Here is a 56,221-nt window from a genome sequence, read left to right on the forward strand (position 1 = left end):
GCGTAGCCGTGCGTCCGGCGACCACCGCCTCCATGTTGGCGCGCGCCTCGCGCAACTCGCCTAGGTTGCGCTGCACGGCGGCCAGGTCGTTGGTCGCCTCCAGCGTCGCGGGATCGTCCTTGCCGGCACTGGCGAGCAGCCGCGCCTGCACCGCTTCGATGACGCCCTTGGCCCGCGGGCGGTCACCGCGTGCCGAGATCACCTGTGCCTGCGCCAGTTCCAGCCTCACCCGCGCCCGGTCGTTGTCCGCCAGCGAGAAGGCGCGCGGCAGCGCCTTCTGCAGCACGGCCTCGGCCTCGTCGATATGCGGCGCGGCAAGCAACGCCTGCACCTGGTCGTTCCGCGCCCGCAGCGTCTCCTGCGCACCATCGCCGTGCACGCGGCTGCGGTAGTCGGCCACCTGCGCGAAGTGCGCGGCCGCCTTGTCGTAGCGCCCGATGGCCATGTACACGTGACCGACGGACTCGCGCAGGCTGGCGGCCACGTCGGGCTGGTCGGCGAAATCGCGGGCGATGGCGTTCTCGGCATTCGCCAGCAATTGCTGGTCGACGAGATCGCGCGCCAGGTCGCCGGTGCTGGTCTTGGCCAAGGTGGCGCCGAAAGCCTCGGCGGCCGACGGATCGAGGCTGCCGACCTGGCGCACCAGGCCCTCCGACAGGCCCACGCCCATCGTCTCGATGTCGATGCCTTCCAGCATCGACTGCTGGAACGCCGCCACCTTTTCCAGTTCGGCACTGCGCGCCTCGGCCACGCTGCGTTGCGTGTGCGCCTGCTGCAGGCCGTACAGCGACAGGCCCAACCCGCCCAGCAACGCCAGCAGCGCGAATCCCGCGGCCACGGCGGACGCGCGATGACGGCGCAGGAACTTGCGCCAGACATAGCCGCGGCTCGGCGGCACGGCGGCGACCACTTGGCCATCGAGATAGCGCTGAAGATCGTCGGCCAGCGCCGCGACCGAACCGTAGCGGGCATCGCGATCGTGCTGCATGGCCTTGAGCACGATCCAGTCGAGGTCGCCACGCAGGCGTTCGCGCATCCGTGCCAACGACAGGCCGCGCTCCTGCGCCATCTGTTCGGCCTGCCCGGCCGGCAGCGCGGCCAGGCGCGATGACGGCGCGACGGCGGTCGGTGTCTCGGCGGACCACGTCTCGCCGGCTGCCTCCGGCCGCACGCCGGTGACCAGTTCGCACAGCACCACGCCCAACGAATAGACATCGCTGCGCGTGTCCACCTGGCCGGCGTCGCCCTGCGCCTGTTCCGGGCTCATGTACTCGGGCGTGCCGGCACGCTCAAGCGCGGCATCACCGGCCAGCGAGGCCGCCATCGCGATACCGAAATCGATGATCTTGGGCGCCGGGCGGCCATCGAGCGTCTCCACCAGCAGGTTGCCCGGCTTCAGGTCGCGGTGCACCACGCCCTTGTGGTGCGCGTGCTGCACGCCCTCGCAGACGCGGATGAACAACGCCACGCGCGCGTCCAGCGACAGCCGCTGGTCACGGCAGTAGCGCGTGATGGGGCTGCCGTCGGTCAGCTCCATCGCGAAGAACGGATAGCCTTCCTCGGTGGTGCCGGCATCGTAGATCTGCGCGATCGCGGGATGGCGCATCTGCGCCAGCACCTGCCGCTCCACTTCGAACCAGGCCAGGTGGCGGGCCTGCAGGCGCTGCACGCGCATCAGCTTCAGCGCCACCTCGCGGCGCACCGGCTCCAGCTGCGCGGCACGATAGACCTCGCCCATGCCGCCGCGGCCCAGCAGGGTCTCGATGCGGTAGCGGCCCAGCCGAGCGCCCGGTGCGAGCGTGCCGTCCGGCGCCGTGGGCGCGTCCTGCAGGCGCGTGGCCAGATTCTCGGTGGGTGCGAGGTCGTCGTAAGGTTGCGATGTCATGCCACTGTCCCCGGTGCGCCCGGCCATGGTAGCGGAAGCGTGAGTTGACCGATCGATCCGTTACACTCGGTCCCGCACCTGCCTGTCGCGCACGCATGTCCCGGGACTTCCTCAATCCACCGACCACGCAACGGACCATCCTGAGCGACGGCCCCCGGCCGGCGTCGCACCGGTCCGCGTGCGTGGTGGTGATCCACGGCGAGGGCCTGGGGCGCCGCGCCGACATCGATACCGCGCGCGTTCGCGTGGGCCGCTCACAGGAAGCCGACCTGCACATCCCGCACAACAGCGTCTCGCGCCTGCACTGCGAGATCTGGCGCGACGGTGAAAGTTACCGCGTGCGCGACCTGGGCGCCACCAACACGACCCGCGTCAACGACGCGGCGGTGTCCGAGACGGTGCTGGCCGACGGCGACCACATCACGCTGGGCGAGAGCATCCTCAAGTTCATCAGCCACAGCAGCGTGGAGGCGCGCTACCACGAGGAGATCTACCAGCTCGCCACCCACGATGCGCTGACGGAGATGTACAACCGCCGGCATTTCATCGAGACCGTCGAGAAGGAGATCGCCCGCGCGATGCGCCACCAGCGAGAGCTGACCATGTGCATCATCGACGTCGACCTGTTCAAGCCGATCAACGACCGCTACGGCCATATTTCCGGCGACCACGTGCTGAAGCAGATCGCCGCACTGGTGCGCCGGCACGTGCGCAACGACGATGCCGCCGCCCGCATCGGCGGCGAAGAGTTCGCCGTGCTGCTGCCCGAATGCGGGCCGGAGGCCGCCTACGGTTTTGCCGAGCGCCTGCGCGAAGCGGTCGAGGGGGTGGTCTTCAAGCCGGGCGGCGAACCGCAGACGATCACCGTCAGCATCGGCATCGCCGCGCTGACGCCGGACCGCGATACCGTCAGCCGCATGATGGCCGCCGCCGACGCCGCGCTGTACCGCGCCAAGAGCGAAGGCCGCAACCGGGTCTGCATCGAGCACTGACCGGCGCGCGGTTCAGCGCGCCAGCGGATCCACCCCGAATCCCCCCGCCCGCCACGCGTCGATGCCACCTCGCAATGGCAGCACGTCGCGGAAGCCCGCCTTGCGCAGCCTGCCGGCCATCCAGGCCGCCGATACTTCGTCCGGGCATGCGCAGTAGATGACGATTTTCCCGTCGCGCGGATACGCGGCGAGGACGCCGTCGAGCTGGCGTTCGTCGGCGAACACCGCCCCCGGGATGACGTACGGATCCACGTCGCGGAACCCCGGCGCCCGGATGTCGAACAGCACCGGGGCGCGCCCGTTGCGGATTAGGTCGTCGAGTTCCGCCGGCTCGATGCGCGCCGCCTCCAGCGATTTCATCAACGCGTGCCGACGCCACCAGCGCCAGCCGACGTAGGCCGCCAGCGCGATGCCGATCACCACGCCCGCACCGGTGCCCAGCTGCGACAGCGTGTCGATGACGGTTTCGACCTGCCGCGAGAACACCACGCCCAGACCCAGGCCCAAGGCCGCCCACAGCGTCGCGCCCAGACCGTCGTAGCGCAGGAAGGGCGGCAGCCGTGATTGCATGGCACCGGCCAGCGGCACGGAGACCATCGACAGGCCGGGGATGAACTTCGCCACCGACAGGATGCGGATGCCAAAGCGGCCGTAGAAGCGCTCGGTGCGCTTCATGCAGGTATCGCGCGACAGCGACAACCGGCACAGCGACTGCAGCGTGCGGTTGCCATAGCGGCGGCCGGCGTAAAACCAGACGCTGTCGCCGATCAGGCTGGCCGCGACGGAGGCCGCCAGCACGCCGAGCAACGGCAGCCACATGACCTCGGGCTGCAGTGCCAGTCCGGCGCCGACCAGGATCAGCGTCGGCATCGCCGGCACCGGCAGGCCCAGCGACAGCGCCAGCACGTTGGCGAACACCAGCAGTACGCCGTAGCGGTCGACCAGTTCCTGCATTCCGATCCCCAGAGCCAGAACGCCAGCGCGATGCACGATGGCGAACGCGCATGGTCTGCCGCCGCCGTCGAAGCGGCAAGGCACCCGTCCGCAACGATCCGTTGCCGGCGTCGATCGCGCACGCCGATACAAGGACCGCCTGCCCGTGCTGCATCGCGAGATGCCCGGATGCACGCCGTGCCAGACGGACGCCAGGAAGGGGGGATTTGCGGCCAATGCAGGGGGCGCGGACAGCCAAACCCCGCGCCATCACGCGCGCTTAATCCCGCCGGCGGCCGAACACACCACCATCCGCCCCTGTACGGTCGCCACCCCACGGGTGCCGCACGCCAAGGCAGTCCATCCCGTTGAACGTCCGCTCTGACTCTCGCTGGAGGATCCGATCATGGTCGTACCCGTACGTCCCGCCCGCCTGCCCCTCGTCCTGGCCGCGGCCACGCTGACCCTCGCGGTCGCTGCGCCACTGAAGGCCGAGGAAGGCGACTACAGCTTCTGGCAGACCCTGGTGAATCTGGTCTCGCCGCCCAAGGCCGACAACAAGGTCACCGCCGCGCAGCGCACCGGCAGCTATCCGCTGCTGTCCAATCCGTCCGGCTTCAATGACGGCTTCCAGCCCGGCCGCTACGACGCCTGGCAGACGATCCAGCTGGCACCGTCGACCGGCGCGGTCTGCGGCGATGGCTCGCCGTTCAAGTTCTTCGTCAACCGCGTGGCCGACACGCGCAACACCATCATCTACATGGAAGGCGGCGGCGCCTGCTGGGACTACGCCAGCTGCAGCGGCCAGAGCGGCATCCGCGGCGCGCGCAATCCCAACGGCATTCCCGACGACTACATGGGCCTGCTGAATCCGGGCGCCAGCCTGGTCAGCCCGTTCGTCACCCGCGTCAGCCCGTTCGACGGGGTCAAGACGCAGGGCTGGAACATGGTCTACGTGCCCTACTGCACCGGCGACATCTACAGCGGCGACAAGGTGGCCGTGTACAACGACCCGAGCGGGCAGAATGCGCCGCTGGTCTGGCACCACAACGGCGCCCGCAACGTGCGCGCGGTGGTCAGCTGGCTGAAGGACAACCTGCCCCGTCCCACGCAGATGTTGTCCACCGGCTGCAGCGCCGGCGGGGCCGGCAGCCTGACCAGCTACCACCCGCTGCGCCGTGACCTGGCGCCGACGCGCAGCTTCCTGATCGACGACTCCGGCCCGATCTTCCCCACCCCGAAGAACGGCAACCCGATCGACTATCCCTCGCAGCCGCTGATGGCGCTGATCCGCAGCGCCTGGGGCCTGGACCAGCCCAACGGTCCGCTGCCCTACCTCGCCAGCGGCCTGCCGCAGTTCGACCTCAATGAACTCGGCAGCCTGTATCCGGCACTGTCCAGCAAATACGCCAGCGACCGCCTGGGCCATACGCACTTCTGGAAGGACCTCAACTACTCCTCGTACTCGTACGAGCGCTTCTATCCCGACATCGCCAACGCGCCCGACCAGGCGACCAAGGAGGCCCGCATCCATGCGCGCTGGAACACCGACACCGCACGGCTGCGCGACCGCCTGAACGGGTTGAACAACTTCGGCGGCTATTTCCCGCAGTACCGCGCGCTCAACGAAAGCCACTGCACCACCATCGTCGATTTCAAGAACGCCGACGTGCAGGCGCAGAACCTGGAGCTGAAACACTTCATCGACAGCGTCCTCGATGGTCAGGGCAAGGTGCTGGATGCCAGCGAGCAGGACGACAAGGCCGACAAGGCCAAGCCGTTCAACCTGCTGTACTGGCTGGTCGACCAGCTGATGGGCTGACGTCCACGCCCGGGGCCGTCGTGCATCGACGGCCCCGGCGCACATGGGGTTCCGCATGAAGAAACTGCTGACGCTGCTGGTGCCTTGCCTGGTCTTCATGGCCACCGTGCTGTGGTGGCGGAACGATGCGCCGGAGGCGAGGAAGATCGTGTCTGGCACCGCGATGCCGGCAGACGCGCCCTCCCCGGCCATGGTGTCGTTGCAGGCGACACCCGAGGCGCAGGCGCATCGCGACCGCCAGCGTTTCGAAGCCGATGCGAAGGACTTCTTCGCGCGCGCGGCGTCATTGCGTGCGGTGGAACGCAGCGAGCGCGCCGATGCGCTGACGCGCCAGATCGACCGTTACGAAGCCCAGGGCGGCCTGTCCGCCGGCGAAGCCGTGCTGTTGCGCACCGCGCTCGTGAAAGCGACCGTCGACGATCCGGCGCGGCAAGCCGAGGAAGTCGCGGCGATCGCCGACCGCTACCGCGCGCACGCCGACCAGCGCATGGCCGCGTTCGCCGCGCAGCAGGCGAGCGATCCGCGCTTCCAGTCCTACAAGACGCGGGAAGCCCAGGTAGTGGCCGAGGTGATGGCCATGACCTCGGTGCCGGCCGGCCTCACCCGCGACCAGTACCTGCGGCAGCGGCTGCAGGAAGAGCGCGAGCGGGCGTATGCGCCCTAGCAGCTGCTCCTCTGTAGGAGCGACGTAAGTCGCGACCGCACGTCATCAGCGGTCATGCACCTTGGCGTCATCCCATTGCTGGCAGCGCGCTGTCGTAGAGGCAATCGAATAGGTTCGTTCGTGCGGTCGCGACTTACGTCGCTCCTACAGAAAGCAGAAGGCGCCTAACTCACCTGCCACGGCCTGCCGCGCACGCGGAACAGCACGAGGTAGACGCCGGACACCCAGGCGATGCCGGCCGCGAACCCGCCAAGAATGTCGGACGGGTAATGCACGCCCAGGTAGATGCGCGAGACGCCGACCAGCAGCGCGAAGCTGCCGGCGAGCGCCACCGCCAGCCAGCGCCAGCGCGTGTGCCAGCACAGCAGCACGACCACCATCGCCAGCGTCGCCGAGCCCATCGCGTGGCCGCTGGGGAAACTGAAGGTGTGCTCGGGCGCGATGGATTCCCACAGGGAAGGACGGTCGCGCTGGAAGAACTGCTTGGTCGCCAGGTTCAGCAGCGCCGAGCCGGCGAACGACACCCCGGCGAAGGTCGCCTCGCGCCAGCGCTTGGCGATCAGCAGGCCGGTCGTCAACGCGATGTCGGCCGGCACCACGCCCCACTGGTAGCCGATCGCCGAAATGAAAATGAAGAAGCGGTCCAGCGCCGGCCCGGCCAGCGCATGCGCGCGCCACAGCAGCGGGTCGTCGAAATAGAAGGCTTCCAGCTCATGGACTTCGTCGGCCAGTTCGACGAAGGCCCACAGCGGCGCCAGCAGGCAGAGGAACAGCAGGACCAGGCGGCCGCCATGCTCGCGCAGCAGGCTGGCGATGAAGCGCCGGCCCTGGGCCAGCCTCTCAGCCGGCGACACGCGCGTACTTGCTCTCGACGTAGTCGTCGATCAGCGCGACGAACTCGTCCGCGATGTTCTCGCCGCGCAGCGTGACCTTCTTCTCGCCATCGACGAACACCGGCGCCGCCGGCGCCTCGCCGGTGCCCGGCAGCGAGATGCCGATGTTGGCGTGGCGCGATTCGCCCGGGCCATTCACCACGCAGCCCATCACCGCCAGCGTCATGTTCTCCGCGCCGGGATGCGTGACCTTCCACTCCGGCATCTTGCCGCGCACGTGTTCCTGCACGACCTTGGCCAGTTCCTGGAAAAACTCCGACGTGGTGCGCCCGCAGCCCGGGCAGGCGGTGACCATTGGGGTGAATGCACGCAGGCCGGTGGTCTGGAGCAGTTCCTGCGCGACGATCACTTCCTGCGTGCGCGACTGGCCCGGTTCCGGCGTCAGCGAGATGCGGATGGTGTCGCCGATGCCTTCCTGCAGCAGTACGGACAGTGCTGCCGCGGAAGCGACGATGCCCTTGCTGCCGATGCCGGCTTCGGTCAGGCCCAGGTGCAGGGCGAAATCGGTGCGGCTGGCCATGTCGCGGTAGACCGCGATCAGTTCCTGCACGCCGCTGACCTTGGCCGACAGCACGATGCGGTCGCGCGGCAGGCCGAGCTCGACGGCGCGCTCGCCCGAATCCACCGCCGACCGGATCAGCGCTTCGCGCAGCACGCGGCCGGCGTCCCATGGGATCTCGCGCGCGTGGTTCTCGTCCATCAGCTGGGCGGCCAGTGCCTGTTCCAGCGAACCCCAGTTGGCGCCGATGCGCACCGGCTTGCCGTAGCGGATCGCGAACTCGATCAGCTGGGCGAACTGGGTGTCCTTCTTCTTGCCGAAGCCGACGTTGCCCGGGTTGATGCGGTACTTGGCCAGCGCCTCGGCGCAGGCCGGCTCGCCTGCCAGCAACTGGTGGCCGTTGTAGTGGAAATCGCCGATCAGCGGCACCGAGATGCCCATCATCTCCAGCTTCTCGCGGATGCGCGGGATGGCGGCGGCGGACTCGGGATTGTTGACGGTCAGGCGGACCATTTCCGAGCCGGCGCGCCAGAGATCGGCCACCTGCTTCACGCTGCCGGCGATGTCGGCGGTGTCGGTGTTGGTCATCGACTGCACCACCACCGGGCGGCCACCGCCAACGGTGGCGTTGCCGATCTGGACGGCCTGGGTGATGCGGCGCGGCCAGGGCGCGGCGTCGGTGGGGGGCGTGGGGCGGGTGACGGCATCGTGCATGCCGACATTGTAGCGTGGGCCACCCACCCCACCCGTCCCTCCCGCCCTGCGACGCCATGCCGCAGGCCCGCCACGCGCGCTTGCACTAGCATGTGAGCATGCCGAATACCCTGCTGACCCTATCGCCGTCGTTCCTGCGCACGCTGTGCAACCTGCGCTGGGTGGCCATCGTGGGCCAGGCGGTGACCGTGCTGGTGGCGTTGGGGCTCCTCGGCATCGACCTGCCGCGCTGGCCGCTGTGGGCGGGCATCGGCGCGCTGGCGCTGTTCAACGTCTACGCCACCTGGCGCAGCCACCGGCCCGGCGAAGAGACGGCGGCGGAGGCCTTCGCGCACATGCTGGTGGACGTGGCCGTGCTGTCCTGGCTGGTGGCCTGGAGCGGCGGCATCGGCAATCCGTTCAGTTCCATGTTCCTGCTGCTGATCGCCGTCTCGGCGCTGGCATTGCCGCTGCGCTGGGTGATCGCCACCGGCGTGGCCTGCCTGCTGGGCTATGTGCTGACAGCGGTGTTCGGGCGTCCGCTGCCGCACCTGCACGGCAACAATTTCAGCGTGCACCTGTGGGGCATGGGCGTGAACTTCGTGCTGTCGGCCGCGGTGGTGCTGTACTTCTCCACCCGCCTGGTCGCCGCCCTGCGCCTGCGCGAGCAGGAACTGGCGCGCCTGCGCGAACGCTTCGCCCGCAACGAGGGCATCGTCGCCCTGGCCACGCATGCCGCCGCGGTGGCGCATGAGCTGAACACGCCGCTGGCGACGATGACGCTGCTGACCGAGGACATCCGCGAGCACGCGGCCGAACCCGACATCCGCGAGGATGCCGGCACCATGCGTCAACTGATCGACCTGTGCCGCGACCGCGTGCGTGCGCTCGCCGCCTCGGCCGACATGGGCGTGCACCAGCGCGTGGACCTGGACGATGTGGTGCAGCGCTGGCAGCTGATCCGCCCGACCGTGGAACTGCAGCGCACCGGTGCGCTGCCGCCGTGGCTGGCCACCGATGCCTCCACCGGCCACCTGCTGCAGGCGCTGCTGAACAACGCTGCCGACGCCAGCCGCCAGGCCGGTTCGCAACGCGTGGACCTGGACCTGCGCTGCGAAGGCGACGAACTGGTTGGCACCGTACGCGACTACGGCAACGGCTTCCACGAAGCCCTGCCGTTCCAGTCCGAACAACTTTTCCGCACCAGCAAGCCCGAGGGCATGGGCGTGGGCCTGGCCCTGTCGCATGCCACCATCGAGCGGCTGGGTGGACGCATGACCATGCGCGCCGTGCCGCCGAAGGGCGTGCAGGTGCAGTTCCGCCTGCCGGTGGCAGGCAACGACGAAACCCCCTGATGAGAGACTTCCGATGAAAGGCCTGCTGGTCGACGACGACGAACTCTACGCGCGCACGCTGCAGCGCAGCCTGGCGCGCAAGGGCATCGAAACCGAGATCGCGCTGGACGCCGCCAGCGCACTGGCGCGCGCGCGCGAGTGCCAACCCGACTTCGCCCTGGTGGACCTGAAGCTGGGTGCGGACTCCGGCCTGACCCTGATCGAACCGCTGCGGGCGCTGCGCGCCGACATGCAGATCCTGCTGGTCACCGGCTATGCCAGCGTCGCCACCGCGGTGGAGTCGATCAAGCGCGGCGCCGACGACTACCTGCCAAAGCCGGCGACGGTACCGACCATCCTGCGTGCGCTGGGACTGGAAGCGCCGGCCGCGGGCGAAGACACCAGCGCGACCGACGACACCATGACGCCGCTGAGCCGGCTGGAGTGGGAACACATCCAGCAGGCGCTGGCCGAGACCGAAGGCAACATTTCCGCGGCGGCCCGTCTGCTCGGCATGCACCGGCGGTCGCTGCAGCGCAAGCTGGCCAAGCGGCCCGGTCCCGAGCGTCGCTGGATCGACGAGTAGCGGTCAGCGCGAAGGATCGCGGTCCGGATCCATCGCCAGTCCTGCGCCCATGCCGAGGCCGGCGCCCGCCCCCATGCCGGCGCCCATACCACCTGCGCCACCGCCGGCACCGCCCTGGCGATCCTCGGCCTTGCCGCCCTCACCCTTGCCTTTGTTCGCCACCGGCCGCGCCGGCCCCTGACGCGGAATCGCCAGTCCGGCCGGGATCGGCTCGAGGTCCAGTACGCTGCGGATGAAATCGCGCAGCGACACCACCAGCGCGTCGGTGTGGATGGGACGGCCGGCGGCGAGATCCGTGGCCGCCTGCGCGGCAAGACGGACCTGGTCGTCGGTGCCGAGCAGGATGATGTCCGACAACGCCGCTTCCACGGCATCGCGGATCCGACGCGAACGATCGCCGCCGTCATCGACGGGATCGAGACCCCCCTCGCGCGCCCGCTGCCGTAGTTCGCGCAGATGCGTGGGGTCGACTTCAAGATCGCCGGTGAACGAACCGCCCAGCGTCTTGTAGGCGGCGATCAACGTGCGCAGGCGCTCGTTGATCTGGCGGTTCTCGCGCGCCCGCCGTTCCTGCACCGTCTGCATCACCAGCAGGCGGATGCCGACGCCGATCAGCGTGATCAGCGCCAGTCCCGCCAGCGTGGTCAACAGCCCTTGCCACGAACTGAAATCGAGACCGCGCATGCCCGTCCTCCGTCGTTGCCGGCATCATGCCAGACCCATCCGGTGCGCTGCGCTCAGCTTTCGCCACGCGCCAGCAGCGACAGGTGCGTCAGCACGCATCGCCAGGCGCCCTCCTGCTGGACGAACACGCCACTGACGCGTTCGTCCAACAGGAAAGGATGGCCCCGATAGTGGCCGCCGGACACGCCCCGTGCCACCGTTACGGCAGTTTCCCCGTAGACGCGGACGCGCATGTCGTGCGTCTCCATCACGTCATGCTGCAGGTCGCCTGACGCGACCAGCGCGAGGAAGCGTGCCCGGTCGGACACGCTGCCATCGGTACCCACGATCACCCAGTCCTCGGCCATGAACGTGCCGATCGCGGACGCGTCGTTGCCCACCATGGCCAGATCCCACGCCACCACGGCCTCGCGTACGGCCCGCTCGTCGTCCGAAGTCATCGCGCCGTCCTCGCTGGGGTACGGCGCGATCTTCCACCCACGGCCGTGCGAGTGCGTGAAGATGCATGCCGTGCACCTCAGAACGTCCTGCGCAACACCAGTTCCCAGCTGCGCGGGTCGCCCAGATAGACCATCGTGCTGCCGAGCGCATAGATGGCATGGGTCCGGTCACCCAGGTTGCGGCCGCGCAGCGTCAGCTCGGTGCCGTCGCCAACCTTGAGAGCCACGTGTGCGCCCCACGTCGCGTAGCCGGCGGTGGACAGCGTGTTGGCGGCGTTGGCATGGCGCGACGACACGCCGCGCAGATCGACACCCGCCGACCAGCGCGGCGTGAACGTGTAGTCCAGCCACAGGTTACCCACGCGCGATGGCGTGTTGGTCGGCCGGTTGCCGGCGCGCGACACGGACACGCCACCGACGTTCTCGTAGAAATCGTCCAGCGTCGCGTCGACCCAGGCCAGGTTGCCTTCCACGTTCAATGCCTGCAGCGGACGCCAGCCGAACGCCGCTTCGACGCCGCGCGACGATTGCTGGCCAACCGGCAGCGTCTGCCCGGGATTGGCCGGATCGGTGATGGCGAGATCGCGGCGGATGATGCGGTAGGCCGCCAGCGTGGCGAAGCTGCCCCCGTCGCTCGACTGGAACTTTGCGCCGATTTCGCCCTGGCGCCCCGTGGTCAGGTCGAAGTCGCGCAACGTGGCGAAGTTCGCGGTGCTGAGGATGCCCGCCGGCGGATCGGCGGCGGTGCTGTACTGCGCGTAGAGACTCGCCTGCGGCGTGATGGCCCAGTTCAGCGCGACACGCCCGGTCGTCGGTGTGTACTCGCGTTCGAACCGGGCAGGATTGGTCGGCGATACGGTGCGATGGTTGACCACGTCCAGCACGATGCGGTCGCGCCGCAGGCCGGTCAGCAGCGACAGTGACGGGGTCAGCTCGGTCAGGTTTTCCAAGAACAGCGCCTGCGTGTGCAGCCGGTTGGTGCGGTCAGGCGTGTGGACGAGGGCCGCACCGGGGACGTCGAGGAAGTGACCGGGCGTGACGGCATCCAGCGGCACGGTATCGACAGTCGCCGACAACGAGAGCGGAAAACGCGTCTGCCGGTTGTAGCTGACGTCGAGACCGGTGTTCCACTGCGATGCGAGACCGAACAGCGTGCCCGTGTGGGCCCATTCGACCCGGTTGCCATAGACCTGCTGGTCGTGGCGCTGCAGCAACGCGCCGGAACGGATCACGCCGGTGTTGTCGGTGGTGAGCCGGTAGCTTTCGACATTGCGGTAGTCGCGCAATGCATCGTAGTGGTAGACGGTGTTGCGCACCGTATCGCGCTCGCCTGGCGTCCATTCCAGCAGCGAGCGTGCCCAGCGCACGTCCTGCCCATAGTAGCCGTCGGCAACGTTGTAGTTGCGACCGATGGTCTCCGGAAGCACGGACAGACGTCCCGTCGCAGGCTGGCGCACCGGCGTGCCCCAGTACGGACGATGGTTATCCTCTTGCTGATACTCGACGGCCAAGGTGTGGCGCAGTGTGGGCGCGAGTTGCACCAGCCAGGACGCGGACAGTGTGGACGCCTCACGCCGCTGCCCATCGACCCAGTTGTCGGCATCGCGTGCGCTCGCATCCACGCGAACGGCCTGCCGCGCCTCGTCGCCACCGATGCGCAGATTGGCGCCCATCGCCAGCGTGCCGTCGCGGAACGAGCCCCACGACGTCTGCACGGCGGCCTCGTCGCGGTCCAGTCGCGCCAGGCGGGTGACGTAGTTGATCGTGCCGCCGACCGCACCCGCGCCGTAGAGGAAGCTGGATGGCCCGCCGATGGCCTCCACCCGCTCGTACTGCCAGGCATCGACGGGCCGTGCCGCGATGCTGGGGTACTGCACGTCGATACCGTTGAACAACTGCGTGATCTGGCTGCCGGAGAAGCCACGGTAAGTCACCGTGTTGCCGTTGCCGGGCGGCGATGCGACGGTCAGCCCCGGGATGCCGGCCAATGCCTCCTGCGTGGTGCGCACGCCGCGCGCATCGAGGGTCGTGCGATCGATGACGGTGACGGACGCGGGCGTCTCCATCAGGCTCAACGCCAGGCGGGTGCCGGTGCCGGCCGACTGGTCCAGCCCGGCGCGATGGCCTTTGACTTCGACGGTATCGAGCTGGGTGGCGCGTGACCCATCGGGCAACACGACGGATTCGGTCGCGAGCGCGACGACGGGGAAAGACAGCACCGCGGCAACCGCCACGGACAGGCGCGACGCACACGGCATCGCCCGGAACATCAGGGACATGGGAACTCCAAAGCACAAGGACGCGGCGCGCGGGCCGCACGATCAATCGGGGGTCTTGTGGTTCAGAGCAGGATCGGCGGCCCTTGCCCGCCCAGGCCTCGCAGACGCAAGCGCCTGACAGGCGGAAACGGGACGACACGCGCGACGATGCCGCCGGCGGCACGTGGAAACAGCAGCGCGATGCAAAGCAGCAGCAACGGCAGTGCCATCGCCAGCACACAGTAGGCGCAGTCCGCTCCCATCGGCATGCCGGCGGGCGCTGGCGCCTGTTTGCCGACAGGCGACTCGATGCGCGTGTCGACCCACTTGATGCCGTCGGTGGAGCACAGCTCGGTCCAGCCCGCCATCACCTGCGTGCCGGCACTCCCGACCCAGCGCGTGACCGTCGGCGCGAACGCCATCAGCAGCGCCGCCAGCAAGGCGAGCTGCAGCATCGGTCGCAGGAAGGAGGACGAACGGATCACGCGACGATTGTAAGCATCGGACCCGGGATGATCAGGCGCGACAGAGTGTCGCACCCGCTCCCGTCACGGAAACACCACGCGCGCACCGACGACGCGCGGCAGCTCACCGTCCACATCGACCCATGCCAGCCACGCGGCGTCATCCCGCCACTGCATGCGTGGAATCCCGCTGGCGCGTCCCCGCGCCGACAGCGTGGCGACCTCGGCGCGCTGCGGCTGGGTCCACGCCGCGTCGTAGCGGCCGAGCACCAGCGACTGGCGTTCGTCCGGCGTCTGTTCCAGCCAACTGGCCAGCAGATGATCGCCGGCCAGCGCCAGTGCGAGACGCCCGAGCACCTGCGTACCCTTGGCCAGCGTCACCGGCTCACCGAACGTATCGCCGGCATCGTCGGAACGCGCCGCACGCAGTTCCGGCACGCCCTCCGCCTCGGTATACCAGGCGACCCAGACACGGCTACCCTTCGCCACCACCACAGGGCCATTGACCGGGCAGCCGGCGATCCGCCAACCATCCGTGTGCACATCACGCGGCAGCGTCCACCGTTCGCCATCGAAACGGACGATGCGCGTATCGCGGATCTCGTCGTGGCTGCGCCCGCGATAGACGACGACCGCGCCGCGGTCGGTCACCGCCGACGCGGTGGTGCAGCAGTCGCAGGTCGACACATCCAGCGGCCACTCGCCCGTCTGCTTCGCCTGCGTGTCGTAGGTCGCCGCGCGCAGCATCATCGCGGCACTTCCCGCATGGTCGTGTTCGCCTCCGTCGTGCCCCGTATGCCCGGCAGCTGCCTTCTGCCGACTGTCCAGCCAGGCGATGCCGAGCCGGTCGCGCGATTGCGGCCAGAACGTCACGAAGCCGTGGTCGCCCGGTGTCCCGGCGGGATGCACCAGCTGCGGCGACGTCCAGGTGGTGCCGCCATCCGCGGAGCGCACCAGATCGACACCGTAGTCCATCCGCGACGGCCCGGTACTGCGCAGCCAATGCGCCCACAGCGAGCCGTCCTGCAGCGCGAAGACATGCGGCGTATCCGCCCAATTGCGGAAGAAGTCGTCTCCCTCGGCGATGGTGACCGGCGGCGTCCAGGCGTGCGTCTTCCACTGGCTGAGCCGGAAGCGAAGCGCTTCGTTGCCGGTGGGCTCCAGCCAGCTCAGCAATAGACGGCCGTCCGGTGCCGCCACGAGATCCGGCTGGGCCGCACCCGCAGGTGCCGGCAGTGTCCACGGCTCGACGACCGGCGGCGTGGCGGCGGGCGCCGTGTTCTCCGCGTCCCGCTTCGCGGGCGTACACGCGACGATCGAGGCCAGGGCAAGCAGCGCCAGCATGCGTCGGCATGTCGTAAGGGCAACAGGCATGGCGGGACATCCGTTCGCGGGAGGGCGACATTCCACCACGGAATCCACCCGGTCCACTGCGACCGGCTGACGCAGGCTCATCGCGCCGCCGATCACCCCCAGCGTTTATCCTTGCACCATGAACGACACCGCCCGCGACATCCTCACGCCCACCCAGCTCAACACGCTGGCGCGCGACCTGCTGGAGGGTGCGTTTCCGCTGGTGTGGGTGGAAGGCGAGTTGGGCAATGTCACCCGTCCTGCGTCCGGGCACCTGTACTTCACCCTCAAGGACGCGCGCGCGCAGGTGCGCTGCGCGATGTTCAAGCCCAAGAGCCAGTGGCTGAAGTTCGCCCCGCGCGAGGGCCTGCGCGTGCTCGCGCGCGGTCGTCTGACCCTGTACGAAGCGCGCGGCGACTACCAGTTGGTGATCGACAGCCTGGAGGAAGCCGGCGAAGGCGCGCTGCGGCGTGCGTTCGAGGAACTGCGTGCCCGACTCACCGCGGAAGGCCTGTTCGATGCAGCACGCAAACGTCCCCTGCCCGCCCACGTGCAGCGGCTCGCCGTGCTGACTTCCCCGACAGGCGCCGCGGTGCGCGATGTGCTGAGCGTGCTGCAGCGCCGCTTCCCGCTGCTGGAAGTCGACGTGTTGCCGGTCCAGGTGCAGGGCGAAACGGCCGCGGCGCAGATCGTGGACATGCTGCAGCGCGCGGCACGCAGCGGTCGCTACGACGTGCTGTTGGTCGCCCGAGGCGGCGGTTCGCTGGAGGACCTCTGGGCCTTCAACGACGAGCGGCTTGCGCGCGCCATCGCCGCCTCGCCGGTGCCCGTGGTGTCGGCTATCGGCCACGAAACCGACTTCACCCTCGCCGACTTCGCCGCCGACCTGCGCGCGCCCACACCGTCGGTCGCAGCGGAACTGCTGGTACCCGACCGGCGCGACCTGCTGGCGCGCGTCCAGGGGTTGCAGCGTCGGCTGGCCACCACCCAGGCGCATCGGTTGCGCAATGCCATGCAGCGCGCCGATCGCGCTGCGCTGCGACTCAATGCCCTGCGACCGCAGGCACGCCTCGAGATGCTGCGACGCCGCCAGGAAGACGCGGCACGCCGGCTGCACACCCTGTGGCGCGATCAGCAGGCGCGGCGTGCGGCCGCGCTTCGCCATGCCGACGCCATCCTGCGCGCACACGCGCCACAGCGCCGCCTCGAACAACTGCGCGCCCGCCTGCTGGCACTCGCACCCCGGCCGCAAGCCGCCATCGCCCGCACCCTGCAACGCGACGCCCTGCGCCTGCGTGCCCTCGCCCGCTCACTGGAAGCCGTCAGCCCCCTCGCCACCGTCGCTCGCGGCTACGCCCTGGTGACGAAGGAAGACGGCACGCTGGTGCGCTCGGTGGCGCAGGTGCAGCCAGGCGAACGTGTCGATGCCCAGGTCGGCGATGGCCGACTGAAACTGCGGGCGGAATAGCGACGCGACAGCGAGCGACTTACCCTCAGCACCCGAACGACAATTGCCTTGTTCCGGAGCACGACATGATCACCCGCGAACAACTGGTCGAGATGTTCGACAACATGGCCAAGGAGACGCCCTGGGACCTGCGCAAGCCGCTGGTGTGGGGCTACTTCTTCACCCACAGCACGCGACCACCGCTGGAAACGGTCGTGCCGCTGCTGCAGGACCAGGGCTACCGGGTGATCGCGCTGTACCTGGAAGAGAAGGACAGCCGTAAGGATCCGGACCTCTGGTGGCTGCATATCGAGAAGACCGAAGTGCATACGCCCGACAGCCTGCACGAGCGCAACCAGGCGCTGTACCGCTTCGCCGACGAGCACGGCCTGGATGCCTATGACGGCATGGATGTCGGCGCCATCGACTGATCCTGCTCCCGGTCCCGCAGCCGGGACCTCACGCCGTCCAACCCCATTCCTTCAGCCCGTGCGTTCGACTCCCTGTCCCACATACGGAGTCACGCCATGTCGCACCGCCTGACCGTTACCCTGCTGGCCGCCGCCCTGCTGGCTGCCTGCCAATCCAACCCCACGACCCAGCACTCCCCTGAAGCCGAAGCGGCCGCGGTGGCTGCAGACGCATACGCCCGCCAGGAAGCCGCCACCGAGCGGCGCGACCAGGAGACGCTCGACCGCATCGCCGTCACCGGCAACCGTCTGCGCAGCGAGCAGGCCAAAGCGACGGCGGCTACCGGACTGGCCTACGCGCCCTCGGCACCGCCGCCGCCGGCTCCCGCGATGATGATGGAGTACCGGACCGCCAACGTCATCGTTGCCCCGCAAGCCCCACCGGTAAACGCCGAGAAGTACGCCGACCGCGACGACAACCCGGTGCGCCGTACGCTGGACGAGCCGGTCTCGACGTTCTCTGTCGACGTGGACACCGGCAGCTACAGCAACGTGCGCCGCATGCTGCGCGAAGGCCAGCGTCCACCCGCCGACGCCGTGCGTGCGGAGGAGTTCATCAACTACTTCCGCTATGGCCACGCCGGACCGAGTGACCGCAGCCGGCCGTTCGCGGTGACCACCGAACTCGCACCGGCACCGTGGAACGCCAAGCGCCAGCTGCTGATGGTCGGCATCAAGGGCTACGACGTACCGAAAGCGACGCTGCCCCCGGCCAACCTGGTGTTCCTGCTCGACACGTCCGGCTCGATGGAGTCGCCGGACAAGCTGCCGCTGCTCAAGCAGTCGTTCGCGCAGCTCGTTACCCAACTGCGCGCGCAGGACCGTGTCAGCATCGTCGTTTATGCCGGCTCCGCGGGCCTGGTATTGCCGCCGACGCCCGGCAACCGGCACGACGAGATCCTCAGTGCGCTCGATCGCCTGCAGGCCGGCGGCAGCACCAATGGCGGCGACGGCATCCGCCTGGCGTACGCGATGGCGAAGCAGGCCTTCGTCAGGGACGGCGTGAACCGGGTGATCCTGGCCACCGACGGCGACTTCAACGTCGGCACCGTCAGCCAGGACGCGCTGGAAACCATGGTCGCCGACCAGCGCGCCTCCGGCATCGCGCTGACCACGCTGGGCTTCGGCACCGGCAATTACAACGACGCGCTGGCCGAGAAGCTGGCCGATGTCGGCGACGGCAACCATGCCTACATCGACACGCTGCAGGAAGGCCGGAAGGTGCTGGTGGACGAGATGCAGTCGACCCTGCTGACCATCGCCCGTGACGTGAAGATCCAGGTGGAGTTCAACCCCGCCGTGGTGTCCGAGTACCGGCTGATCGGCTACGAGAACCGCGTGCTGGCCAACGAGGACTTCGCCAACGACAAGGTCGATGCCGGCGACATCGGTGCCGGCCACGAGGTCACTGCGCTGTACGAGATCACGCCGGTCGGCAGCGGTGCGGAACGCCTTCCCGCCCTGCGCTACGGTGGCAAGCAGGTCGCCGCAGGCGCGTCGACCACCGAGGTCGCGCACGTGCGCCTGCGCTACAAGCTGCCGGGCCAGGAGGCCAGCCGTTTGATCGAAACACCGATCGCGAAAACGTCGCTGACCGCACAACCCAGCGACGCCTTCCGTTTCGCCAGTGCCGTGGCGGCCTATGCCGACCTGTTGCGTGGTGGTCAACGCGTCGACGGCTGGAACTGGAATGACGTGGCGCGCACCGCGCGCGCAGCGACGGGACGCGATCCGTATGGCCTGAAGGCGGAATTCATCGGCATGGTCGAGCAGGCGCATCGGCTGGTGGCGGTCAAGGACGACGCCCCTGCCCTCGCTGGCGAATGATCCAGACGAGCGGAGGTCCACGGATGGACCTCCCCGTCCTGCCGCTCAACCCGTACGCCACGTCATGTGGGCAACACCCGGGATGCTCACACCACGTCGGCGACCACGACTTCCATCTGCGCGGCAGGCCGGCCCAACAGGTAGCCCTGTCCGAGATGGCAGCCCAGTTCGATCAGCGACTGGCGCTGCTCCTCGGTTTCCACACCCTCGGCGATCGTCTCGATCCCCAGCGTGCTGGCCAGCGCCAGGATGGCGCGCACCAGCGCCAGGCTCTCGGGCCGTGCTTCGCTGCCGAGCCCCGACACGAAGCTGCGGTCGATCTTGAGTACCGAGATCGGGAACCGGTGCAGGTACGACAGCGCGGAGAAGCCGGTACCGAAGTCGTCGAGCTGCGCGAGGATGCCGTGCTGGCGCAACGTGCGCAGGATGCGTAGCGTGCGCGGCGCATCATCGAGAAGCGCGACCTCGGTGATCTCCAGCCGCAGGCGCGAGGGGTCCGCCCCCTGCGCCTCGAACATCGCCAGCAGGCGATCGCCGAAGTCGGGCGAACGGAAATGCCGCGGCGACACATTGACCGAGATGTAGCCCTCGACGCCACGCGCGATCTGCCGCACCACCTGTTCGTAGAGCAGCCAGTCGACCTGTTCGATCAGGCCGCTATGTTCGCCCAGGCCAATGAACTCCGCGGGCAACAGCAGGCCACGCCGTTCGTGCTGCCAGCGCAGCAGCGCCTCGTGGCCGATGACGCGACCGTCGTCCATCCGGCGGATCGGCTGGTAGAACGGCAGGAAATCGCGGTGATTGATCGCCCGGCGCAGGTCGGCCTCGAGATCCAGGCTTTGTACCGCCGCCTCGCGCATGGCCTCGTCGAACATGGCGCAGCGGTCGCGTCCCTGCTCCTTGGCGCGATACATCGCCGCATCGGCGTCGCGCAGCAGCTCTTCGCCGTTGCGATAACGCGGATGCCATACCGCAATGCCGAGACTGGCGGACGGGAATAGTTCGCGGCCGGCCACCCACATCGGCAGGCCGAGCACGGCGAGCAGCCGTTGGGCGAAGTCGCGCACGTTCTCGATGCCTTCGGCGTACTCGACCAGCAGCGCGAACTCGTCGCCGCCCAGGCGCGACACCACGTCCTCGTCGCGCACGCTCATGGTGATGCGGCGCGCCACCTCCACCAGTAGTTCGTCGCCGGCGGCGTGCCCCATGCTGTCGTTGACCAGCTTGAAGCGGTCCAGATCGAGGAACAGCACGGCGAACGCTTGTCCGTCGCCATGGCGTGCGCGCTCGATGGCGGCCGACAGGCGATCGAGCAGGTGCGGACGATTGGGCAGTCCGGTCAGCGCGTCATGCGTGGCCTGGTGGGTCAGCTGCTGCTCGACCCGCAGGCGCTCTCCGATCTGTGAGCGCAATTGGTGATTGGCTTCGGCCAGCTCGCGTGTGCGCTCGTCGACCCGGCGCTCGAGCTCGGCGTGCGCGCTGCGGAGGCGTTCCTGCGCCCGCTGGCGGTCCAGACCGTTGCCGATATGGTGGGCGACGAAGGTCAGCAGGTTCTGGTCGTGCGAGGTGAACTTCACCTCTTCCGAATAGCTCTGCACGACCACCGTACCGACCACGTCGTCGCCCCGGAACAACGGAACACCCAGCCAGCTGTAGGCCGGCGGACCGTGCTGCAGTACCTTGCCCGCTTCGGCCAGCTGGCCGATCACCTCGCGATCGGCCAGCAGCGGACGGCCGGCTTCGATGACGTACTCGGTCAGGCCGTTGGTCATCCGTCGCGTCTTGCGCATCGGATCGCGTTCGTCGATCGAGTACGGAAAGTTCAGGTCCTTGCCGTCGTCCGACACCAGCGCGATGTAGAAATTGCGCGCATTGATCAGTTCGTCGACCACCGTGTGCACGTCGGCGTAGAAACGTTCCAGGCTGTCCGAGGTGATGGCCAGGTCGGTGATGCGGAACAGCGCACGCTGCAGCTTCTCGGCGCGCTTGCGCTCCATGATCTCGGCCTGCAGTTCGCGGTTGGCGCGCTGCAGTTCATGCGTGCGCACCGCGACGCGATGCTCCAGCTCGACATGCGCGTGCTTGCGGTCGAGCGCGGTGAGGATGTGCTGCGCCACGTAGCCCAGCAGCGCGCGGTCCTCATCGGCGTAACTGGCCGGCGCGTCGTAGCTCTGCACGACGATGGCACCGCAGACATGGTCGTCGCGACGCATGGGCACGCCCAGCCAGTCCAGGCTGTCCGGGCCGTGCGAGGGATCGCGGACCACGCCCAGCTTCTGCCGGATCACCGCCGACGGTCCGCGCAGCGGCTGGCCGTGGCGCAGCAGCGCGAAGGTCATACTGTTGACCATCTCCTCTTCGCCGAACTCGCGCTCGGGCTCGGCGATGTAGGGGTCGCGCTGGTCGGCGAAATACAGGAAACGCACGCTGCGACGCTGGTCGTCGTACAGGACGATGTAGCAGTTCTCCGCGTACATCAGCGAATTCACCACCGCGTGGATGCGGCGGAGCATCTCCGGCATCTCGAGGTCGGCGCCGGCCAGGTCGGCGATCTCGTACAGCGCCTGCTGAAGGCGCTTGGACTTCTCCAGCGACACCACGCGCGCCTGCGCGCGGGAGGCGTCCAGCGAGGTCACCAGCAGCGTGCGCGCCAGCAATACCCACGAGGCCTCCTCGGCCTCTGCCAGCGGTGCGGGCAGCGCCAGCGCCAGCGCGACGCGGGCGTTGCCGTCGGCGTTGTCCCAGGCGTACACGCGCGAGTCGGGACCGTCGTGTTCGACCACCGCTTCGGCAAGCGCATGTTCGGCGCGCCGTCGCAACGTGCTGGACGCGTCCGGGGTGGCGCCGCTGCCATTGCCCAGCGCCCAGTCGCGCCAGCAGACGGCCAGTTCCGCACCCGCCGGCAACAGCCCACGCAGGACGAGCGCGATCCGCTCCGCCGGCGAGGCGTCCGCGCTGGCCAGGTTGTCGGCGCTGATCGATGGCGTAGGCATGGCCGTGGTCCGAACGAGTCGGTGTGCGGTATCCGGAAGTCCCCCGCCGCGAGCATACCGCCTGCCGCCCCCTGAACGGAAACGACCCGCGCAACCCCGCCGCGGACCGTGGGCCGTTTGCCATGCACGTGCCAGCCTCCCCTGCTCCCGCTGCTTTGACTGGTCGGGTCATGCCGACGCACATCTGGTCCAGGATGAACGCGGCAGGCGCCCGACCCCGCACCAGCTTCACGGGCGCGTGGGTACCGCTTACGCTGGTAGCAGTGAACGACCTTGCCGAACCCGCCGACGAGACCCTGATGCTGGCCTATGCCGCGGGCGACGCGTCGGCGTTCGAACAGCTCTACGCGCGCCACCGTGGGCCGCTTTATCGGTTCCTGCTCCGGCACCTGCGCGATGCCGCGCTGGCCGACGAGTTCTTCCAGGACACCTGGCAGCGCGTGATCAGTGCGCGCCAGGGCTGGAAACCGGAAGCGGCGTTCGGGACCTGGCTGTACCGGATCGCGCACAATCGCCTGAACGACCATTGGCGCGCGTCCAAGCACCGCCCTGCGGCGCCGGATGATGCCGACGAACGCACGGCGCGCGTGCCGGACCCGGATACCCCGGAGCGGCAGCTGTCCGAGTTCGAACAGCGCCGGCGGTTGCAGTTGGCCATGGATGAATTGCCGCCGGAGCAGCGCGAGGTGCTGCTGCTGCGGCTGGAGCAGGAACTGACCCTGGAGGAGATCGGCGAGATCACCGGCGTGGGCCGGGAAACCGTGAAATCGCGACTGCGGTATGCGATGGACCGGTTGCGGACGAGGTTGAACGAATGAGCATGCCCCACGAGCCCCTGACCCCTGAAGAGCGCGCGCTGGCGCAATCGCTGTCCCGCTTGGGACCGCACGGTGGTCCGTCGCCCGAACTGGATGCCCGCATCCTCGGCGCCGCACGCGCGGCCGTGCCGTCCACACCCGCGAAAGGCGGCCAGGCGCCGCCGACGCGGCGCCGCTGGCCGCTGGGCATGGGCGTGGCCGCCTCGGTACTGCTCGCTGCCGGCGTCGCCTGGCAGCTTCGCCCCCTGCATGAAGTCCCGGTCGCCAGTGAAGTGCCGATGGAGGCCGCGCGTCAGGTCGCCGAGTCGGCAGCCCCCTCGCAGACCGTCGCTGCGGATGCCGCCGCACCGGCCGCCGACGCGCTGCCCGCCCCGGTGGTGACGCAGGAAATCGCTCCTCCCATGCCTGCGAAGGTTCTGCCGCCTACCCCGATCGGTCGCGCGGCAACCGCGCCAGGACCGGCCCGCCAGAATGCGGAGGCGGCGGCGCGCCAGGAGCCTCCGCCGAAGCGCAGCCCGCTCGCGCTGATCCCCGCGCCTGCCGCTTCCCCTGCTCCGCCCGCCCCTGAAGCGGCACCGCAGGCGTTTCCCGTCGACACCGACGCATATTCGAAACAGGCACCCGTCGCTGCGGCCGCGCCGGAACCCGGCGTGCGCGCTCAGCACCGCGCTGCCGCCGAGCAGGAACAGGAGCAACGTGTCCGTTACGACGAGGAGCGACGGGAAGCAGCCGCCAAGGCCGAGGACAAGCTGACGCTGGATTCCGTCATGGTGACCGGCAATCGCGTAACCACCCGGGACCGTCAGGCCAGGACCAAGGAGGTCATGCCAGCGTCCGCGCCGGTGGCCGCCGCGCCGCCTCCACCCCCACCGCCGGCCGCCAGCGCCGGCAGTGCCCAGCCCAGCGCGGCCCGCAATGCCCTGCGCCGCACCGACCTGCAGGTACCGGTCGACGCGGACACGCGGCTGCCACCCGAGGAATGGCTGGATCGCATCCGGCTGCGCCGCGACCTCGGCGATGACGCCAACGCATTGCGCAGCCTCCAGCTGTTCGTGCAGGAGCATCCCTTCCAGCGCGTGCCGGAAGACCTGCGCCCGCTGCTCGGCAATCCGTGAGCGATACTCTCGCCGCACGCGCCTCGCAGCTGCAGGAGGTGAAGCACAGCCGTTTCCTCGCACAGGCTTCGCGGGCCGACAACGCCGACGAGGCGCTCGCCTTCCTGCGCGAGATCGGCGATCCGGCGGCGACCCATAACTGCTGGGCCTACCGGATCGGCCAGGAATACCGTTCCAGCGATGACGGCGAGCCATCGGGAACAGCCGGCAGACCGATCCTGGCCGCGATCGATGGCCAGGGCTTCGACCGGGTGATGGTGGTGGTGACCCGCTGGTATGGCGGCATCAAACTCGGCGCAGGGGGTCTGGTGCGCGCCTACGGCGGTGCCGCGGCGGAGTGCCTGCGACTGGCACCGCGCGAGCCGCTGGTCAGTCTGGCCACGGTCGAACTGGCCTGCCCGTTTGACGACCTCGGCCACGTACATGCCGCGTTGACCGCCCACAAGGCGGTGAAGCAGGACGAAGGCTTCGACGAGAGCGGCGCACGCCTGCGCATCCAACTGCCGGTGGATCGCCTGGACGCCTTGAAATCGCAGCTGCGCGACGCCACCCGTAACCGGGTGCGCTTTGTCGGAGCGGGCTAGTCGCCTGCGAGGCAACAGGTGCTTGTGGAAGAGGCTTCCCGCCCGGTCGGGAACGAAGCCTCTTCCACAACCGCTTTCAACACGGACCCCATGAGCGCCCAGATCGAGACGCCGGCCCACACCGCCGCCAAACCCAAGGCCAAGCTGGGCACCCTGCGCGCCCTGTGGCCGTTCGTGCGCCAGCATGGCGGGCTGTTCACCGCCTGGTTGCTGGCACTGGCGCTGGCGTCGGCGGCGACACTGACTTTCCCTGTGTCCTTCAAACAGATGATCGACCACGGCTTCGACAGCGGCGGCAACATCGACCGCGTCTTTCTGGGCGTATTCGTGGTCGTCGTGGTACTGGCGATCGCCAGCGCCGCGCGTTTTTACTTCGTGTCCTTGCTCGGGGAGCGTGTGGTGGCGGACCTGCGCAAGCAGTTGTATGGCCACCTGTTGAACCTGGACGCCGAATTCCACGACCGCACTCGCAGCGGCGAGCTGGTATCCCGCCTCTCGGCCGACAGCGAACTGTTGCGCAGCGTCGTCGGCAGCAGTATGTCGGTCGCCCTGCGCAGTACGATCACGGTGATCGGCAGTATCGTGATGCTGTTCGTAACCAGCCCGAAGCTCGCCGCGTACGCGCTGGTGGGTATTCCGCTGGCCGTCGCGCCGATCCTGCTGGGTGCCCGCAGGCTCGAGAAAGCCTCGCGCGCAAGCCAGGACCGGGTTGCCGATGCGAACACCCTGGCTAGCGAAACCTTGGGCGCGGTGCGGACCGTGCAGGCGCATGCGCGCGAACCCTTCGAGTTCGGGCGCTTCACCGACGCGGTCGCGCTCTCGGTTGAAACGGCGCGCAAGCGCATCCGGGCACAGTCGCTGGTGACCGCTACGGTCATCACCCTGGTGTTCGGCGCGGTGGTGCTCGTCTTGTGGTCGGGTGCGCACGATGTGATCGCTGGCCGCGTCAGCAAGGGCGAGCTCGGTCAGTTCGTGTTCTATGCCCTGATCGGCGGCGGCTCGGTGGGTGCCTTGGCCGAAGTCTGGAACGAACTGCAGCGCGCGGCAGGCGGCATGGGCCGCATCGCCGAACTGCTGGGCGAAACTCCGGCCATCCGCGCACCTGCCACGCCGCACGCGCTGACCGCACCGGTGAAGGGCGAGATTCGCTTCGACAACGTCTCGTTCCACTACCCGTCGCGCCCCGACCTGCCCGCGCTCGACGATTTCGACCTGACTGTTCGTCCGGGCGAAACGGTCGCGCTGGTGGGTCCGTCCGGCGCCGGCAAGAGCACGGTGTTCTCGATGCTGCTGCGCTTCCATGATGCGCAGTCCGGCAGCGTTCGCGTCGACGGCGTGGACCTGCGCGAACTCGCCCCGGCCGACTTGCGCGAACACATCGCGCTCGTACCGCAGCAGCCGACGATCTTCGCCGCCAGCGCGGCCGAGAACATCCGCTACGGCAAGCTGGATGCCACCGACGCCCAACTGCAGGCCGCAGCGGAAGCCGCCGAGGCCGACGACTTCATCCGTGAGTTGCCGGGCGGCTTCGACAGCCACCTCGGCGAGCGCGGCGCGCGCCTGTCCGGCGGCCAGCAGCAGCGCATCGCCATCGCGCGCGCCCTGCTGAAGGACGCGCCCATCCTGCTGCTCGACGAAGCGACCAGCGCACTCGACGCGCAGAGCGAGCGGGCCGTGCAGAACGCGCTGGAGCGCCTGATGGACGGCCGCACCACGCTGGTCATCGCACACCGCCTGGCGACCGTGCAGAAGGCCGACCGCATCGTGGTCATGGATCGCGGCCGCATCGTCGCACAAGGTACGCACGCCGAGTTGCTGGCGCAGGACGGCCTGTATGCGGAGCTGGCGCGCCTGCAGTTCCTGGACTGATCGCCACGGCGCAGCGATGACGACCACGCCATGCGTGGTCTAGGATGCGGCAGTCTCCCGCCGGAGTCCGTGCATGATTCCCGACTCGCTGCCGCCCTTGCTGCGCGGACTCGGTACCGCGCTGATCCTGCTGACCAGCGCGCTCGTGGTCACCGTCGAGCGCCGGACCGACGACGAGGCCGCCGCACTGGCGGCGATGACGCAGCTGGCCGTGAAGGCCGAAGAATCTCGGCACCGCGGCGAGACCGGCGCCGCCGCCCTTGCCACCGAAGTACGCCTGCTGCGCCTGCAGCTGCAGGGCAACGACCTGGCCGACGACGTGTTCGAGAATCCGTGGTTCCAGTGGCTGGGCCTGCTCGGCACCGCCCTGATCGCAGCGTCGTTCTTCGCCGAATGGCGACTCAAGCGCGAGGTCGCCCGCGCAGCGCGGGCGGTTGCGCCCGACACGCCCTGACGGCTTATGCGACCGCGTCGACCTGCACCAGCGCGGGCACGCGGCGCGGACGGCTGGGGAACGCGTGCCGCACGATGCGCCAGCACACCTGGCCGAACTGGGTCAGCAGCGTGCCGGTGTTGTAGTGCTGGCCGTAGCGCTTGCAGATGGCACGCACTTCCTTGGCCATCTCCGCGTAGCGGTTGGCCGGCAAGTCGGGGAAGAAGTGGTGTTCGATCTGGTGGCTCAGGTTGCCCGACATCACGTTCATCAGGAACCCGCCGCGCAGGTTGGAAGAGCCGCGCAACTGGCGCAGGTACCAGTGGCCGCGCGATTCGTTCTTGATGCATTCCTTCGGGAACGTCTCCGCATTCGCGGTGAAGTGGCCGCAGAAGATGATCACGTAGGTCCAGACGTTGCGCAGGCCGTTGGCGACCATGTTGCCCAGCAGCACCGGCAGGAAGAACGGACCGGCCAGCGCCGGATAGATCACGTAATCCTTCGCCAGCTGCTTGCCCATCTTGCGCACCACCGGCGCGGACTTCCGGCGCAGCTGCTTGTTGGTCATCTTGCCGCTCCACCAGCGGCCCAGCTTCAGGTCCTGGATGGCGATGCCCCACTGGAACAGCAGCGCGAACACCACCGCGACGAACGGCTGCACCAGGTAGAACGGCCGCCACTTCTGCTCGGGGAAGATGCGCAGCAGGCCGTAGCCGATGTCGTCGTCCAGCCCGCGCACGTTGGTGTAGGTGTGGTGGCGGAAGTTGTGCGTGTGGCGCCAGTTGTCGCTGGTCGCGACGATGTCCCAGTCGTAGGTCTTGCCGTTGAGCTGCGGGTCGCCCATCCAGTCGTACTGGCCGTGGATGACGTTATGGCCCAGCTCCATGTTGTCCAGGATCTTGCCCAGGCCCAGCGAGAACGCGCCCAGCGCCCACAGCACCCAGAACAGCCAACCCATCGCGCTGTCGGCCAGCCACAGGCCGCCGGCGACGGCCGCGGCGAACAGCAGCACGCGCCCGGTCAGGTTGGTGTAGCGCACGGCCTTCACCACGTTGCGGATGTAGCGCGCGTCACGGGCCCCCAGCGTCGCCACGGTGCGCGCACGCAGCGCGTCAAGTTCTTCGCCGAACTGGTCCAGTTCGGCGACGGTGAGTTTGCGGTTGCGGGAAGAGGCCATCAGAGGTCGAGCTCGAGGTCGGTGGCGGCGCTGTGGATGCACAGCTTCAACGCCTGGGTGGGTTCGTGGATCAGCTCGCCACTGGGCAGGTGGCGCGTGCTGCCGGCGGACTTGCCGCAGGCGCAGGTGTTGCAGATGCCCATGCGGCAGCCGGACGGCGGCTTCAGTCCGTGCTGCTCCAGGGCCACCAGCAGGGTTTCGCCGCGCGGCACGCGCAGCGTGCGCCCACTGCGTTGCAGGCGGATGTCGACCTCGCCTTCGTCCACCACCGTGACCGGCGGCGCGGTGAAGGCTTCGGCCTGGAACGCGGCGGTGCGCGACGCCAACAAATCGCGTGCGGCTTCGACGAACCCGCCGGGACCGCAGGCCATCACCTGCCGTGCGGACAGGTCGCCTGCATGCGCGGCGAGCAGTGCCTCATCGATGCGGCCTTCGGCTTCGTCGGCAGCCACTGCGGTGTCGCGCGTCAGCAGCAGACGCAGGCGGAAGTGCGGATGTTTGGCGGCCAGCGTTCGCAGCTCGTCGAGAAAACAGGCCTCCTCGCGGCGACGCACCCAGTACATCAGCGTCAGGTCGGACGGCATGCCCTGCCCGGCCAGTTCGCGCACCAGCGCCATCAGCGGCGTGATGCCGCTGCCTGCAGCCAGCAGGAGGAAGGAACCCTCGGACGGCGTGGGCAACGTCATCTCGCCGAACGCCTGGCCCAGCTCGACGATATCGCCGATGCGGGCGTCTTCGCACAGGTGCCGGCTGACCTTTCCGCCCTCGATCGCCTTGACGGTGATCGGCAGCAGGCCATCCGCACGCGGCGGCTCGGTCAGGCTGTAGCTGCGGGTGATGCGGACACCGTCGACATCCACGCCGAGGTTGACGTGCTGGCCGGCACGATGACCGGCCCAGTGGCGGTTGGGCTTGAACAACAGGGTCACGGCGTCGACCGAGGCGGTTTCGCGCGCGACAAGCCGGGCCAGGGGGCGTTCCCAGGTCCAGGTACGGTGGAAACGGGTGGCCCAGAAGTCGAAGACATCCGGCTTCACCAAGGGCCGGATCAGGCGTTTCAGGGGACCGGGCCGGCGGGGGATCGGACGGATCTGGGCGTTCATGGCCATCACTATACCGCTGTGAAGACGATTGTGTATACACTTGTATATTAATTTACGGGGCTATGATGCCCCTACCACCCCGTATGCCCGGCCTCTTCGCGTGATTCCGAACCCGCAACCGCAGCTCCAGGACGATCACGGCCCCGGCCGCAAGGCGTCCATTTCGCGCGAAGACCTGATGGCGGCCGCCCTGAAACTGGTAGGTCCGCACCGCAGCGTCTCCACCCTGAGCCTGCGCGAAGTGGCCCGCGAGGCCGGCATCGCGCCCAACAGCTTCTACCGCCAGTTCCGCGACATGGACGAACTGGCGGTCGCGCTGATCGACCTGGCCGGTCGCTCGCTGCGCAAGATCATCGGCGAGGCGCGGCACCGCGCCACCAGCAGCGACCGCAGCGTGGTGCGCGGCTCGGTGGAAGCGTTCATGGAGCAGCTGCGCGCCGACGACAAGCTGCTGCATGTGCTGCTGCGCGAAGGCAACGTCGGCTCGGATGCGTTCAAGCATGCGGTCGAACGCGAGCTGCAGTTCTTCGAGGAAGAGCTGTGCATCGACCTGATCCGGCTGGCCGCGCGCGACAACGCGCCGCTGCACGAACCCGCGCTGGTCTCCAAGGCGATCACCCGCCTGGTGTTCGCGATGGGCGCCACCGCGATGGACCTGCCGCCGGAGAAGGATCCGGAACTGATCGAGCAGCTCTCGGAAATGGTCCGCCTGATCATCACCGGCTCGCGCGCCCTCGCCTCGCGCGGCGGCCCACGCTGAGAATCCTTCTTCTCAGGGATTGATGCGGATCGGCGTGCCGACCGGCACGCGCTGCCAGATCGCTTCCATCTCGGTGTTGGTCACCGCCATGCAGCCTTCGGTCCAGTCCGCCTTCGACCCTGGCGGCGTGGCGCCATGGATCATGATGTCGCCGCCCGGATCGACGCCGCGCGCGACGGCCTGCCGGCGGTCGGCCTCATTCGGATAGGACACGCGCAGCGACAGATGGAAGCGGCTGCGGTCGTTGCGGTAGGTGATGCGGTAGTCGCCTTCCGGTGTCCGCTGGTCACCCTGCTGCCGCTTGTGTCCGACCGGTGCGCCGCCCAGCACGATGCGGTACGTCTCGATGACACGCCCGTTGCGCAGCAGCTCCATGCGCCGTTGCGCCTTGTAGACATGGATCGCGTCGGCTTGCTGTGCGGCGGACAGCAGCGGCGGTGGCCATCGCACCGCCTCCTGCGCCTGCGACGACACGCCGAGTGCGGCGAGCACCATGAGCAGCCAGCGCCCCGCCTTCATGCCGGCAGCGCCCGGGACAGCAGCGGGCCGACGTCCGCATCGTCGGACAGCGTGCCGAACGCGAGTCCGTGCGCGCCGCCCAGGCGACTGCGCACGAACAACGCGGCCGCCGGACTGCCCGCGCGCAACAGCACCGCCGCCTGCAGGGCTAGCGCCAGCCGTTCGACGAGCATGCGCGCGCCGGCCTCGCTTGCCGACGACAAGTCGGTCCGCAGGCGGTCGACGAACGCGTCGTAGACCGCGTCCCTGCCCTCGGCGGAGGCCAGTTCGGTGGCGACCGCCTCGCGCGTGCCGGCCTCGCGCGACAGCGCCCGCAGCACGTCCAGGCACTGGATGTTGCCGCTGCCTTCCCAGATCGAATTCAAGGGCGCCTGCCGGTACAGCCGCGGCAGGATCGATTCCTCCACATAGCCCGCGCCGCCCAGGCATTCCTGCGCCTCGTTGACGAACGCGGGCGCGCGCTTGCATACCCAGTACTTGCCTGCCGCTGTCGCGATGCGGGCAAAAGCGGCTTCCTGCGGATCATGCGGCGCCGCATCGACGGCGCGCGCCACGCGCAGGGCGAAAGCGGTGGCAGCTTCCGACTCCAGCGCGAGATCGGCCAGCACGTTGCGCATCAGCGCGTGCTCGACCAACGGCTTGCCGAACGTCCTGCGATGCCGCGCGTGGTGCAGCGCCTGTGTCAGCGCCATGCGCATCTCGGCGGCCGATCCGAGCATGCAGTCCAGCCGCGTCAGCATCACCATCTCGATGATGGTCGCCACGCCACGCCCCTCCTCGCCCACGCGGCAGGCACGCGCGCCGGCGAATTCGACTTCGCTGGATGCATTCGCCCAGTCGCCCAGCTTGTCCTTCAGGCGCATCAGCCGGAACGCATTCTTGTCGCCGCTATCCAGACGACGCGGCATCAGGAAGCAGGTCAGGCCACCGGACGCCTGCGCCAGCACCAGAAACGCGTCGCACATCGGTGCCGAGAAGAACCACTTGTGGCCGACCAGCGCATACATGCCGTCGTCGCGGGGCGTGGCCGTGGTGGCGTTGGCGCGTACGTCGGAGCCGCCCTGCTTCTCCGTCATGCCCATGCCGAGCGTGATGCCGGCCTTGTCGGCGATGGGCACATCGCGCGGATCGTAGTGCGGCGCGGCGGCTTTCTTCGCCCACTCGCGGAGACCGGGTTCGCGCTGCAGGACGGGCACGGCCGCGTGCGTCATCGTCAGCGGGCAACTGGTGCCCGCCTCGGCCTGGTGATGCAGGTAACTGAGGGCCGCGCGGGCGACATGCGCACCGGGTTCCGGCTCATGCCAGGACAGGCCGGCGACGCCGTGCGTCTTCGCCACGTCCATCAGCCGGTGATAGGCGGGGTGGAATTCGACCAGGTCGATGCGCCGCCCGGTACGGTCGTGCGTCCGCAGGCGTGGCCGGTCGCGGTTGGCGTCGAAGCCGAGCCGGTAGAGTTCGTCGCCCGCCAAGGCACCATAGGTTGCCAGCCGCGGGGCGAAGGTGGCGCCGCCCTCGCGCTCGACACCCTCGCGCAATACGGCATCGTCCGCCCACAGATCGCGCGGCTCGAACGGCGGTGGCTGGTTGTCGACGCGATGCGTGTCGAACGGAGGAAGGTCGTCCATCACCGGTTCCCGCAGAGGCTGTCGATCCCGATTGTGCCCGAGGACCGGCACTAGAGCGCTGCGAGGAAGTCGGGCTTCAGCTTCAGCGTCCCGAAGAATCCATGCTGCGTACCGCTGAGCACCCGCAGCATGTGCCCGCGCCCACCCGGCAGGCGGCCGGCAGGCAGGAAGGCGACATCGCGTGCATGAGCGACCCAGTCCAGATCGGACTGGAAGATCGGCGTCAGCCAACGGCTCCAGAACTGGTAGATGCCGACATGCGCCTGGCGTTCGCGCTGGTAGGCGAGCAACGCCGCGGGAATATCCTGTTGCGTGCGCAGGGCATCGCGCAGTGCCAGCGCATCCATCAGCGCCATGTTGACGCCCTGCCCCAGCTGCGGACTCATGCCATGCGCGGCGTCGCCCAGCACGACCAGGCGGTCGCGATGCCACTGACGCAGGGTGACGTCGCGGTAACTGGCGCGCGCCAGTTGGTCGGGATCGACGGTGTCGGCGAGACAGGCGTCCACGTCCGGCCACAACCGCGCGACCTCGTCGCGCCATGCGGGCAGGCCACGCGATCGCCACGCATCGAAGTCGGCGATCGGCAGGCTCCAGAAAAAGCTCAGCCGTGGCGTGTCGTCGCCCGGGCGCGTGCCGACCGGCAGCAACCCGATCATCTTGCGCGCAGCCACGTAACGCTGGCGCAGTTCGTCGCCCCACGCCCAGTCGCCCTGCGGTACCAGTCGCCACAGTGCGCCCCAGGGATAGACCGCCTCACGCTTCACCGCCCCAGTGGCGCCGCGCAGCTTCGACGCCGCGCCGTCCGCCGCGATCACCAGATCGAACGGACCATGCCAGCGACCGTGCTGGTCGCGGACGCGGCGGGTGTCGTCACTCACCTCTTCGATGGCATGGCCACGATGCACCTCACCGTGTGCCGCCCATGCTTCGGCCAACATCGAGAACAGTGCACCACGCTGCATGCCCAGACCGAACAGTCGCGCGTCCAGCCCCGCGTAGCGCATGTCCATCACGGCGCGGCCGCAAGGCGTTTCGCCGTACAGCCGGTTCACGCGACGACCGTGCGCCATCACGCCGGGCAGCAGCCCCAGCTCCCACAGCACCTGCAGGCCGGTCGGCTGCAGCAGGAAACCCGCGCCGACCGGCCCGAGTTCCGGCGCCCGCTCGAACACCTCTACCCGGTGCCCGTCGCGCGCCAGCAGCAGCGCCGCCGCCTGCCCGGCGGTGCCGTAGCCGATGATCGCGATGTGCTGGGATTTCATGGCGCGCGGCCGTCCTTTGTCGTGCGTAACCCGGTGTGGCGAAAACAGCAGGCGTTAAAAAACCCCGCCGGAGCGGGGTTCAAGAAAATCGTCTTGGATCAGGCTGCCGGCGTGATGTTGGACGCCTGTGCACCCTTCGGGCCCTGGGTCAGCTCGTAACTGACGCGCTGGCCTTCCTGCAGGCTGCGGAAGCCCTTGCTGTTGATGGCGGTGTGGTGCGCAAAGACATCGGCGCTGCCATCTTCTGGCGCGATGAATCCGAAGCCCTTGGCATCGTTGAACCATTTCACGGTACCGTACGGCATAGCGCTTGTATTTCCTTTTCTGGATGCGGGTGGAATGTGTGGCGTGACGTCACACCCGCCGAGTATGCAAAGCCTGACGCGCGTTGACAATCACCCTCGTGCCAGCGCGGCCACCAAGGCCGGGATGCCGGATGAGGCGGCGGCCACATTGGCCAGCACTTCTTCCATCGTGATCTCCTCGTCAGTGCCGCACCCTGCAGCCCAGTTCGCCACGATGGCGAGGCAGGCGTATTCCAGCCCCATTTCCCGCGCAAGCCCCGCTTCCGGCATGCCGGTCATGCCGACCAGATCGCAGCCGTCGCGACGCATCCGGCGGATCTCCGCGCGCGTCTCCAGTCGAGGCCCCTGGGTTGCGCCATAGCAGCCGCCATCGAGCACGTCGACGTTCGCTTCGCGGGCCGCCGCCAGGATCTGCTGGCGTAGTAAATGCGTGTATGGATCACCGAAGTCGACATGGAGCACCTCGCTGCCGGGTTCCTCGCAGATCGTCGAGATGCGACCCCAGGTGTAGTCGATCAGCTGGTCCGGACAGGCCAGCACGCGCGGCCCGCAGGCGTCGGTGATGCCGCCCACGGTGTTGAGCGCCAGCACGCGGGTTGCACCAAGATCCTTCAGGACCTGCAGGTTGGCGCGGTAGTTGACCTGGTGCGGCGGCACCGAGTGGCCCTCGCCATGACGCGCAAGGAAGGCCACGCGACGGCCGCCGAGGGTGCCGATGCGGACGGGACCCGAGGGCGCGCCGAAGCGCGTGTCCAGCTCGCGGGCTTCCACATCCTGCAGGTCGGCCAGCTTGTAGACGCCGGTACCGCCGATGACGGCGAGCGCGATATTGGACATCATCATTCCTTCAGTGCGTAGATGCCCGGCAGGTTGCGGCCCTGCTCGTGGTAGTCCATACCGAAGCCGAACACATAGCGGTCCGCGACTTCCAGGCCTACGTAGTCGGCGCAGATGCCGTCCACGCAGCGGTCGTGCTGTTTGGTGGTCAGTGCGGCGATGCGGACGTCGGTAGCGCCCTGCTCCAGGCACCACTGCTTGACCGCCAGCAGCGTGTGGCCCTCGTCGAGGATGTCGTCCACCAGCAGCACGCGGCGGCCGTACAGCGCGGTCGCGGGCCGGTGCTTCCACACCAGTTCGCCGCCGGTGGTCTCGCCGCGGTAGCGGGTCGCGTGCAGGTAGTCGAACTCTAGGTCCAGGCCCAGCGCGCCCAGTTCCAGCGACAGCTGGCCGGCGAACGGCAGCGCGCCGTGCATGATGGTCAGATAGACCGGCACTTCCCCGGCGTAGTCGCGCGCGATCGGCGCTGCCATCCGCGTGATGGCAGCGTCCAGTGTCGCGCGGTCGACCAGCAGGTCGGCGTTGGCCAGCGCGTCGGCCAGTTTCGGTCGCGGATTGCCCAGCGAGTCCATCAAACCACTCCCTTCATGTTATCGATCACATCGGCCTGGGCGCTACCGTAACGGGCATCGGCGATCAGGCCGTCCCATCCCAGCGCGCCACGGCCCAGTACGCCGAGCACGGCGGCGGTATTCAGCGCGCGGCCTTCGACCGCCTTCAGCGACTCGTCCACCAGCTTCGGCGAGCACACCAGCACCACGTCGCAACCGGCATCCAGATGGTCGTGGATGCGCTGCTTCACGCCACCGGCGGAGAACGCCGCGGCCATGCCGATGTCGTCGGAGAACACCACACCCCGGAAGCCCATCTCTTCGCGCAGGATCTTCTGGATCCAGAACGGCGAATAGCCGGCGGGTTCGGGCGCGACGGCCGGATACTTCACGTGCCCCATCATCACCGCATCGGCCTTAGCCTCGATACCGGCGACGAACGGGATCAGGTCCTCGGCGCGCAGCACCTCGAGCGGGCGCGGATCGACGGCATCGTCGAAGTGCGTGTCCTCGAGCACGGTGCCATGGCCGGGGAAGTGCTTCAGCGTGGCCGCCATGCCAGCGCTGTGCATGCCGCGCACGTAGGCGCGGGTGAATTCGGCCACGATCTGAGGATCGGCATCGAAGGCACGGTTACCGATGGCGCGGTTGCCACGCGCCAGGTCCACGACCGGCGCGAAGCTGAGGTCCACGCCGCTGGCGATGATCTCGCTGGCCATCAGCCAGGCGTGTTCTTCGGCGCGCTGCAGCGCCGTCTGCGGATCCTGCGCATACAGCTTGCCGAACACCTCCAGTGCCGGCAGGTCGCTATAGCCCTCGCGGAAGCGCTGCACGCGCCCGCCTTCCTGGTCCACACAGACCAGCTGTGGACGCGGCGCGGCGGCGCGGATGGCCTGCGACAGCTCCGCCACCTGCGCGCGCGAGGCGAAGTTGCGGGTGAACAGGATGACGCCGGCGACGGCGTCGTGCTGCAGCCAGTCGCGCTCCTGCGCGGTGAGTTCGGTGCCGGCGATGCCGATGACGAGCATTTCGGGAAGTCCTCAGGGAATGTCGGTGGCGGCGCGTTCGTCGTCCGACCACTGCGCGTACGGTCGCGATGCCAGAGCCAGATTGTAATAGCGGGCGGCGTCGGTGACCTGCTTGCCGGCCCAGGCCGGTTTCACGAAGTCTTCATCGGCGCGGTCCAGCTCGATCTCCGCCACCACCAGCCCAGCGTTGTCGCCGAGGAACTCGTCGACTTCCCACAGATGACCTTCATGGCGTACATGGTGGCGACGCTTGTCGATCACCCCGCCCACACACAGCGCCAGCAGCGCGCGCGCATCGGCGACCGGGATGGCGTAGTCGAATTCCTGCCGGGTGGCGCCCAGCTCGCGCGATTTCAGGTTGAGGAAAGCAGCGTCGCCCTGGATGCGCACGCGCACCGAGGCTTTCTGCTCACCGCGATCCAGCGCGCCCATGTCGTTGATGTAACCCTGCGCCATCGGTACGACCTCGTGCGCGTACGCGCGCCAGACGTCGCCGGTCACCAGGAACTTGCGTTCGATTTCGATGCCCATCAGCGCTTTTCGAACAAGGCAATGGATTCCACATGCGCGGTATGCGGGAACATGTCCATCGCCCCCGCCGACACCAGCGTATAGCCCTGCTCGTTGACCAGGTAGCCGGCGTCACGCGCCAGCGAGCCTGGATGGCAGCTGACGTAGACGATACGGTCGAACTGTTTCAGCGGCAGCTGCTGCAGCACCTCGATGGCGCCCGAGCGCGGCGGATCCAGCAGCAGCTTGTCGAAGCCCTGACGCATCCACGCCGTACCGCGCTGGTCCTGGGTCAGATCGGCCGCATGGAACTGCGCGTTCGTCAGCGCGTTGCGCTCCGCATTCTCGCGGGCACGGGCCACCAGGCCGGCATCGCCCTCCACGCCGACCACCTCGCCCACCAGGCGCGCCATCGGCAGCGTGAAGTTGCCGAGGCCGCAGAACAGGTCGAGCACGCGGTCCGTCGCCTGCAGGTCGAGCAGGCCGAAGGTGTGCGCGATCATCTTCTCGTTGAGCGCGGCGTTGACCTGGATGAAGTCCAGCGGACGGAACGCCAGCGACACGTTCCATGGCGCCAGCGCGAACGCCAGCTGCGGCGCCTCGGGCCACAGCGGATGCACGCTTTCCAGCCCGCCCGGCTGCAGGAAGATGGCGAAGCGGCTGGCCTCGCCGAACGCCACCAGCTTCGCGCGGTCGCTCTCGCTCAAGGGCTGCAGGTGGCGGAACACCAGCGCGATGCCACTGAAGTCCGCGCTCTCGTCACCGGCGATGAATTCGATCTGCGGGATGTGCTCGCGTGCGTCCAGGCTCTCGACCAGCGTGGCGAGATCGGCCACCTTGCCACCGATCTCCGGAATGACGGTGTGGCATTCGGACAGATCGGCGACGAAGCGGGGATCCTGCTCGCGGAAGCCGACCAGCGTCTTGTCCTTCTTGTTGACGCGCCGCACCGAGAAGCGGCCCTTGCGGCGGTATCCCCAGTTGGCACCGGTCAGCGACGGAAGCACCGTGCCGGGCGTGACGTGGCCGATGCGCTCCAGGTTCTCCAGCAGCACGCGCTGCTTGGCCTCGATCTGACGCGCCTCATCCAGATGCTGCAGCACGCAGCCGCCGCAGGTGCCGAAATGCGGACAGCGCGGCGTGACGCGGTCAGGCGAAGCCTCCAGCACGTCCAGTGTTCTTGCTTCGTCGAAATGGCGGTTCTTGGCGGTCTGTTCGGCCATCACGCGCTCGCCCGGCAGGGCGCCCGACACGAAGACGGCCTTCCCGTCGCGGCGGGCGACGCCGCGTCCGTCGTGGGTCAGGTCGGTGATGGAAGCTTCAAACGGGGTCTTGTCGATGCGGGGGGAGCGGGTACGGGCCACGTGGCGTCAGGCTGCGTGTCTTTGGCGGGGCGGCATTGTCGCATGGCCGCCGGTCGCGCCTGCTGGCGCTAAGATGGCACCAGTCCGCAGGAAGCACGGCCAATGTCCCCCACTCCAGGCACGATGCCTTCGATACTGCTGGTGGAGGACGACGCGGTCAGTGCCCTGTTCCTGTCGGCCGCGCTGGAGACCCTGCCCGCCCACGTGCACGTCGCCGAGGACTGCGCACAGGCATTGGCCGCCACCGGCCCCTTCGATGCCTGGCTGATCGACGCCAACCTGCCCGACGGCAGTGGGGCCGCGCTGCTGCAGCATCTGCGCATGGGGTGCACCGCCGCGTGCGCGCTGGCGCATACCGCCGACACCACGCTCTCGACCCACGAACGCCTTGTGCAGGCAGGTTTCGCCGGTGTCCTGGTCAAACCATTGACGGCCCAGGCCCTGCTGCTTGCGGTGCGGGCGGCGCTGGGCAGCGATCCGCCATCGGCAAGGCCAGACTGGGATGAAGCCGCCGCGCTCGTCGCCCTCGCGGGAAACCGGGAGCACGTGGCGACGCTGCGCCAGTTGTTCCTGTCCGAACTGCCGTCCACGCGGAGCGCGTGCCTCGAGGCCTTCGCCCGCGCCGACGACGCGGCGCTGCGCGCCCAGCTCCACCGACTGCAGGCGAGCTGCGGGTTCGCGGGGGCCGCGGCATTGGCCGAGGTGGCGTCCAACTGGCATGCGGCACCTGCGGACGCCGCCCTGCGCGATGCATTCGTGGCGGCCAGCGGACGCCTGCTTCCGACGACGGACTGAGGGCGTCAGCCGGTCGCGCTTCCGGGACGTTTCAACCGTCCCAGTTCGCCGATCATTTCCCAGGACTTCAGTCCGCGGGGACCCAGGTGGTGCGCCAGCACAGCGCGCATCGGCATACGCAGGCTGGCCAGATCGTCGGGCGACGGCGGCACGTCTTCGGCCAGGGCCAGCAAGGCACGACCGGTCGCGGCCTGGCTGCGTTCCTCATGCCCACGGTCGCTGCGCAGGCGACGCGGCCCGTGCTCAGGATCCAGCCGGTAACGCGCTGCCGGGTCGATGGACTCGCCGTCGCCATCGCAATCGAGCGCGAAGCCGAAGCCCAACGCTTCGATCAGGTCGCGCTCGAACCGGCGCAAGGACCACGCCAGCCCTTCGCGTGCGCGGAGTTGCTCGCGTGTGCGGGCATAGGCATCGAACAGGTCCGGCAGCGGGTCGTGGCGCGGCGCCAGCCGCAGGACGAGTTCGTTGAGGTAGAACGCGGCCAGCATCGCATCGCCCGCCGGCTGCGGGGCGGCATCGAGCGCTTCCGCGCTGACCAGCCGCGCCAGTTCGCCACGCAGGTCGCCATCGAGGCGGATAAGCTGCAGGGGCTGCAGGGCGGCGCGCAGGACATGCCTCTTCGGACCTTGCACGCCGCGCGCGATCAGGCCCAACCGGCCCTGTTCGCGGCCCAGCACTTCGACCAGCAGGCTGGTCTCGCGCCAGGGGCGCGCGTGCAGGACGAAGGCGGTGTCGCTCAGGCGCATGTGACCGGCGTCGCCGGCGACTCACTCGTAACCGAAGGCCTTCAGCGCGGTCTCGTCGTCGGACCAGCCTTCGCGCACACGTACCCAGGTTTCCAAGAACACCTTGCGATCGAACAGATGCTCCATCTGCTGGCGCGCCTTGCTGCCGATGTCCTTCAGCCGGGCACCGCCCTTGCCGATCACGATAGCCTTCTGGCTCTCGCGCTCCACCCAGATCACTGCACCGATACGGGCCAGTTCTCCCTTCGGCGTGACCTCGGTCGTGAAGCTTTCGATCTCGACGGTGGTGGCGTAGGGCAATTCCGCTCCCAACTGGCGCATAAGCTGCTCGCGGACCAGCTCGGCGGCGAGGAAGCGCTCGCTGCGGTCGGTGATCTCGTCCTCACCGAACATCGGCGGCTGCTCAGGCAACAACGCCAGCACGTCCTTCACCAGCGCGTCGAGACCGTTGCGCTTCAAGGCCGACACCGGATGCACGGCGGCGAACTCACGATCCTGCCCGACCTCGGCCAGGAACGGCAGCATCGCCGCCTTCTCCTTGATCCGGTCGACCTTGTTGACCACCAGCACCACCGGGATGCCGGCATCGCGCAGCACGTTGTAGGCCAGCGTGTCCTCTTCGTCCCAGCGACCGGCCTCGACAACCATCAGGGCAGCGTCGACTTCCTCCAGCGCGCCGCGCGCGGCGCGGTTCATCACCCGGCTCATCGCCGAGGCGGAGAACTTGCCTTGCTGCTTGTGCAGGCCGGGCGTGTCGACCAGCACGATCTGGCCCGCGGGTCGATCCTTGCCCGCCGCAAACGTCGCGATGCCGAGCAGGCGGTGACGCGTGGTCTGCGGGCGGTTGGAGGTGATGCTGACCTTGGCGCCCACCAGGGCATTGGTCAGGGTGGATTTGCCCACGTTGGGGCGGCCGATGACGGCAACGCTGCCGCTGCGATGGGACGAAGACTGGCTCACGGGGCGGTACTCACTTCGAAATGTCGAGCTTGTCGAGCAGCGCCGCGGCGGCGACCTGCTCGGCATTGCGGCGCGACGTGCCCTCGCCGTCCGCCGTCAACGGTGGATCCAGCGTGGTACAGCGCGCGAGGAAAAGTTTGGCGTGGTCGTCGCCGCTCTCGGAGACCAGTTCATAGACAGGCAGCGCACGCTGCCGGCCCTGCAACCACTCCTGCAACCGCGTCTTGGCATCCTTCTCGGGCCGTCCGACCGGCAGTGCGGCCAACGACGCCTCGAACCAGGGCATCACCACGCTGCGGCACGCCTCGAAGCCGGCGTCGATGTAGATGGCGGCCACGATCGCCTCCAGCGCATCGGCGAGGATCGAGTCGCGGCGATGGCCACCGGACTTCATTTCGCCCGGGCCCATCGTCAGGCGTTCGCCCAGCTGCAACTGGCGTGCGATGGCCGCCAGCGACGCTTCGCGCACCAGTTCGGCGCGCGCCCGGGTAAGTGCGCCCTCGTCGGCCTTGGGCCAGCGCTGGAACAGCGTATCCGCGACCAGCAGGTTGACCACGCCGTCGCCCAGGAACTCGAGCCGCTCGTTGTGCGGCGCTCCCGCGCTCCGATGCGTCAGGGCCTGTGCAAGCAGGCCCTGGTCGGCGAAGGCATGGCCGATGCGGTCAACTGCCAAACTCTCAGTCCGCGCCGTGGCGCGTCAACGCCTGCTCGGCATTGAAATTGCCGACCACGTCGAGATTGCCCACCAGCGGCCGGCGAACTTCATAACCGACCTTCATGTTCCAGCCACCTTCCATGCGCTCGATCTTTACGTGCGACGGCTTGATGTTGGTGGCGTAGTTGATGTCGAGGCGACGAAAGAAGAGCTCATTGATGCGGCCCGGATCCATATCGCCGACGCCCGCCTCGTTGGCCAGTCCCTTCATCGAGGATTTGACCGCGTAGAACTCCTGGTACATCGGGAACAGGCGCATGGCGATATAGGCGGCGAAGCCGACCACGGCCAGCACGATTACAAAGCTCAACAACGTCATGCCACTCTGATTGCGCTTCATTGCCATTCCCCCGTCCGTCCCCGTTAGCGTTGGTTGATCACTCGATCCCGTTGCCGATGCGCGAGGCATCGAAGCCATTCTTGCAGAACCAGCCCTCGCAGTTCAGCCAGACCAGGAAGGCCTTGCCCCGCAGGTTCTGCTCCGGCAGGAAATGGTAGTCCCAGAACCGGCCGTCCAGGCTGTTGTCGCGGTTGTCGCCCATCACGAAATAGTGACCCGGCGGCACCACCCAATCGCCCTCGCCACCGCCCGGCGGTGCCAGGCCTACGCTTTCCAGGATGGTGTGCGGCCGTCCAGGCAGCTCTTCACGCAGCAGCGTCGAGCCGAGCGCCTCGGCGCGGTCCCCGGCGCCCGGGTACTCGCCCAGGGTCTGGTACTTCAGCGGCTGGCCGTTCAGATAGACGGTATCGCCGTGGAAGCCGACCTTGTCGCCCGGCAGGCCGATCACGCGCTTGATCCAGTTGTTTTCGGGATCGTGCGGCGGCTTGAACACCACCACGTCGCCGCGCGCCGGCTCGCCGATGGCCAGGAACTTCTGGTTGGTGATCGGCAGGCGCAGGCCGTAGGAGAACTTGTTGACCAGGATGAAGTCGCCGATCAGCAGGTTCGGCATCATCGAGCTGGACGGGATCTTGTAGGGCTCGGCGATGAAGCTCCGCAGCACCAGCACCACGGCCAGCACCGGAAAGAAGGCGCGCGAGTAGTCGACCAGCACCGGCTCCTCGTCCAGCAGGCCGCCCTTGGCCTTGCGCCGTTTGGCGAAGAACAGCGTGTCGAGCAGCCACACCGCACCGCTGACGAGCGTCGCGCCCACCAACAGCGATTCGAACCAGGTCATCAAACTCATCGAGCTTCCTTTGGATTGCATCCGGCGACGCGCACCGGGGCGCGCGCCACCCACATCGGAACGGACTTACTTGCTGTCCACCTGCAGCACCGCGAGGAAGGCCTCCTGCGGAATCTCCACGCGGCCCACCTGCTTCATCCGCTTCTTGCCCTCTTTCTGCTTCTCGAGGAGCTTCTTCTTGCGGGTGATGTCGCCACCATAGCACTTGGCCAACACGTTCTTGCGCATCGCCTTGACGGTGCTGCGCGCGATGATCTGCGAGCCGACGGCGGCCTGGATGGCCACGTCGAACATCTGCCGCGGGATCAGTTCGCGCATCTTCTCGGTGAGCTCGCGACCGCGCCGGTCGGCGTGGCTGCGGTGCACGATCAGGCTGAGCGCATCGACCTTGTCGCCGTTGATCAGCGTGTCCAGCCGCACGAACGGACCGGGCTGGAAACGCAGGAACGAGTAGTCCAGCGAGGCGTAGCCGCGGCTGACCGACTTCAGCTTGTCGAAGAAATCGAGCACCACTTCGGCCATCGGCAGTTCGTAGCTGATCTGCACCTGGCTGGCCAGGTACTGGATGCCGATCTGCACGCCGCGCTTTTCTTCGCACAGCTTGATGATGGAACCGATGTAGGCTTCCGGCGTCAGGATGTTGGCCCGGATGATGGGCTCGCGCACCTCTTCGATCAGGTTGGACTGCGGCAGTTTGGCCGGATTGTCCAGCGAAACCACCGTGCCATCGGTCTTGAGGACTTCATACACAACGGTCGGCGCGGTGGTGATCAGGTCCAGGTCGTACTCGCGCTCCAGACGCTCCTGCACGATCTCCATGTGCAGCATGCCGAGGAAGCCGCAGCGGAAGCCGAAGCCCATCGCCTCGGAGCTTTCCGGTTCGAAGCGCAGCGCGGCGTCGTTCAGGCGCAGCTTTTCCAGCGCCTCGCGCAGCGCCGGGTAGTCCTCGGCGTTGACCGGGAACAGGCCGGCGAACACGCGCGGCTGCATTTCCTGGAAGCCGGGCAGCGGACCCGGGGCCGGGTCGCCGGCCAGGGTCAGCGTGTCGCCGACCGGGGCGCCGTGGACGTCCTTGATCGAGGCGGTGATCCAGCCCACCTCGCCGGCGCCGAGCTTCTTCAGCTCCTTGCGCTTGGGGGTGAACACGCCGACCTTGTCCACTTCGTGGGTGCGGCCGGTGGACATCACCAGGATCTTGCTCTTCGGGCCGATCTCGCCCTGCATCACGCGCACCAGCGAGACCACGCCCAGGTAGTTGTCGAACCACGAGTCGATGATCAGCGCCTGCAGCTTGTCGGTGTCGCGCGGCTGCGGCGGCGGGATGCGCTGGACAATGGCTTCCAGCACCAGATCGACGTTGAGACCGGTCTTGGCGCTGACCGCCACGGCGTCGTCGGCATCGATGCCGATGACGGCCTCGATCTCGGCCTTGGCGCGGTCGGTGTCGGCGGTCGGCAAGTCGATCTTGTTCAGCACCGGCACCACTTCCAGACCCTGCTCCACCGCGGTGTAGCAGTTGGCGACGGACTGGGCTTCCACGCCCTGGGCGGCATCGACCACCAGCAGCGCGCCTTCGCAGGCAGCCAGCGAGCGGCTGACTTCATAGGAGAAGTCGACGTGACCCGGAGTGTCGATGAAGTTGAGCTGGTAGACCTGCCCGTCCTTCGCCTTGTACGGCAGGGACACGGACTGGGCCTTGATGGTGATGCCGCGCTCGCGCTCGATCGGGTTCGAGTCGAGCACCTGCGCTTCCATCTCACGGGCCTCGAGGCCACCACAGAGCTGGATGATGCGGTCGGCCAGGGTCGATTTGCCGTGGTCGACGTGCGCGATGATGGAGAAGTTGCGGATATTCCGCATGGAATCAGAAGACATGGGGGGCGGCGGCCTGTGCCGTCGTCAGGAATAACGGGCGATTATCGCACGGCCGGGGGCCCGACTCGCCCGCCCGGGCTTCCGAGAGGGCCGGAAACGACATCGCCCCGGCACAGCGGGGCGATGTCGGACGCGGAACGGGTGTGGATCAGCCCTTCTCGACGGTCACCGCCACAAAGCGGGTCACGCCCCGGCTGCGGACCAGCAGCATGACCGTGTCGCCGGGCTTGGCGCCCGCCAGTTCGCGGTCCAGCGCCGCGGGGCTGTTCACCTTGTTGCGGCCGACTTGCAGTATGACCATGCCCGGCGACAGGCCCGCCTCGCGTGCGGCGGCGCTCTCGACGCGACTGACCAGCACGCCGTCACCGGACTCCACCCCGAGCTGCTTGCGGCTGTTGGCATCCAACGCCTGGCTCTGGATACCCAGCGCATTGCGGCCTGCCGGGGCGGCGGGAGCCTCCGGTGCAGCCGGGGTACCACGTGCAACGCCCTCGCCTTCGTCCAGCTCGCTCAAGGTGACCGAGATGTCACGAGGCCTGCCGTCACGCAGCACGCTCAGCGTGACTTTTGTCCCCGGCGCCATGGCACCGATGATCGGCGGCAGGTCGCTGGAGTCGTTGATCGCACGGCCATTCACCGAGCGGATCACGTCACCCGGACCGACGCCGGCCTTGGCGGCGGGACTGCCGCTGACCACGTCGTTGACCAACGCGCCGCGGTTGTCCGGCAGATCGAAGCCCTTCATGACGTCCGCGGTGACTGCGCCTACCTGCACGCCCAGCTGCCCGCGACTCACTCGGCCGGTCGCCTTCAACTGGTCCACCGCACCCATCGCCAGGTCGATCGGGATGGCGAAGCTGATGCCCATGTAGCCGCCGGACACCGAGAAGATCTGCGAATTGATGCCGACCACTTCGCCGCGCGTGTTGAGCAACGGGCCGCCGGAGTTGCCCTGGTTGATCGCCACGTCGGTCTGGATGAACGGCACGTAGCGCTGCTCGGCCGACGCACTGCGGCCGACCGCGCTGACGATGCCGGCGGTGACCGAGTGATCCAGGCCCAGCGGCGAGCCGATCGCCACCACCCACTGGCCCGGCTTCAGCGTGGCCGAGTTGCCGATCCGCACGGTCGGCAGCCCCTTGGCCTCGACCTTCAGCAGGGCCACGTCGTACTGCTGGTCGCTGCCGACCACCTTGGCAGTCAGCTCGCGGCGGTCCGGAAGCGTCACCTTGACCTCATCCGCGCCGTCGACGACGTGGTGGTTGGTCAGCACGTAACCGTCGGCCGAAATGATGAAACCCGAGCCCATCGACGTGCCGCGGCGCTGCGGCCCCTGCTGGCCCGGACCCGGCATCTGGAAACCGGGCGGCAGCATGCGGCGGAAGATCTCGGGAATGTCAGCCTCCTCGCTCGCCTGCGCACTGCGCCGCGAACCGACCGTCGCCTCGACGTTGACCACGCCCGGACCCACCTGCTCCACCAGCTGGGTGAAGTCGGGAAGACCCGTGACCAGTTGCGGTGCGGCGGACTGCGCCACCGCAGGCGTCGCGGACGCGGCAGGCGCTGGCGCTTCGGCCTGCTGGGCGCAGGCGGCCAGCGGCATGGTGAGCATCAACAGGGCCAACAGGTTGTGACGGGCGTGTGGGGTCATCGAATGCATGCCTCGATAGGAAGTGAACCAGGGTGTCGCGCGCGTCCGGCACCAGACCGGACGCGCGGAATATCAGTCGCGCGGGGCGTCGACGGGAGCCGCGGCCGGCGCACTGGCGGGCAGGCGGGGCTCGAAGGGATAGAACGTCCGGGCAGCAGAATCCGAGCTGTAACCCGTGACCAGGCCGCCACTGGCCGACGGATAGGCCGACAGCGCGGAGCGCGGCCAGGGACGGGAGGCCACGGCATTGGCTTCCGGGGCACGATGCGAGAACGGATTGGATGCCGCATGCACAGGCGCAGAGGTCGTCGTTGTGGCAACCGCTTCCAATGGCGCACCCTGCGTGGTGCCATTCGCGCGCACCGGGGCTTCCGCCCGCGCCACCCGCTGCGCGCTGCGCGCGGCCTGCTGGCTGCGCGTCGCACTGCGGCGCGCGCTGTCCTGTCGCCGCGGCACGGTCGCCGCGACGGCCACCGCAGCTGCCGCGTACGCTTCTGCGTCGGGAGCCGGACCGGAGGGGGATTCCGGAAGCATCGCAGGCAACGTGGCCTGTGCCGACGCGACCTGCGTGTCGTCGCTCACCGGGACATCCTGCGGAGACTGCTGGCGCGCCATGAACAACGCCACCAGCGCAACGGAAGCGGCCAGCGCACCGCCGCCCCAGCGTGCCAACAGGTTGCGCGGACGCACCGTCTGCGCCTGCGGCGCCGCTAGGGTGTTGGACGTGGATTCGGCCGCGATCGCCTGCGCCACGCGCTCGGCGAAACCGGCAGGCGCCGGCGCACGGCCCTGGCCGCGCAGCACATCGCCGCATAGCTGCCAACGCTCCCAGCAACCGGCCAGTTCGTGGTCGTGCTGCAAGCGGCGCAGCAGGAAACGGGCCTCGTCAGCCGGCAGGTCGCCGTCCATCAGGGCGGACAGCTGCTGGCGGTGGTGGATGTCGAGCTTGTCGATGGTCGGTGTCTCGTTGCGGGCGGTCATGAGCGGGCGCGCTCCCGGGTTGTACTGTCCACGTCCAGCAGGGGACGCAGTTGTTCGTCGATCGCTTCGCGCGCCCGGAAGATGCGGGAACGCACGGTGCCGATCGGGCAGTCCATCTTCTGCGCGATCTCCTCATAGCTGAGGCCATCGACCTCGCGCAGGGTGATCGCGGTCCGCAGTTCTTCCGGCAGACCGTCCACCGCTTTCATCACCGTCGCCTCCATCTCCTGGCGCATCAGTTCGCGCTCGGGGGTGTCGGTGTCGCGCAGCCGCGTGCCGATGTCGTACTGCTCGGCGTCGGCGGCATCCACGTCCGCGGTGGGCGGGCGACGGTTGTGCGCGACCAGGTGGTTCTTGGCGGTATTCACGGCGATGCGGTGCAGCCACGTATAGAACTGGGAATCGCCCCGGAAATTTCCCAGCGCGCGGTATGCGCGCAGAAAGGTCTCCTGGGCCACGTCCTGGCACTCGCTCCAGTCATGGATGTAACGCCCGATCAGCGCCACCACGCGATGCTGGTACTTGCGCACCAGCAGATCGAAGGCCGCGCTGTCGCCGCGTTGCACGCGCCTGACCAGCTCGAGGTCCAGCTCCTGGGTTGGATCTACTTCGGCCATGCCGCGCCGCACTCCTGTCGGCTCGGCGTTGGCCGGGCCCTGTGACCGCGCTAGCGGAGGAAAGTTCAACGCCTTGTCCAAACCGTTGCCCTATCAAGAATTTAACCGGAGCAGCGGGACCATCCCCCTGCCGCCGGTCACGCCCGAGACGACGTTCCCTGGGATATGTGGATTTGACGGGGATGAAACAACCTCGGGATGATAGCGGCCTTCTCCATACGTGAACGGATGGTCTCCTGCATGGCCACGAACTTCGATGGGCTGCGATTCAGTCACTGGCAGACCGAGTTGCGTGACGACGGCATCGTCGTGCTCGCCTTCGACCGACAGGGCGCCAGCGTCAATGCGTTCTCCCAGGACGTACTGATCGAACTGGCCGCCATCATCGAACGCCTGGCCATCGATCCGCCGAAGGGCGTGGTGCTGCGCTCGGCCAAGACCAGCGGTTTTATTGCCGGCGCCGACCTGAAGGAGTTCCAGGAGTTCGACCGCAAGGGCACCGTCAACGACGCCATCCGTCGTGGCCAGGCGGTGTTCCAGAAACTGGCGGAACTGCCCTGCCCCACGGTCTCCGCCATCCACGGCTTCTGCATGGGCGGCGGCACCGAGATTTCCCTGGCTTGCGACTACCGCGTCGCCAGCAGCGACCCGTCCACCCGCATCGGCCTGCCCGAAGTGAAGCTGGGCATCTTCCCGGGCTGGGGTGGCAGCGCGCGCCTGCCGCGCCTGGTCGGCTCGCCGAAGGCGATGGACATGATGCTCACCGGTCGCACGCTGTCGGCCAGTTCGGCCAAGGCGATGGGGCTGGTCGACAAGATCGCCGAGCCGGCGGTGCTGGTCGATGCCGCCGTCGCGCTGATCGGTTCGCGTCCGCCGCGTCCGTTCAAGCAGCGCTTCACCGGCTGGCTCAGCAACAGCTGGCTGGCGCGGCAGATCCTTGCGCCGCAGATGACTAAGCAGGTCGCGCGCAAGGCACCGAAGGCGCACTACCCCGCGCCTTACGCCCTCATCAACGTCTGGAAGACCGCTGGCGGCAAGGGCATCCAGGGCCGTCTGGATGCCGAACGCAAGGCGGTGGTGAAACTCGCCGGCACGCCGACCGCGCGCAACCTGATCCGCATTTTCTTCCTGACCGAGCGCCTGAAGGGCCTCGGTGGCAAGGACCACGGCATCGCCAACGTGCATGTCGTTGGCGCCGGCGTGATGGGGGGCGACATCGCCGCGTGGTCCGCCTACAAGGGCTTCAACGTCACCCTGCAGGACCGGGAGCAGCGCTTCATCGACGGCGCCCTGTCGCGCGCGCAGGAACTGTTCGCCAAAAAGGTGAAGGACGAGAGCAAGCGTCCCGCCGTGGCCGCGCGCCTGAAAGGCGACCTTGCCGGCGACGGCGTGCCGCAGGCCGATCTGGTGATTGAGGCGATCATCGAGAACCCGGACGCCAAGCGCGATCTGTACCAGACCGTCGAGCCGCGCCTGAAGCCCGATGCGCTGCTGACCACCAACACCTCGTCGATCCCGCTGACCGAACTGCGCGAACACATCCAGCGTCCGGCACAGTTCGCCGGCCTGCACTACTTCAACCCGGTCGCGCTGATGCCGCTGGTGGAAATCGTCCAGCACGATGCGCTGGACGATGCCAACGTCAAGCGCCTGGCTGCCTTCTGCAAGGCGCTGGACAAGTTCCCGGTGCCGGTCGCCGGCACGCCGGGCTTCCTGGTCAATCGCGTGCTGTTTCCGTACATGCTGGAAGCGGCCACCGCGTATGCCGAAGGCATCCCCGGCCCGGTGATCGACAAGGCGGCGGTGAAGTTCGGTATGCCGATGGGCCCGATCGAGCTGATCGACACCGTCGGCCTGGACGTCGCACAAGGCGTCGGCGCAGAACTGTCGCCGTTCCTCGGCCTGACGCTGCCCGCGGCGCTCGCCACGGTGGAACCCGGCAAGCGCGGCAAGAAGGACGGCCAGGGCCTGTACAAGTGGGAGAACGGCAAGCCGGTGAAGCCGCAGGTGCCGTCCGACTACAAGGCGCCGGACGACCTGGAAGACCGCCTGATCCTGCCGCTGCTCAACGAAGCCGTCGCCTGCCTGCACGATGGCGTGGTCGCCGACAGCGACCTGCTGGATGCCGGCGTGATCTTCGGCACCGGCTTCGCCCCGTTCCGCGGCGGTCCGATCGAACACGTCAAGGCCGTCGGCCCCGACGCGTTGCTGGAAAAACTCAAGGCGCTGCAGGCGCGTCACGGCGACCGCTTCGCCCCGCGTCCGGGCTGGGACAACCCGGTGCTGCGCCAACCGACGGTGTGACCTGCCGCCGGGCGGTTACAGGCGTGACGCCGACAGGGTGATGTCGGCGTTGCGCCACGCCGCGGCGAACTGCCGCTCCGCGTCCGTGGCCTCGCGCGTCTTCTGCTGGGCCTCGAGGCTCCGTGCCAGGCCATACAGCGACCAGCCGTTGCCGGGGTTGCGCTTCAGTTCCTCGCGGTAGACCTGTTCGGCGTCGCCCGCGCGCCCTGCCGCCAGCAGGATGGCGCCTAGCGAGTGGCGGACCGGCGCATGCCAGCCCGGCGGCTCGTCGTACGGAATGCCGTCTTCGATCTTTACCGCTTCGCGCAGGGCTGCGATCGCCGCCTCGTGGTCGCCGCGCGCAGACGCGAGTTCCGCCGTGACGGTGCGCTCGGCGATCTTCGCCGCGTGCGTGAGCGGATACCGGTCCCACACCATCAACGTGTCCATCTTCGGATCGGCGGCGATCGGCCGCAGGGCCGCCAGGTGGCGTTCGGCGTCATCGAGCCGGGACTGGCGGATCGCCGCCATGCCCTGCGCGTAATGCCAGATCGCGGTGACGTAAGGGAGATCTTCGGCCGGGTTCTTGCCGGCGACGATCTCGTCCCAGCGACCGAACCGCACGCGCTCGAACCACGGCGTCATCCAGTAGTGCTGCAGGCCGGCGAAGCCGGGCTGGCGCATCAGGTCCGGCAGGTCGGTACGCTCGGCGGTCTTGCGCGCAGCGTCGCGCGCCAGCGCGCCGCTGCCCTCCATGCTGGCGGCGAACCACAGGAAGTGGTGGTTGTGAGGCACATAGCCCAGCGGATACACACCCTGCGTATTGCCGCGACAGACAGCGAGATAGGCATCGTCGGCCTCGACTGCGCGCTGATTGGCGATCACCGCGTCATGCCAGCGCCCCACCCGCGCATAGATATGCGCCGGCATGTGGACCAGGTGGCCCGATCCGGGAATCAGCTCGCGCAACCGGTCCGCGGCCGCGGCACCGCGCTCGGGGGCCGCCGAGGCTTCGACAGCATGGACATACAGGTGCAGCGCGCCGGCGTGGTCCGGATGCCGCGCCATCACCGATTCCAGCACCGACACGATATCCGCCGTGTGGCCCTTGGGACGCAGGTCGGCGTCGTAGTAGTCCCACGGTTGCAGGTCCATCATCGCTTCGGCGTGCAGGACCGCGGCATCGGGATCCTCGGGCAATTGCCGCACCAGCGCACGTGTCGCTTCCGCGTAGGCTTCATCGAGCGCGCGACGGTTCTCCGGAGGCCGCTCCGCATACCGCGCCGACAGCGCGGTAATGAATGCCTGCTCGCGTGCCGTCGCCTTCGGCGCCAAGGTGCGCGCACGCTGGAGGCGTTGCCAGGCGTCCGCGTTGTCTGCCGGGTCCATCCCCGCGTTCACGTGCGGTCCCAGCACCAGCGACGCGCCCCACCAGCACATCGCGCACTCGGGATCGAGCTCGGTCGCTTTCAGGAACGACCGCTCCGCCGCGTCGTGGTTGAAGCCGTACGCCAGCATCAGCCCCTGGTCGAACCAGCGCTGCACTTCGGGATGTTTCGAGGTCACCGGGAAGCGGTAGTCGCCAAGACCCTCGAGCAGATGCGCGCCGACCAGTGCCATCTCCGGCGGAGAGACGGCCGCTTCGGCGGGTGCTGCAGGTTGCCTGCATCCGACGCAGGCGAGCGCCGCGATGCCGAGCGACAAGGCCGCAAGGTGCCGGATGCCCATGACGATCTCCCGGTGAGGACATCCCCGCCAACGCGGCGGTGCATGCGCAGCGGCCTACCGCCGGTCGGCGCTGCCGGCGTCAGTCGGCCGGCAGCGCCTGCGTCATCACCCAGTCGTCCTTGGGGTCGTCGCCGACGCGGAACACCGAACGGCCGACGATCTGGAAGCCGTGCTTGCGGTAGAAGCGGATCGCCTGTTCCGACTCCTGCCAGACGTTGAGCCACACCGAGCGCGAATGGCGCAGCCGCGCCGCCGCCAGCAGGTGGGTCACCAGCAGCGCCGCGATCCCCTTGCCGTGGAAGGCGGCGTCCAGGTAGATGCGACCCAGTTCCACCGCCGGCCGCAACGTCACCTCCGCCGGCGCCACGGTGCCCCAGCGCAGCTGCGCGAAGCCGGCCCAGGCGCCGTCCTGTTCGACGATCAGCGTCAGCGTGTCGGGGTCGCGGATCTCCTGCGCCTGCCGCGCCGGCGTGTAGACCTGGTCGAGAAAGGTGGCTACGTTCCCGGGCGTGCTGCAGTGGCCGTTGGCCGCCACGAAGGTGCGGCGCATCAGGTCGGACAGGGCGGCCGCCTCGGACAGGCGGGCGGGACGGATCGTGGTGCCGGAATTCATGCGGAAGTCGAGGAGGCTGGTCTGCTTTTCACACACAACGCAACGCGCGCCGTGCGCAGGTCAGCCACCCGCTCAGCGTGAGATGAGCCGGACGGCTCAGCGGCGCATGAACACCTCCGGCGGCGCCCGCACCGGACTGCGATCAGCGGCTACGTCGCCCCGCACCCCGAGTTGCGCGGAGAAATCGGAGAGCCTCGCCCATACATAAGGCTGCAGGTCATCGGGCGCAGGGTCGTACACCTGTCGCCACAGCGCGTCCATGAACACGTGCGGGTCTTCACGCAGCGCTCCGTGTTCGATTCGCTGTCCCGCGGCGGCCAGGACGGCCCGGATGTCGGCCAAGGAGTCCATGGAACGAGCCTAAGCCGCGCACATGCCCGATGTATGACATCGCGCAGGGATTTCCGACGGCCGGTCCATTTCTGTGAATCCCGTTACGGATGGAGGCCGGCAACGCCCGGCAGCCCATCCACCTACACGTGTGAATGCCGCGCTGCGCCAGCCTCGCACGCCCGTTCATCCCGTTCACTGCGGCAGCGCCGCCTGCCCTGTTCCAAGAAACAGCCACAACATCGCGCGTCGGTAGCTTTCGCCGATCGTGGCCGCGTGGGTGCCGTCCTGCAGCGTCAGCAACGTGACCTGCCACGGGGCGTGCGACGACGGCGCGCTCCAGTGCGTCGTCCAGTCGCGGGCGATGCGCTGGCGCTCCACGGTGTCGCGTGTACCGCTGGCGACCGCCACGCGCAGGTCCGTACGTGCGTGCGACCGTGGGGGAACGAACAACTGCTCGCGTGCCGGCCCCGGCGACGGATTGCTGGCGATGCGTCCCCAGAACAGGTCGGGATCCTGCACTGCGGACCACAGCACGAAATAGCCCGCGCGCGACTGCCCGACCAGCACGCGCCGCTGCGGATCCGCCGCATAACGCCGCTCGACCTCCGGCACCACCTGTCCGCGCAGGAAGGCGAGGAAGCCCGGCGCCCCGCCCTGCCCGGCGGCGGCGTCGCTGCCCGGCGCGGTGAAATCGATGTGGCGCTTGTTGATGGCCGGGTCGAAACCGCCATAGGCGATGCCGACGATGATCGCTTCCGGCAGGTGCTCGTCGTAGTGCAGGAACAGATGCGTCGGCGCCAGCAGCGGGAACAGGCTGTCGCCGTCCAGCACGTACACCACCGGATAACGCGTGGCGGCCGTCGCGTCGTAGCCCTCGGGATAGCGCACGTAGAGATGGTGCACGCGGCCGGAGCGGCGGTCGGTCAGGGGGAAGTAATCGCCCTTCAATGCCGGCAGATATTCCAGGGAAGCGGCACCTTCGTCCTTCTGGGCGTCGGGTGACTGCGCCGTCGCCGGCATCGTCGCCGTAACCAGCAGCCAGGCGAGCAAGAGGGTCGTGCAGCGCATCATGCGGCGTCTCCTTGACTGAACGTTGCCCTGCCGTTCGGCCACGGCTTCACGAGGGCATGATCGAGGGCATCTTAAGGTCGAACGCATCACCGGACCGCGTGATGCGAGGAAGAAGATGACGACGATCAGACTGCGGGCCACCGGCGCGAGCACCGGCTTCGATGCCCTGATGGCAGCGCTGGAAGGAGTCGACGGTGTGGAACGCGTGGAGGAACTGGCGGACCTGATGCCCCACATGGACGACGACGACTCCAGCTCGGCCGGATTGCCGGACGATATCGGCGCCAGCGATGTGCACGCGCTGGAGATCGAGGTCGCCTCGCCCTACGCCGATACGGTGCGCGCCACCGCCGACGATGTCGGCGCACGCTACGGGCTGGTGCTCGAGTACGTCGACGATTTCTGAGCCGCCTTGGCCGGCCTCCACTACACCTCCGATGTGATGCCCGGCCTGCGCCGCCAGCGCCACGGGCGCGGCTTCGCCTACCGCGATGTACGCGGGCGCAGCGTGCGGGATGCCGCCACGCTGGCGCGCATCCGGCAACTCGCCATCCCGCCGGCCTATACCGACGTCTGGATCTGCGCCGATGCGCGCGGCCATCTGCAGGCCACCGGCCGCGACGCGCGGGGCCGCAAGCAGTACCGCTACCACGCGGCCTGGCAGGCGGAACGGGGGGCACGCAAATACGATCGCCTGATCGCGTTCGCCGAAGCGCTGCCGAGGCTGCGCCGCCAGGTGCGTGCCGATCTCGCCTTGCCCGGCTTTCCACGACAGAAGGTGGTGGCGCTGGTCGTCGCCCTTCTCGGGCATACCCTCCTGCGCGTCGGCAACGCCAGCTATCAGAAAGAAAACGGCTCGTACGGACTCACCACGTTGCGCAACGTGCATGCGCACTTCGTCGCTACCGGCGAGGTGCGCTTCGCGTTCCGCGGCAAGGGAGGCAAGCCCCTGGAATCCCGCGTCAGCGACGCGCGGCTGGTCAAGCTCGTGCGCCAGTGCCGGCAGCTCCCCGGGCAGGCCCTGTTCCAGTACCGCGAACAGGGCAAGGTGCAGCGCATCACGTCCGGCGACGTCAACGACTACCTGCAGGCGCAGTTGCGGGGACCGTACACCGCCAAGGATTTCCGCACGCTGGGTGCCACGCTTTTCGCGTTCCGCATGCTTGCCGCCATTCCTCCGCCGGCCGGCGGCGACGCGCCATCATCGCAGGTGCGGCAGGCCGTCCTGCGTGGCGCCGCAGACCTGCTGGGCAACACCCCGCGCATCTGCGAGAAGAACTACGTGGATCCGCGTGTCTTCACGGGATGGGAAGCCGGCCAGCTCCAGCGCGCCGCACGCCATGCCAGCGGTCCGCGCCAGTGGGAAACCGCCGCGATCCGCTTCCTGCGGCGCGCGCAGCGTGGCTAAGCCGGCCATTGCGGAGAGCGTCGGAGCGGCCGCCGAGTAGCTGGCGCAATCTCGAGGCGCCCGCACCATCCTTCATTGCGCCAGATAGAAGTCCATCGGAATCAGCTCGACCGCCCATCCCCCCGCTTCGCCCAGCGTGGCCGCAGGATGCAGGGACGCGATGCGCAAGGCCTCCTCCGGATCGTCCGCCTCGATGATGAACAGGCCACCCACCACTTCCTTCGACTCGGTATAGGGCCCATCGCTGACCTGCGTCCTGCCGTTGCGCGGGCGGAGCGTTCTCCAACCCTCCAGGTCGCCCAGCGATGCCGCCACCAGCACCTTGCCGGTCGCGCGCATCTTCTCGTCGAGCGCTGGACATTGACTGACCAGCGCCTCGACGTCGTCCGGGCTCATCGCAGCGAACTTCTCGGGGGTGAAATAGGCGAGACCGAGATACTTCATCGGGGTTCCTTGGGTTGGGTGTGCATTGACGACGAGGCGGGCGGCGGGAAATCGACAGGCTCTGTGTCGAGGGCCGCTGCCGATGATGCCCGCGATCCGTCGGCGAACCGCATCCAATGGCAGAACGCGCTGACCAGGCCGGCATACCCGTGTCGCGTCGGCGCGGGCAAGACGTGCCTTCGCGGCATTCACGCCGTGCGGTATGGCGCGACACCGTGGCGGTCGTGGACGGCCATACCGGTGGGTCTGAACGGCGATACCAACCGGTATTGCACGACATGACGCGGCTGTTCGATGCCCTTATTGCCTCGCATCGCCGTGCATACCCTCGCCTATGAACCGGGATACGACTGGCATCGTCCGGCGATACCAGTGCACATGACGGACGATACCGATCGGTATGACGTGGCATATGCACGAGCATGACGCGACACATTGCCGCGCATGGGTCGCCACACCACGCCTCATGTCGCGCCGCATCCGGTGGTATCACCGCTCGCATGGGTGGACATCGCGCACTACGTGCGCCGGCGGCGGGCGTGACGTGCAACGCCGACGCTCGGCAGGCCGCCGGGCATCGCCATCGGCACGCCGTTGTTGCCGCCCCCTGTTGGCTGCATAGCAAGGGCAACGTGCGCCCCTTGGACCGGCATCGCCACTGCGCTGTCGCTGCAGAGTCAAATGATATCAATTATCATTTGCATATTCTGACCC

General features: G+C 68.4%; 53 protein-coding genes (1 of these 53 running past the window's edge). 18 read left to right on the forward strand and 35 right to left on the reverse strand.

All coding sequences use genetic code 11. The features are described 5' to 3' along the window. Window positions 1-1,885 carry the 5' portion of a serine/threonine-protein kinase gene (locus IB230_RS03625; RefSeq protein ID WP_192268822.1) on the reverse strand. 857 nt of this gene lie to the left of the window's left edge, so the window shows 1,885 of its 2,742 coding nt (coding positions 1-1,885); it begins with the start codon at window positions 1,883-1,885; the stop codon falls past the left edge of the window. Between the two features lie 95 nt (window positions 1,886-1,980). Between IB230_RS03625 and IB230_RS03630 the strand changes: the two genes are divergently transcribed. Then, window positions 1,981-2,877 (forward strand): GGDEF domain-containing protein, encoded by an 897-nt coding sequence (locus IB230_RS03630; RefSeq protein ID WP_192268824.1) that lies wholly within the window; start codon window positions 1,981-1,983, stop codon window positions 2,875-2,877. Window positions 2,878-2,889: 12 nt separating this feature from the next. On the opposite strand, the gene IB230_RS03635 is transcribed toward IB230_RS03630, so the two are convergent. Further along, window positions 2,890-3,831: a DedA family protein/thiosulfate sulfurtransferase GlpE gene (locus IB230_RS03635; RefSeq protein WP_192268826.1), complete on the reverse strand. Its 942-nt coding sequence runs from the start codon at window positions 3,829-3,831 to the stop codon at window positions 2,890-2,892. 385 nt (window positions 3,832-4,216) lie between these two features. Here IB230_RS03635 and IB230_RS03640 point away from each other — a divergent pair, with 385 nt between their 5' ends. Both IB230_RS03640 and IB230_RS03645 read left to right on the forward strand, forming a co-directional pair. After that, window positions 4,217-5,632, forward strand: coding sequence for a pectin acetylesterase-family hydrolase (locus IB230_RS03640; RefSeq protein WP_192268828.1), 1,416 nt, complete (start codon window positions 4,217-4,219; stop codon window positions 5,630-5,632). Between the two features lie 55 nt (window positions 5,633-5,687). After that, window positions 5,688-6,296, forward strand: coding sequence for a hypothetical protein (locus IB230_RS03645; RefSeq protein WP_192268830.1), 609 nt, complete (start codon window positions 5,688-5,690; stop codon window positions 6,294-6,296). A gap of 164 nt (window positions 6,297-6,460) precedes the next feature. On the opposite strand, the gene IB230_RS03650 is transcribed toward IB230_RS03645, so the two are convergent. Both IB230_RS03650 and ispG read right to left on the reverse strand, forming a co-directional pair. After that, complete coding sequence (locus IB230_RS03650) at window positions 6,461-7,132, reverse strand: phosphatase PAP2 family protein (protein WP_192271251.1); 672 nt, start codon at window positions 7,130-7,132, stop codon at window positions 6,461-6,463. 4 nt (window positions 7,133-7,136) lie between these two features. Further along, a complete protein-coding gene (gene ispG, locus IB230_RS03655) occupies window positions 7,137-8,402 on the reverse strand; it encodes a flavodoxin-dependent (E)-4-hydroxy-3-methylbut-2-enyl-diphosphate synthase (protein WP_192268832.1) in 1,266 nt (421 codons plus the stop codon). Window positions 8,403-8,500: 98 nt separating this feature from the next. Between ispG and IB230_RS03660 the strand changes: the two genes are divergently transcribed. Beyond that, the gene (locus tag IB230_RS03660) at window positions 8,501-9,736 is read left to right on the forward strand and encodes an ATP-binding protein (protein ID WP_192268834.1); all 1,236 of its coding nucleotides are present in this window, start codon (window positions 8,501-8,503) and stop codon (window positions 9,734-9,736) included. A 13-nt stretch (window positions 9,737-9,749) separates the two neighbouring features. Then, entirely contained in the window at window positions 9,750-10,301 is a 552-nt protein-coding gene (locus IB230_RS03665) for a response regulator transcription factor (protein WP_192268836.1), read from the forward strand. A gap of 3 nt (window positions 10,302-10,304) precedes the next feature. Here the strand turns inward: IB230_RS03665 and IB230_RS03670 are convergent, their stop codons facing one another. From IB230_RS03670 to IB230_RS03690, 5 genes are all read right to left on the reverse strand, one after another. Beyond that, a complete protein-coding gene (locus IB230_RS03670) occupies window positions 10,305-10,985 on the reverse strand; it encodes a hypothetical protein (RefSeq protein ID WP_192268838.1) in 681 nt (226 codons plus the stop codon). Between the two features lie 53 nt (window positions 10,986-11,038). Further along, window positions 11,039-11,425, reverse strand: coding sequence for a nuclear transport factor 2 family protein (locus IB230_RS03675; RefSeq protein WP_192268840.1), 387 nt, complete (start codon window positions 11,423-11,425; stop codon window positions 11,039-11,041). A 77-nt stretch (window positions 11,426-11,502) separates the two neighbouring features. Then, window positions 11,503-13,704: a TonB-dependent receptor gene (locus IB230_RS03680; protein ID WP_225589163.1), complete on the reverse strand. Its 2,202-nt coding sequence runs from the start codon at window positions 13,702-13,704 to the stop codon at window positions 11,503-11,505. A gap of 62 nt (window positions 13,705-13,766) precedes the next feature. Beyond that, complete coding sequence (locus IB230_RS03685) at window positions 13,767-14,168, reverse strand: DUF2946 family protein (RefSeq protein WP_192268842.1); 402 nt, start codon at window positions 14,166-14,168, stop codon at window positions 13,767-13,769. Window positions 14,169-14,231: 63 nt separating this feature from the next. Next, window positions 14,232-15,521, reverse strand: coding sequence for an exo-alpha-sialidase (locus tag IB230_RS03690; RefSeq protein ID WP_192268844.1), 1,290 nt, complete (start codon window positions 15,519-15,521; stop codon window positions 14,232-14,234). A 118-nt stretch (window positions 15,522-15,639) separates the two neighbouring features. Between IB230_RS03690 and xseA the strand changes: the two genes are divergently transcribed. The 3 genes from xseA to IB230_RS03705 all read left to right on the forward strand — a co-directional run bounded on the left by xseA (window position 15,640) and on the right by IB230_RS03705 (window position 19,244). Then, complete coding sequence (gene xseA, locus IB230_RS03695; protein WP_192268845.1) at window positions 15,640-16,968, forward strand: exodeoxyribonuclease VII large subunit; 1,329 nt, start codon at window positions 15,640-15,642, stop codon at window positions 16,966-16,968. 65 nt (window positions 16,969-17,033) lie between these two features. Beyond that, window positions 17,034-17,378, forward strand: a complete 345-nt coding sequence (locus tag IB230_RS03700) for a ribonuclease E inhibitor RraB (protein WP_192268847.1) — start codon at window positions 17,034-17,036, stop codon at window positions 17,376-17,378. 96 nt (window positions 17,379-17,474) lie between these two features. Continuing rightward, the gene (locus IB230_RS03705; RefSeq protein ID WP_192268849.1) at window positions 17,475-19,244 is read left to right on the forward strand and encodes a VWA domain-containing protein; all 1,770 of its coding nucleotides are present in this window, start codon (window positions 17,475-17,477) and stop codon (window positions 19,242-19,244) included. A gap of 86 nt (window positions 19,245-19,330) precedes the next feature. Here the strand turns inward: IB230_RS03705 and IB230_RS03710 are convergent, their stop codons facing one another. After that, window positions 19,331-22,237, reverse strand: a complete 2,907-nt coding sequence (locus IB230_RS03710; RefSeq protein ID WP_192268851.1) for an EAL domain-containing protein — start codon at window positions 22,235-22,237, stop codon at window positions 19,331-19,333. Between the two features lie 263 nt (window positions 22,238-22,500). Between IB230_RS03710 and IB230_RS03715 the strand changes: the two genes are divergently transcribed. The 5 genes from IB230_RS03715 (at window position 22,501) to IB230_RS03735 (ending at window position 27,077) form a co-directional block, all read left to right on the forward strand. Then, window positions 22,501-23,055 carry an RNA polymerase sigma factor gene (locus tag IB230_RS03715; protein ID WP_192268853.1) on the forward strand — a complete coding sequence of 185 codons (555 nt, stop codon included), beginning with the start codon at window positions 22,501-22,503 and terminating at the stop codon, window positions 23,053-23,055. Between the two features lie 2 nt (window positions 23,056-23,057). Continuing rightward, complete coding sequence (locus IB230_RS03720) at window positions 23,058-24,170, forward strand: hypothetical protein (protein ID WP_192268855.1); 1,113 nt, start codon at window positions 23,058-23,060, stop codon at window positions 24,168-24,170. Then, window positions 24,167-24,754 (forward strand): YigZ family protein, encoded by a 588-nt coding sequence (locus IB230_RS03725; RefSeq protein WP_192268857.1) that lies wholly within the window; start codon window positions 24,167-24,169, stop codon window positions 24,752-24,754. Before IB230_RS03720 ends, IB230_RS03725 begins: the two co-directional genes overlap by 4 nt. 90 nt (window positions 24,755-24,844) lie before the next feature. Next, entirely contained in the window at window positions 24,845-26,623 is a 1,779-nt protein-coding gene (locus IB230_RS03730; RefSeq protein WP_192268859.1) for an ABC transporter transmembrane domain-containing protein, read from the forward strand. 73 nt (window positions 26,624-26,696) lie between these two features. After that, window positions 26,697-27,077 carry a hypothetical protein gene (locus tag IB230_RS03735; protein WP_192268861.1) on the forward strand — a complete coding sequence of 127 codons (381 nt, stop codon included), beginning with the start codon at window positions 26,697-26,699 and terminating at the stop codon, window positions 27,075-27,077. A 4-nt stretch (window positions 27,078-27,081) separates the two neighbouring features. On the opposite strand, the gene IB230_RS03740 is transcribed toward IB230_RS03735, so the two are convergent. Both IB230_RS03740 and IB230_RS03745 read right to left on the reverse strand, forming a co-directional pair. Continuing rightward, complete coding sequence (locus IB230_RS03740; protein WP_192268863.1) at window positions 27,082-28,233, reverse strand: acyl-CoA desaturase; 1,152 nt, start codon at window positions 28,231-28,233, stop codon at window positions 27,082-27,084. Beyond that, window positions 28,233-29,336, reverse strand: coding sequence for a ferredoxin reductase (locus IB230_RS03745; protein ID WP_192268865.1), 1,104 nt, complete (start codon window positions 29,334-29,336; stop codon window positions 28,233-28,235). The genes IB230_RS03740 and IB230_RS03745 overlap by 1 nt, the downstream gene beginning before the upstream one ends. A 103-nt stretch (window positions 29,337-29,439) precedes the next feature. Here IB230_RS03745 and fabR point away from each other — a divergent pair, with 103 nt between their 5' ends. After that, on the forward strand, window positions 29,440-30,096 hold the full coding sequence (gene fabR, locus IB230_RS03750) for an HTH-type transcriptional repressor FabR (protein WP_343227283.1): 657 nt from the start codon (window positions 29,440-29,442) through the stop codon (window positions 30,094-30,096). A 12-nt stretch (window positions 30,097-30,108) separates the two neighbouring features. Here the strand turns inward: fabR and IB230_RS03755 are convergent, their stop codons facing one another. The 9 genes from IB230_RS03755 to rlmD all read right to left on the reverse strand — a co-directional run bounded on the left by IB230_RS03755 (window position 30,109) and on the right by rlmD (window position 38,100). After that, a complete protein-coding gene (locus tag IB230_RS03755) occupies window positions 30,109-30,615 on the reverse strand; it encodes a L,D-transpeptidase family protein (protein WP_192268869.1) in 507 nt (168 codons plus the stop codon). Next, the gene (locus IB230_RS03760; RefSeq protein WP_192268871.1) at window positions 30,612-32,240 is read right to left on the reverse strand and encodes an acyl-CoA dehydrogenase family protein; all 1,629 of its coding nucleotides are present in this window, start codon (window positions 32,238-32,240) and stop codon (window positions 30,612-30,614) included. The genes IB230_RS03755 and IB230_RS03760 overlap by 4 nt, the downstream gene beginning before the upstream one ends. Before the next feature lie 50 nt (window positions 32,241-32,290). Next, window positions 32,291-33,505 (reverse strand): NAD(P)/FAD-dependent oxidoreductase, encoded by a 1,215-nt coding sequence (locus IB230_RS03765; protein ID WP_192268873.1) that lies wholly within the window; start codon window positions 33,503-33,505, stop codon window positions 32,291-32,293. Window positions 33,506-33,603: 98 nt separating this feature from the next. After that, complete coding sequence (locus IB230_RS03770) at window positions 33,604-33,810, reverse strand: cold-shock protein (protein ID WP_055942196.1); 207 nt, start codon at window positions 33,808-33,810, stop codon at window positions 33,604-33,606. Between the two features lie 90 nt (window positions 33,811-33,900). Beyond that, window positions 33,901-34,653, reverse strand: coding sequence for an S-methyl-5'-thioinosine phosphorylase (locus IB230_RS03775; protein ID WP_192268875.1), 753 nt, complete (start codon window positions 34,651-34,653; stop codon window positions 33,901-33,903). Beyond that, window positions 34,650-35,219, reverse strand: coding sequence for a hypoxanthine-guanine phosphoribosyltransferase (locus IB230_RS03780; RefSeq protein ID WP_192268876.1), 570 nt, complete (start codon window positions 35,217-35,219; stop codon window positions 34,650-34,652). Before IB230_RS03780 ends, IB230_RS03775 begins: the two co-directional genes overlap by 4 nt. After that, on the reverse strand, window positions 35,219-36,226 hold the full coding sequence (gene nagZ, locus IB230_RS03785) for a beta-N-acetylhexosaminidase (RefSeq protein ID WP_192268878.1): 1,008 nt from the start codon (window positions 36,224-36,226) through the stop codon (window positions 35,219-35,221). The genes IB230_RS03780 and nagZ overlap by 1 nt, the downstream gene beginning before the upstream one ends. A 12-nt stretch (window positions 36,227-36,238) precedes the next feature. Beyond that, window positions 36,239-36,757 carry a CYTH domain-containing protein gene (locus tag IB230_RS03790; protein WP_192268880.1) on the reverse strand — a complete coding sequence of 173 codons (519 nt, stop codon included), beginning with the start codon at window positions 36,755-36,757 and terminating at the stop codon, window positions 36,239-36,241. After that, window positions 36,757-38,100, reverse strand: coding sequence for a 23S rRNA (uracil(1939)-C(5))-methyltransferase RlmD (rlmD, locus tag IB230_RS03795; protein ID WP_192268882.1), 1,344 nt, complete (start codon window positions 38,098-38,100; stop codon window positions 36,757-36,759). Before rlmD ends, IB230_RS03790 begins: the two co-directional genes overlap by 1 nt. Window positions 38,101-38,223: 123 nt before the next feature. On the opposite strand from rlmD, the gene IB230_RS03800 reads away from it, so the two are divergent. Further along, a complete protein-coding gene (locus tag IB230_RS03800) occupies window positions 38,224-38,895 on the forward strand; it encodes a response regulator (protein WP_192268884.1) in 672 nt (223 codons plus the stop codon). A gap of 5 nt (window positions 38,896-38,900) precedes the next feature. Here IB230_RS03800 and recO read toward each other — a convergent pair whose 3' ends face one another. From recO to rpoE, 9 genes are all read right to left on the reverse strand, one after another. Then, entirely contained in the window at window positions 38,901-39,641 is a 741-nt protein-coding gene (gene recO / locus IB230_RS03805) for a DNA repair protein RecO (protein ID WP_192268886.1), read from the reverse strand. 21 nt (window positions 39,642-39,662) lie between these two features. After that, complete coding sequence (gene era, locus IB230_RS03810; RefSeq protein WP_192268888.1) at window positions 39,663-40,601, reverse strand: GTPase Era; 939 nt, start codon at window positions 40,599-40,601, stop codon at window positions 39,663-39,665. Window positions 40,602-40,611: 10 nt separating this feature from the next. Then, window positions 40,612-41,274: a ribonuclease III gene (gene rnc, locus IB230_RS03815; RefSeq protein WP_192268890.1), complete on the reverse strand. Its 663-nt coding sequence runs from the start codon at window positions 41,272-41,274 to the stop codon at window positions 40,612-40,614. 4 nt (window positions 41,275-41,278) lie between these two features. Then, a complete protein-coding gene (locus IB230_RS03820; RefSeq protein ID WP_192268892.1) occupies window positions 41,279-41,656 on the reverse strand; it encodes a DUF4845 domain-containing protein in 378 nt (125 codons plus the stop codon). A 37-nt stretch (window positions 41,657-41,693) separates the two neighbouring features. Further along, a complete protein-coding gene (gene lepB, locus IB230_RS03825; protein ID WP_192271255.1) occupies window positions 41,694-42,494 on the reverse strand; it encodes a signal peptidase I in 801 nt (266 codons plus the stop codon). Between the two features lie 75 nt (window positions 42,495-42,569). Continuing rightward, window positions 42,570-44,378 carry a translation elongation factor 4 gene (lepA, locus tag IB230_RS03830; protein WP_225589166.1) on the reverse strand — a complete coding sequence of 603 codons (1,809 nt, stop codon included), beginning with the start codon at window positions 44,376-44,378 and terminating at the stop codon, window positions 42,570-42,572. A 148-nt stretch (window positions 44,379-44,526) separates the two neighbouring features. Then, a complete protein-coding gene (locus IB230_RS03835) occupies window positions 44,527-46,029 on the reverse strand; it encodes a DegQ family serine endoprotease (RefSeq protein WP_192268894.1) in 1,503 nt (500 codons plus the stop codon). A gap of 72 nt (window positions 46,030-46,101) precedes the next feature. Then, window positions 46,102-47,010 carry a sigma-E factor negative regulatory protein gene (locus IB230_RS03840; RefSeq protein WP_192268896.1) on the reverse strand — a complete coding sequence of 303 codons (909 nt, stop codon included), beginning with the start codon at window positions 47,008-47,010 and terminating at the stop codon, window positions 46,102-46,104. Then, complete coding sequence (gene rpoE / locus IB230_RS03845) at window positions 47,007-47,627, reverse strand: RNA polymerase sigma factor RpoE (protein ID WP_192268898.1); 621 nt, start codon at window positions 47,625-47,627, stop codon at window positions 47,007-47,009. The genes IB230_RS03840 and rpoE overlap by 4 nt, the downstream gene beginning before the upstream one ends. A 240-nt stretch (window positions 47,628-47,867) precedes the next feature. Here rpoE and IB230_RS03850 point away from each other — a divergent pair, with 240 nt between their 5' ends. Then, the gene (locus IB230_RS03850; RefSeq protein WP_192268900.1) at window positions 47,868-49,931 is read left to right on the forward strand and encodes a 3-hydroxyacyl-CoA dehydrogenase NAD-binding domain-containing protein; all 2,064 of its coding nucleotides are present in this window, start codon (window positions 47,868-47,870) and stop codon (window positions 49,929-49,931) included. A 15-nt stretch (window positions 49,932-49,946) separates the two neighbouring features. Here IB230_RS03850 and IB230_RS03855 read toward each other — a convergent pair whose 3' ends face one another. The 4 genes from IB230_RS03855 to IB230_RS03870 all read right to left on the reverse strand — a co-directional run bounded on the left by IB230_RS03855 (window position 49,947) and on the right by IB230_RS03870 (window position 53,655). Beyond that, the gene (locus IB230_RS03855; protein WP_192268902.1) at window positions 49,947-51,638 is read right to left on the reverse strand and encodes a hypothetical protein; all 1,692 of its coding nucleotides are present in this window, start codon (window positions 51,636-51,638) and stop codon (window positions 49,947-49,949) included. A gap of 79 nt (window positions 51,639-51,717) precedes the next feature. Then, complete coding sequence (locus IB230_RS03860) at window positions 51,718-52,251, reverse strand: GNAT family N-acetyltransferase (protein ID WP_192268904.1); 534 nt, start codon at window positions 52,249-52,251, stop codon at window positions 51,718-51,720. A 96-nt stretch (window positions 52,252-52,347) separates the two neighbouring features. Then, window positions 52,348-52,602, reverse strand: a complete 255-nt coding sequence (locus IB230_RS03865; RefSeq protein WP_192268906.1) for a hypothetical protein — start codon at window positions 52,600-52,602, stop codon at window positions 52,348-52,350. Window positions 52,603-52,776: 174 nt separating this feature from the next. After that, a complete protein-coding gene (locus IB230_RS03870) occupies window positions 52,777-53,655 on the reverse strand; it encodes an alpha/beta hydrolase-fold protein (RefSeq protein ID WP_192268908.1) in 879 nt (292 codons plus the stop codon). A gap of 115 nt (window positions 53,656-53,770) precedes the next feature. Between IB230_RS03870 and IB230_RS03875 the strand changes: the two genes are divergently transcribed. Next, a complete protein-coding gene (locus tag IB230_RS03875) occupies window positions 53,771-54,061 on the forward strand; it encodes a hypothetical protein (RefSeq protein ID WP_192268909.1) in 291 nt (96 codons plus the stop codon). Between the two features lie 6 nt (window positions 54,062-54,067). Next, window positions 54,068-55,063, forward strand: a complete 996-nt coding sequence (locus IB230_RS03880; RefSeq protein ID WP_225589169.1) for a DNA topoisomerase IB — start codon at window positions 54,068-54,070, stop codon at window positions 55,061-55,063. Window positions 55,064-55,135: 72 nt separating this feature from the next. Here IB230_RS03880 and IB230_RS03885 read toward each other — a convergent pair whose 3' ends face one another. Then, window positions 55,136-55,507 (reverse strand): YciI family protein, encoded by a 372-nt coding sequence (locus IB230_RS03885; RefSeq protein ID WP_192268911.1) that lies wholly within the window; start codon window positions 55,505-55,507, stop codon window positions 55,136-55,138. Window positions 55,508-56,221 lie beyond the last annotated feature (714 nt).

The organism is Pseudoxanthomonas sp. PXM01 (assembly GCF_014851815.1).
Taxonomy (GTDB): Bacteria; Pseudomonadota; Gammaproteobacteria; order Xanthomonadales; family Xanthomonadaceae; genus Pseudoxanthomonas_A.

Excerpts from the sequence above, each read along its gene's own strand:
- IB230_RS03790 (WP_192268880.1), bottom strand. The coding sequence starts at position 36,757 with ATGGGCATCGAAATCGAACGCAAGTTCCTGGTGACCGGCGACGTCTGG.
- IB230_RS03835 (WP_192268894.1), bottom strand. The coding sequence starts at position 46,029 with ATGACCCCACACGCCCGTCACAACCTGTTGGCCCTGTTGATGCTCACC.
- lepB (WP_192271255.1), bottom strand. The coding sequence starts at position 42,494 with ATGACCTGGTTCGAATCGCTGTTGGTGGGCGCGACGCTCGTCAGCGGT.
- ispG (WP_192268832.1), bottom strand. The coding sequence starts at position 8,402 with ATGCACGATGCCGTCACCCGCCCCACGCCCCCCACCGACGCCGCGCCC.
- IB230_RS03870 (WP_192268908.1), bottom strand. The coding sequence starts at position 53,655 with ATGATGCGCTGCACGACCCTCTTGCTCGCCTGGCTGCTGGTTACGGCG.
- IB230_RS03850 (WP_192268900.1), top strand. The coding sequence starts at position 47,868 with ATGGCCACGAACTTCGATGGGCTGCGATTCAGTCACTGGCAGACCGAG.
- IB230_RS03760 (WP_192268871.1), bottom strand. The coding sequence starts at position 32,240 with ATGGACGACCTTCCTCCGTTCGACACGCATCGCGTCGACAACCAGCCA.
- IB230_RS03755 (WP_192268869.1), bottom strand. The coding sequence starts at position 30,615 with ATGAAGGCGGGGCGCTGGCTGCTCATGGTGCTCGCCGCACTCGGCGTG.
- IB230_RS03875 (WP_192268909.1), top strand. The coding sequence starts at position 53,771 with ATGACGACGATCAGACTGCGGGCCACCGGCGCGAGCACCGGCTTCGAT.
- IB230_RS03670 (WP_192268838.1), bottom strand. The coding sequence starts at position 10,985 with ATGCGCGGTCTCGATTTCAGTTCGTGGCAAGGGCTGTTGACCACGCTG.
- recO (WP_192268886.1), bottom strand. The coding sequence starts at position 39,641 with ATGCGCCTGAGCGACACCGCCTTCGTCCTGCACGCGCGCCCCTGGCGC.
- IB230_RS03745 (WP_192268865.1), bottom strand. The coding sequence starts at position 29,336 with ATGAACGCCCAGATCCGTCCGATCCCCCGCCGGCCCGGTCCCCTGAAA.
- IB230_RS03645 (WP_192268830.1), top strand. The coding sequence starts at position 5,688 with ATGAAGAAACTGCTGACGCTGCTGGTGCCTTGCCTGGTCTTCATGGCC.
- IB230_RS03770 (WP_055942196.1), bottom strand. The coding sequence starts at position 33,810 with ATGCCGTACGGTACCGTGAAATGGTTCAACGATGCCAAGGGCTTCGGA.
- IB230_RS03800 (WP_192268884.1), top strand. The coding sequence starts at position 38,224 with ATGCCTTCGATACTGCTGGTGGAGGACGACGCGGTCAGTGCCCTGTTC.
- nagZ (WP_192268878.1), bottom strand. The coding sequence starts at position 36,226 with ATGCTCGTCATCGGCATCGCCGGCACCGAACTCACCGCGCAGGAGCGC.
- IB230_RS03820 (WP_192268892.1), bottom strand. The coding sequence starts at position 41,656 with ATGAAGCGCAATCAGAGTGGCATGACGTTGTTGAGCTTTGTAATCGTG.
- IB230_RS03700 (WP_192268847.1), top strand. The coding sequence starts at position 17,034 with ATGATCACCCGCGAACAACTGGTCGAGATGTTCGACAACATGGCCAAG.
- rpoE (WP_192268898.1), bottom strand. The coding sequence starts at position 47,627 with ATGGCCGAAGTAGATCCAACCCAGGAGCTGGACCTCGAGCTGGTCAGG.
- IB230_RS03775 (WP_192268875.1), bottom strand. The coding sequence starts at position 34,653 with ATGATGATGTCCAATATCGCGCTCGCCGTCATCGGCGGTACCGGCGTC.
- IB230_RS03680 (WP_225589163.1), bottom strand. The coding sequence starts at position 13,704 with ATGTCCCTGATGTTCCGGGCGATGCCGTGTGCGTCGCGCCTGTCCGTG.
- IB230_RS03765 (WP_192268873.1), bottom strand. The coding sequence starts at position 33,505 with ATGAAATCCCAGCACATCGCGATCATCGGCTACGGCACCGCCGGGCAG.
- IB230_RS03730 (WP_192268859.1), top strand. The coding sequence starts at position 24,845 with ATGAGCGCCCAGATCGAGACGCCGGCCCACACCGCCGCCAAACCCAAG.
- IB230_RS03665 (WP_192268836.1), top strand. The coding sequence starts at position 9,750 with ATGAAAGGCCTGCTGGTCGACGACGACGAACTCTACGCGCGCACGCTG.
- IB230_RS03840 (WP_192268896.1), bottom strand. The coding sequence starts at position 47,010 with ATGACCGCCCGCAACGAGACACCGACCATCGACAAGCTCGACATCCAC.
- IB230_RS03885 (WP_192268911.1), bottom strand. The coding sequence starts at position 55,507 with ATGAAGTATCTCGGTCTCGCCTATTTCACCCCCGAGAAGTTCGCTGCG.
- IB230_RS03640 (WP_192268828.1), top strand. The coding sequence starts at position 4,217 with ATGGTCGTACCCGTACGTCCCGCCCGCCTGCCCCTCGTCCTGGCCGCG.
- IB230_RS03740 (WP_192268863.1), bottom strand. The coding sequence starts at position 28,233 with ATGGCCTCTTCCCGCAACCGCAAACTCACCGTCGCCGAACTGGACCAG.
- IB230_RS03855 (WP_192268902.1), bottom strand. The coding sequence starts at position 51,638 with ATGGGCATCCGGCACCTTGCGGCCTTGTCGCTCGGCATCGCGGCGCTC.
- IB230_RS03735 (WP_192268861.1), top strand. The coding sequence starts at position 26,697 with ATGATTCCCGACTCGCTGCCGCCCTTGCTGCGCGGACTCGGTACCGCG.
- IB230_RS03720 (WP_192268855.1), top strand. The coding sequence starts at position 23,058 with ATGCCCCACGAGCCCCTGACCCCTGAAGAGCGCGCGCTGGCGCAATCG.
- IB230_RS03690 (WP_192268844.1), bottom strand. The coding sequence starts at position 15,521 with ATGCCTGTTGCCCTTACGACATGCCGACGCATGCTGGCGCTGCTTGCC.
- IB230_RS03705 (WP_192268849.1), top strand. The coding sequence starts at position 17,475 with ATGTCGCACCGCCTGACCGTTACCCTGCTGGCCGCCGCCCTGCTGGCT.
- IB230_RS03710 (WP_192268851.1), bottom strand. The coding sequence starts at position 22,237 with ATGCCTACGCCATCGATCAGCGCCGACAACCTGGCCAGCGCGGACGCC.
- IB230_RS03865 (WP_192268906.1), bottom strand. The coding sequence starts at position 52,602 with ATGGACTCCTTGGCCGACATCCGGGCCGTCCTGGCCGCCGCGGGACAG.
- IB230_RS03630 (WP_192268824.1), top strand. The coding sequence starts at position 1,981 with ATGTCCCGGGACTTCCTCAATCCACCGACCACGCAACGGACCATCCTG.
- IB230_RS03635 (WP_192268826.1), bottom strand. The coding sequence starts at position 3,831 with ATGCAGGAACTGGTCGACCGCTACGGCGTACTGCTGGTGTTCGCCAAC.
- lepA (WP_225589166.1), bottom strand. The coding sequence starts at position 44,378 with ATGTCTTCTGATTCCATGCGGAATATCCGCAACTTCTCCATCATCGCG.
- IB230_RS03860 (WP_192268904.1), bottom strand. The coding sequence starts at position 52,251 with ATGAATTCCGGCACCACGATCCGTCCCGCCCGCCTGTCCGAGGCGGCC.
- IB230_RS03780 (WP_192268876.1), bottom strand. The coding sequence starts at position 35,219 with ATGGACTCGCTGGGCAATCCGCGACCGAAACTGGCCGACGCGCTGGCC.
- IB230_RS03660 (WP_192268834.1), top strand. The coding sequence starts at position 8,501 with ATGCCGAATACCCTGCTGACCCTATCGCCGTCGTTCCTGCGCACGCTG.
- xseA (WP_192268845.1), top strand. The coding sequence starts at position 15,640 with ATGAACGACACCGCCCGCGACATCCTCACGCCCACCCAGCTCAACACG.
- IB230_RS03675 (WP_192268840.1), bottom strand. The coding sequence starts at position 11,425 with ATGACTTCGGACGACGAGCGGGCCGTACGCGAGGCCGTGGTGGCGTGG.